Below are 57,671 nucleotides of genomic sequence, written 5' to 3'. Positions count from 1 at the left end.
TGATCGTGTAGGAAATATTCTCCTGACCCGACTAATGGGAGCTGATTCTCGCATCGTGGACGATGGGTTTGATATCGGGATTAGAGAAAGCTGGCAAGAAGCAATTGAGTCAGTTAGAGCAGAAGGTGGAATACCGTACGGTATCCCCGCGGGTGCGTCGGTCCATAAATATGGCGGACTCGGATATGTTGCGTTTGCTGATGAAGTGAGAATACAAGAGAAAGAACTCGGTTTTCAGTTCGATTATGTCGTCGTTTGTGTAGTGACCGGATCAACTCATGCGGGAATGATTGTTGGATTTAAGGCCGACGGGCGCTCAGGCCAAGTCATTGGTATTGATGCATCAGGGACAATTGATCAGACCAGGACACAGGTTACGAAAATAGCAAAAAACACTGCGAAGCTAATTGAGTTAGGGCAAGAAATCACTGACAAAGATGTTCACATAAATCCAGATTACGCCTACCCAGGTTATGGCGTACCTAGTGATAAAACGAATGATGCAATTCGACTTGCAGCCAGAATGGAGGCGATGATCACTGACCCTGTTTATGAGGGGAAGTCAATGCAAGGTATGATTGATCTCATCGGCAAAGGTTACTTTCCCTCTGGCTCAAAAGTTTTGTATGCCCATCTTGGTGGTGCGCCAGCATTAAATGGATATAGTTATACCTATAGAAATGGATGAAGCATCCAAGATGCTCGGTCATGCCGACACTTCAACTACTGCCAAATACTACAGATTAAACCCAACAGTCGTAGCCCCATAAAGTTCCCAAAAGAATTAGAGAAACCTCTAACAGTAGTAGTAAAACTCTTAGAAATTCTGATTCATTTGGGAACCTTCGTTTACAATAATCCCTGTATTTATAGATTTAAGTGCGCTTTTGAGTACCTGGCTTCGAACCAGGTGGTCGGGGGTTCGAGTCCCTCCGGGCGCGCCATTAAATCAAGGAGTTAGGTCACCTTACAAAAAGGTAGGGTGTCCAATAACTACCGAATCCTCCAATAACTTCGGTATTTCAGCTGGTTCTCAGCGCTAATTTGATGGTTCCTATGTAGGCGCATGCCAAGGCAATAACGCCCTTTTATAACGACCCACCATAGATCGCGACACGGGTAGACTCGTAAGGCTGGCGAGCTGTCCGTTGACCTATCAGTTCAGATTCAGTGCACGGTCGCAATCTGGGCTCTGATGAATTCTGGATTGCCCGCCATTACGAATGAGGGGGAATAGCACGATGAAGAGACTTGGATTCATAGGTGTCGGCATGATGGGTAAGCCGATGGCGAAAAACCTGCTCAAGGCAGGATACGAACTCACGGTGCTCGATGTGAATGCAGCAGCTGTCGAGGAACTGGTCGGCGAAGGTGCAGTCCGGGCGGAACATCCCGTAGAGGTGATGAGTCAGTGCGAGGCGGTAATCACCATGCTGCCGGGTTCGGCAGACGTGGAACAGGTTGTGTTGGGCGCACAGGGACTGCTGTCTGCGGTTCGCGACGAGCACCTCGTCATCGATATGAGCACGATAGATCCGATGGTATCAAAGCGACTCGCGCTGGAGATTGATTCTGCAGGAGGGCAGATGATCGACGCCCCGGTGAGCGGTGGCGAGACAGGTGCCATCAACGGCACGTTGACGATAATGATTGGTGGCCCTGCCGCCGTGCTTGACCGCTGTCGCGAGGTGCTGGCGGTGATGGGCAATAAGCTGATTCATGCCGGCAGTGAAGCCGGCATGGGGGGCAAGGTCAAACTGGTCAACAACATGATCACCGGGATTTCAATGATCGCCACCTCGGAAGCTTTTCTGACAGGACTGAAAGCGGGTCTCTCGATGGAGACGATTGTCGAGGTCGTTGGGACCAGCAGCGGCAACACATGGGTACTTCAGAACCATTTTCCAAATACGGTCCTGAAAAACCAGCATGAGCCTGGCTTTATGCTCGATCTCATGTACAAGGACATTGGCCTGGCACTGGCTCTCGCCGACGATGTGGGTGTCCCCGTACCTGTCGCGGGACTGGCGCGTCAGGTGTACCAGAGCGGACGAACGGCGGGTCTGGGTCGTAAGGATTTTTCCGTGGTCTGGAAACACATGGCCAAGGCAGCAGGCGTACATCAGCTCGCCCCGCCCAGTGACGACCCTGAGGACAGTTTGTAGGAGTCGATCAGAAACTTGGTTGGGAAACCAGATTAACTGCCAAGGCGAGTAGATTCATGTCAGAACCGGGGGCACCAATAAATGATAATCCAAGCGGTAATCCGCCTTGGGTAACTCGTGGGAGACTTATCTGTGGTAAGCCACCAAGTCCTGCGATGCACAATAAGTTCATTGCTTGAGTCCGATATACGATTTCAAGTGTATTTGTTTCAGTACCGCTTAGTGGAGCAACTCGTGGTGAAGTCGGGAGACATAAGATTTCATCTGGCTCGAGAAGATTGGTGAGATAATTGTTAATCTCAACATATTCTGAGTGCGCCCAGGAAATTGTTTGTGAGTCAATCGTCGATGCCCATTCAAGCCGTTCGCGTATACCAGGCCCAAAAACCGGATGAAACTCTTTAATCCATTGTTTCCGATTGGCCCAGATTTCAGATCCTTGAATAGTCCGAAATATTTCGAACCAATGGGCTAGTCTATCTTGGCTAACATTTATTTCCTTTGTTAGTTCGAATTTATCAACTAACGATTTTATTATTGGCTTCAAGACTTCATTTACCGAAGAATCTACTAGGGGAAAAGTATCTTTTGCGATTATTAACCGTTTGACATCTAGCGACATCGCTGGTTGGTCTAGTAAAACGCTACCAACCTCTTCAAATATCGTCGCGTCAGAGGCAAACCACCCAATAACATCGAAGGAAGGAGCGAAAGGGATCACACCATCAGTTGTAATGCGGTTGTGTGTGGGTCTTATACCCATTATTCCACAGTAGATTGCAGGTAATCGCACTGATCCACCACAGTCTGTGCCTAGCGCAAAATCAACTACTTGGCCAGACACGGCAGCTGCAGACCCGTTTGAAGAGCCTCCTGGAATGCGGTCCGGTGCCGCAGAATTTATAGGTGTCCCATAATGGAAGTTTTCTCCAGATAGGCTATATGCCAATTCGTCGGTCAAAGTACGTCCGAGCATATCCGCTCCAGCATCAAGTAAGCTTTTGACAACTGGAGCAGTCGTTTTTTCTGCACTATGAGTTCGAATCCAGTCAGGGTTCCCGAAACCTGTCCGTGAACCAGCTATATGAAACACATCTTTGGTAGCGAATGTGAGGCCGTCGAGTACGCCTCGGCTTGTGTGCATGAGTGCAACATGATTTTCTTCGCAGAACGCACCTAGTGTTGCGTTGGGAATTGTTTTTGTTTCCACACGCATTGCTCTAATTATTGTAAGCCTTGGACTATGTTGGGTCTGAGGATGAGTTAGGTCAAGCATCCAAGAAACTCCATCATGCTGACACTTCAACTACTGCTAAGTACTACAGATTGAAGCCAACAGTAGTCACACCGTTGTCCCACTAAAGTCTTAGAAACTCCCAAAACTAGTAGTAAAACTCCCTGAAACTCTAAAATTTATGGGAGAGCCGTAGTAGACTTATCCCTAGTTTTATAGGTTGAAGTGCATATTTGAGTACCTGGCTTCGAACCAGTGGTCGGGGGTTCGAATCCCTCCGGGCGCGCCATTTCTTTTTGATTTACGACAGAAGTGAGATCCGAATTTCACACTGTTCGTAAAACAATAAAATATGGGAGAGATCCAGCGCCCAGTTTTGGGATAAACCCACCCTTCAATATTCAGTTATACGGAACATCAACCACCGTCCAGCGTGGTCAAGGCACCGTACAAGTCTGGCCGGTGATCCCGGAACACAGCCCAGAAGTCTCGGAATTTTTTCACCTTCTGAAAATCGAATCGGTGCACCAGCACCTCCTCCTGGTCTCTACCCGCCTACTCGACGATCTGCCCTTCGTGGTCTGCTCTAAAACAATTACCGTAGAAATCGAGATAGGCCTTGTGACCATCAGTGATGGCGAGACCGGACACCCGGTCACTTTTCGATCGAGGACGCTGTTTTATCGACCTTGGAGTGGGCGGTTCTGTCCGTAGCGCAGCCAATATTCGTCCGATATCCGCTTGAGGGTGATCAACTGATAGCAACCGAGATTAAGAGATTGAACTAGATCGACAGGTTAAATACTTGAAAGATGGACTTGAAACACTCGATGATCATCCTAGTTAGCCTACCGGGTATGGAAAACTGTTCTTTTTATGAAATATATCCCTTATCGTACTGTTTTTACTGGGTATCTTATCGACTAGAATGATCGGACCAACTATCAAGCGATGCGGGATAGACAATATTGACACGTTTAAGAGAGGTTTGACATGGCATTACACATAGGCGATGACGCCCCAGACTTTACAGCCGAGACCACCGAAGGATCGATCAGCTTTCACGAGTGGATCGGTGAAGGTTGGGCCATTTTGTTCTCACACCCAAAAGATTTCACGCCGGTCTGCACCACGGAATTGGGTTATGCGGCGCGACTCAAACCGGAATTTGAAAAGCGCAACTGCAAGATTATCGGTTTGAGTGTCGATTCGGTGGGTGACCACGCCGAATGGTCCAAAGACATCGAAGAGACCCAAGGACACGCCGTGAATTATCCGCTGATTGGCGACACGGATCTCAAGATCGCAAAGCTCTACGATATGCTGCATCCCAATGCCAGTGGAGAGGCCAAGGATCGAACGCCGGCCGATAACCAGACCGTGCGGTCTGTTTTTCTCATTGGACCCGACAAGAAGGTCAAAGCGATGGTGACGTACCCCATGAGCACGGGTCGCAACTTCGATGAGATCTTGCGCATTCTTGATTCTTGTCAGCTGACGGCGAAACACAAGGTCGCGACGCCCGTCAATTGGAAGCAAGGCGAGGATGTCATCATCGTACCGGCCGTTTCTGACGATGAGGCTAAAGAGAAATATCCTGACGGCTGGGACTCGCCAAAACCCTATATTCGAATTGTGCCGCAACCCCAATAACGTGATTCGGATTAAGTCGTTATCTTCGCGAATTTAGTGCTTATATCTAAGTCGATCACTGCGCATGAACGCAACTGTTTATAAACCAATGGGGATGACCGTTGCGGAAACGGTACTGAAAGAAGCCAAGCAAATTCTGGACGAACTCGGCATTGTGTTCTTTTTGCGGCATGGTACCTGTCTGGGAGCAGTCAGAGAGGGTTGCCTGATCGCTTGGGACGATGATCTGGATGTGGGCTCGGTAATCGGGTTGCACGGCCTTACCGAGGAGCAGGTATACGAGGCGGTCGACCTGTTCAGCCAGAAAGGCTTTACCCCAGACGTGATCGTCAGCGAGATCGGTATTTGCGTCGAGATGAAACAATACGGTGTACCGATTGACTGGAACTGTTATCGCATCATTGGGGAAAGTATTTACCAGTATCCAGTCATCCAGATTCCTGTCAACTTACACACGGACCTTAAAGAGATTGATTTTCTTGGCGAAACGTTTCTGATTCCCAATCCGGCCGAGGATTATCTCAGGCTCCGGTATGGTCCGGACTGGCGTGTTCCAAAGGAATTCGGCGTATTTGAATCGACTGTGCTGGAATTGACCGATCAGAGCATTATTCCACCAGAGCATAGAAGGACGATGTCCCTTAATAACCGCTTTGTACAGTCGTCACATACCGGCTATCTCAGAGTCCTCGATCTTGATGGCTTGCCAGTTGATCAGGCACAGATTGGCATCGCGTCAACAACGGTGTTGACCGGATTGGAAAATGCCAACACAGATAGCGATACAGGGTTTTCTTCAACCTGCCCGTGAAGGGTAGTTATGTAGTCTCTATCGTCTATGACGATCACCGGGAAGTTTTGTATGGCGAACGCTTGGTCCCCGGCTTGAATTATGTCTATACCCCCAATCCTGCGATTCCCTCGGGCAGGCGTAATGCCTTGATACCAGAGACCGGCAAACCACATTCAGCTTAAATTTTTCTTTACCTTGAGGAGAGAACAATCATACGCGTATATGTAGACGCCGTTGCTGACCTGTTTCATTATGGCCACGTCAACTTCTTCCAAAAAGCCAGGGAATACGGTAACTTCCTTCTGGTTGGGATTCACGCTGATAAAATCGTAAATTCCTATAAGCGATTGCCGATTCTTTCGATGGCTGAAAGGATTGCGGTCGTCAAGGGTTGTCGTTATGTGGACGAAGTCATCGGCGATGCTCCGTTCGCTATTGATCACAACTGGATTAAGCGCCATCAGATCGATCTGGTGGTTCACAGTGACGATCTTTCTGAAGAACTCGAAAACCGTATGTACAAGGTCCCCATTGAGATGGGTATATACCGAACTGTGGCATACACACCAGCTATCTCAACAACAGACATCATTGACAGATGTAAGGCTGCGACAAATTAGATGAATTTTCTGACGTACTCGGTTACTACCGAGGGAAATGTCAGGTGTCGACCCCAAGCGCTTGAGCTAAAGCCGGAAAATTATCCACAATTAAGTCATGTTTAGGGTTCGGTTCGGAATCAGGTGGGCCTTCTTCCCCCCATTCATCGGGACGTCGGACAAAGGCTGTCTTGAAGCCAGCAGCCTTCGCCGCATCCAGGTCCCAATTGTGACAGGCCACCATGCAACATTGGTGAGGCTCGAGTTGTAAGTAGTGTGCTGTCCTCTCGTAAGCTTCAGGCAGTACTTTGTATTTCCCGATTGCCTCACACGATAGCACCGCATCCCAACTCAGCCCATTTCTCTTCGCAGTGTCCATAACAATCCGGAAACTTAGAATGGTGAAAGAGACACACATGAATCGTTGGCCGAGTTTTGGCAGCACGGCGGGAAAGTCCGGCCATGTTGTGAGGTTATGTACTGCGTCCCACCAAATACTGTAGCGCTCTTTCTCAGTAAACGGATCTAAGCCATTTGCGACACAAACCTCGTCCAAGGCCATGCGGTGCGCGTCATCAAAGTTGTATTGAGGAGGTGCGTGCTCACCCAAATTCACCATTTTCCCTAGTGAACGACGTCGCAAGTCATTGGCTACTCCACCCCAGTCTCTTTCGATCTGGTGGATTTTCCCAGCATTGCCAAGAGCCGTGGCAAACCCAGTATGCCAGTCGAGGATAGTGCCACCGGTATCAAAGGTGAGTGCCTTGATCTCATTGAGACTCATCTGGAGATACCCCTTCGGGGAAATAATAATAGATACGAAAGGAGCACCAAACCCGTATCACAAAACTGAGGAGTGATTGTACTTTTCATATCGGTATTGCCTTTTCTGCTGTCTAGTTGGTTGTTCCGACAGTTAAACACGGCCGAGTGCCCCTAGCGCCTGATTTATCTGTCTCCTGTTGGCGACTCCCCAGCCACTGACAAAGTCAACCATGAATTTCAGCGTTCCTCCAAACTCAGTAAGTGAATATTCCATCCTAGTTGGCGCCTACTTGCTATAGGAAACTAAATCTATTCTATTTGATGAAACAATCGAGGATGTGGCGTATCACGTCACCTTCGACTTAAATTTTTTACAGTGGAAAGAATGGTCTCCTTAGAGTTTGATTTATCTGATGTAAATGTACAAAACTATAAGTAGTCTGCATGTTGACTGCAGGCCAACATATAATTGGGTAGCCCAAGCCCGGCTGTACTGATGCCCTCAATAATAGCCTTACACGGCTGGCGCGCGTAATCACGTGTCTGAACATGGTCAGAGACATCTATTAGCGGTCGGGAGTTCGGATATCTTCGGGTGCATCATGTCTCAGCCCATGACCCGACCACGGATCAGGCCACCCAAAGTTGACAGTAAAAAAAGCACGGCAGCGAGACACACAATAGTGGGGCCGGTGGGGGTGTCGAAACTGTAGGCCATTTGCAATCCGCCAACCGCCGACAGGCCGCCGATTATTGTGGCAATCAGTACCATTTGTTCGGGCGTTTTCGCATAAGGCCTTGCGGTGGCTGCAGGGATAATCAGCAGAGCCACAATCAGCAGTGCCCCTACAACCTTTACGGCAACCGCTACCACTACCGCCAGCGCCACAGTCAGAATCAACTGTTCGCGGCGAGGGTCGATCCCCGCGGCATGGGCCAAATCGGGATTCAAAGTTGAAGTCAAAAGCGCCGACCAGCGCCACCACATCAAAAACAAAACCAATCCCGCACCACCCCAGATCACGACGAGGTCAATCTTTCCAACAGCCAAGATGTCGCCGAATAGGTAGGCCATCAGGTCGATCCGCACCCCAGACAAGAAAGAAGCTGCCACAAGACCAAAAGCCAGCGCACAATGGGCGAGTACACCCAGCAGCGTGTCCATCGCGTAGCCCCGCCCACTGAGAGCCGAGACCGTTACGGCCATTAGAAGCGATACGACCAGAACGCCCAGGAAAATTGAAGTCGAAAAGGCCAGCGCCAGGGCGATGCCCAGTATCGAAGCCTGGGCTGTTGCGTCACCAAAATAAGCCATGCGGCGCCAGACGACAAAACAGCCCAGTGGCGCGGCGGCAATCGCGACACCCACACCCGCCAGTGAGGCGCGGACGAGGAAACTGTCCAACCAGTTCATGCGGCGGCCTCGTGATCGTGTGAATGCGTATGTTCGTGCTGGTACAGCGCCAGCGCACCCTGTGTTCCAGAGCCAAACAGCGCTCGGTATTCCGGGGCTGTAGCTACCTGTCCAGGCGCGCCGTGGCAACAGATATGGCCATTCAGACAGATCACCCGGTCCGAAGCGGCCATCACCACATGCAGCTCGTGACTGACCATTAGCACAGCGCAGCCAAGGCGTTGCCGTACCGTTTCAATCTGCCGGTAAAAAGCAGCTGATCCGGGCTGATCTAAACCCTGAGTGGCTTCGTCAAGAAGCAAAAGTTCAGGCCGACCAAGCAGGGCTCGGGCCAACAGCACCCGTTGAAATTGTCCGCCCGAAAGCCCTGACATCTGTCGCTTGGCCAGATTTCCCACACCTGCATCGGTTAGCGCTTCCTGCGCAACAGTATCGGATACTCGGCGCGGCAGGCTGAGGAAGCGCCGTACGGTGATAGGAAGTGTTGCGTCTATGTGCAGACGCTGCGGCACGTAGCCGATACGCAGCCCGGAGTTTTTCTTAACCCTCCCGGCACTCGGTCTGACTGCACCGATGATCGCCCTCAGGAGTGTGGTTTTCCCGGACCCGTTAGGGCCAACGATGGTAATGATCTCGCCGGGATCGACCTGCATTGCCACGTCATGCAGAACTGTGTTTCCGCCGATGCGTATATCGAGGCTGCTAATCTCTACCAAACTCATGCCGCACCCCCGTCGTGGCAGGCGGTACAGATGCCCTCAATCTCGACCCCGGTTCGTTCAATCCGAAAGCCAGCTGTTTTTGCAGCACGACCTAACACACCCCGGGTGAGATCGGTGTGGGTTTCTGCAACCGAATCGCAGGCACGACAAATCAAAAAGACCGGCGCATGATTTTCCGCCAAGTGAGCACAGGCGATAAAGGCATTGAGCCGCTCGATCTTGTGCGCAAAACCATTTTTGACTAAAAATTCCAGCGCCCTATAGGATACTGGTGGCTGTGAGCCCAGACCCTCGGCGCGAAGATTGTCCAGAATTTCATAAGCACCATGGGCACGGTGTTCTGCCAAAAGCATTTCCAATACGCGCCGGCGTACCGGTGTGAACTGCAATCCCGCCGCTTTGCACTGAGCATCGACTGAATCCAAGCCCTGCCTAATGCACTCAGCATGGTTGTGCTGCCCGAAACCAATTGCATCCATGTGCTCTCCTTTTCCAGCAAGGAACATCCGGGTGGATCATCTATATTAGCTTATGTTATGTTATATCATAACATACGTTTAATCATGATCACCCTGCGTCTAATCATCAAAACCATCCTGGGCACTGCTATTTGTGGATTGTGGCTATCCGGTATGGTGTCGGCTGATGTACCGCAGGTGACAACTGACATTCCAGCAACACATTCGCTAGTCACCCGGGTGATGGCGGGAATTGGCATGCCCGATCTGATTGTCAACCGGGGGGCATCACCACATGCCTATTCGCTGCGTCCTTCCAATGCGGCATCGCTGGAAGCAGCCGATCTCGTCTTCTGGATGAACAGCAGGCTAACACCCTGGCTCGAAGGTGCTCTAAAAACGTTGTCTGCAGACGCCAAAGTTATCGAACTGATGGATACTAAAGGCTCCACAGTACGACCCTACCGTGAAGGTACAACCTTCGAAGCACACAATCACGAGCCCAAACGTGACGAAGAGGGACATACAACAGCTCAAAACAGCGACCCCACTGCGAACGTTGATCCCCATGGTTGGCTTGATCCCGATAACGGCAAAACCTGGCTCGATGTCATCGCGACAGAGTTGTCGAAGATAGATCCCCAAAATTCCGAAATCTACTTCGACAATGTCACTCAAGGCAAGACAGATATCGACGCTGTCATCTCTGAAATAGAAGCAACACTGGCGGCATTTCGCGGTACGGATTTCATTGTCTACCATGATGCCTATCAATATTTTGAGAAGCGATTTGATGTCTTGGCAGCCGGTTCGATTTCTATGGGGGATGTCTCAGACCCGAGTCCAGCACGTATCGCAGAGATTCATCAAACAGTCGAAGAACTGGACATCACGTGTGTGTTTTCTGAACCCCAGTTCAATCCAGAACTCGTCGCGACCGTCGTCGATGGGACCAAAGCCAGAACCCGCGTGATTGACCCGCTCGGCGCCCGGCTCACCCTGGGTGCTGATTTATACCTAAACCTTTTGCGCGACATTGCCCAAACCATGGCGAGCTGCTTGTGATAACCGAGGCTAGGATTCGACATCTGATTCTGACAATGGCTGATCAACCAACAAAATCAGAACAGCAACTCCCTATGACCCACGGATCTAAAGTTTGTAGAATTACATTCACTTAAACCGCCATACAGGTCGAACATGGCATTAACCGCCGATCAGATTAGTTTTTACCAAGACAACGGTTACCTGCTACTCGAACAGGCCATTCCCAGCAGTGTACTCACGAGTCTGCGTGATACAGTGGATCGTTTCATCGAGGCATCGCGTGCGGTACAAACCAGTAACCGCATTTATGACCTCGATCAGTCGCACTCAGCAGACAATCCTCGTGTCAGACGACTCAAAGATCCCCACATCCGGGATCCGCTATTCAAACAGATCGCAGAATGCAGCACGATTGTGGATCCCGTATGCGAGCTGCTGGGGGGTACGGTTCGGTTCGATCACTCGAAACTGAACTTCAAGCACCCCGGGACGAATGCTGAGATCAACTGGCACCAGGACTGGGCGTTTTATCCCCACACCAACGACGATATCCTCGCCGTGGGTGTTCTGATCGAAGACTGTACACCCGAGTGCGGCCCACTAATGGTGATTCCAGGGAGCCACAAAGGCCCGGTGTTCGATCATCACCACAATGGTATTTTTACCGGTGGTGTCAATACTGATGCCATCGGCGACCTGGCAGACAAGGCTGTACCGCTAATAGCACCGGCCGGCTCACTGACGATTCATCATGTCCGCACCCTACACGCCTCGGGCAACAGCAGCACAAACACCCTCCGACCACTGCTGCTGTTCAGCTATACAGCAGTCGACGCCTTCCCCATTTTTTCAAGCTATGATCTGCAGGAATACGATTCGCGAATACTGCGTGGTGCGCCGGTGCGTGAAGGCCGCATGGCGGCGTTACCGTTCCGGATCCATTTACCACAGGAACCCGGCACCGACTCGATCTACGACAATCAGGAATCCATGCAACGCTAGAGCTTGCAATCGCTTTGCTTAAGCATAGTGTTTTCTGCTCATTCAAGGCCAGATGCTTCAATCTGAATCGCATCAGCGGTAGCGCCCAAACCACTCGGATTAGCAATAAACCGCTTCCAGTTCTTGATGCCTTGGGTATCGAAATCCTTCTCCGGCGAAGGTTCGAGTTCGAGTTTGCTGTGCGCCGTGTTGCCCCGAACCGCAGATGCTGAATCGACGCCACCGTTATTGCGCTGTACCACATTGGCACTGATGTACTGTATTGATAAACCCATACGCGGCCGGTCTGAAGTATTGGGATTTGAACCATGGAGGGCTTTTGAGTGATGAATCGAAGCCTCTCCGGGGTCAAGTTCGACGTGCACGAGTTGACCTTTTTCATGTGGTTTGATAATTACTTCCTGGCCTGAAAAGAGGATATTTTCAGTGCCTGGAACAATCTCATGGTCACGATTGCCTTGCAAGTGACTCCCTCTAAGCACACTCATACAGCCGTTGTCATAGTGCGCGTCGGTCAGCGCCAGCCAGGCAGTGACAACCTGTTCTTCAGGCGAAAGACCCCAGTAAGTCCTGTCTTGGTGCCAGCCGACGTAGCCACCGGAATTAGGGGGTTTTGCAAACAACGTTGCTGCCCAGCAGAGGATATCAGGCCCGATAATTGACTCCACTGCATCGAGGAGTGTCTCATTTCGAATGACATCCGCCATCGCGCAACTGACCAGATTGGATTTAGATATCTGTGGACTAGCCACCCAATGACCCATTCGAGATTGCAACACGTCACAGTGGCCTGCCAGTATTCCAGCTTTCTCTGCGTCCAAGACCCTAAGGGGAAAGACCACACCTTCACGCTGATATTGCGCATACTGCGTGGGAGAGAGCATCGTCATATTTGCACCTTGTTTAAATCACCCGATAAGGTCATCCAAACTGTTCTCGACTATTTTGGGTTTACGGTGAATTCAAAACCCAAGCTGAGTGAATTAAATATAATGTGATGAGATCTTTACAGATTCATAGAACCGAGGAGGCCTTCTATTCTCGTCTTGCAAGCGTTTTTGTGTAACAACCATCAACATTCACCACCCGTAGATTAATCGGCCAAAATTATCCATGAAACTCCAACAGATTGAAACGTGGGCCACGGTACCACCGACCGGCATCGGCGGCACATTCTGGGTCATCGTCAGACTCACCACCGATAACGGCATCCAGGGCATCGGTGAATGTTACGGCATACCGGTATCCGGAGATATTGCCTGTCAGATGGTGGAAGATACGTTCGAGCGCTATATCGCCGGGGAAAGCCCGTTTAACGTGGAAATGCTCTTTCGGCGCGTCTATTCCGCCGGCTTCACACAACGACCGGATGTTTCCATGATGGGGGTTTTCAGCGGCATGGAAATCGCTGTGTGGGATATTCTGGGTAAGGCGCTGAATCAACCGGTCTACAACCTCATCGGCGGACAGTTTCACGATCGCCTTCGAACCTATACCTACCTGTACCCTAAAGACCCTGGAGACGAGGGCGACTCTAAAAACAACACCGATGATGTTTATCACGACGGCGATGCCGCAGCGGAACGTGCACTCGACTATATCGAGATGGGCTATACCGCAATCAAACAAGACCCCGCCGGGCCATACAGCTTTCAAGGCGGCAGAGAACTCTCGCTGCACGAACTTGCCCGGGCGGAATACAGCGTAAAGCGAATTCGAGAAGCCGTTGGTGACCGCGCTGACATCCTGTTCGGCACACACGGACAGATGACCACCTCGTCAGCAATCCGCCTGGCCAAGCGTTTAGAACCTTATGACCCGTTGTGGTTTGAAGAGCCTTGCCCTCCTGACCAAATCCAAGCCATCGGTAAAGTGGCGAGTGCCACCACCATCCCGGTCGCCACCGGCGAGCGGCTAACGACAAAACAGGAGTTTCACGAATGTTTAAAAGCCGGTGTGTCTATCCTGCAGCCGGATATCGGCCGAAGCGGTGGTATCTGGGAGACCAAGAAGATTTTTGTCCTGAGCGAATTATTCAATGCCCAGGTCGCACCACACATTTATTGTGGTCCGATCGCCCATGCCGCCGCTGCGCACGTGGCATTCAGCAGTCCCAGCTTCCTAATTCTTGAAACGATTCAAACTGAATTCCATGAAAAACTGCTGACCCGATCACTAACCTGGGACAAGGGCTATATGCTAGCGCCGACAGAGCCGGGGCTGGGCATAGAGCTCGATGTGGAGACGATCTTAAACCACCCCTATAGCGGTGGCGGTCGGCTGCATCTGGAAATGTGCAATATCCCACTGGACTCAAACAACCAGAAAAAAATCACAGAACTCTAAATACGATTCGCACCGATCAACCCTAAGTGCTGACCAAGGTTGCTAAACCTGACTACACACCATTCACAATTTATTCAGTTTCACCATCAAGAGACAACCCAATCATGGGAGATACGAGCACAGAAAGCCCCACAGGTATTCTTGCACTCTGGAACGACTGTAAGACCGGCGAAGAATTCTTGTATGAAAAGTGGTATCAGGGTGAGCACCTTCATGATCGTGTGAGTATCCCAGGCTTCAAGCTCGGCCGTCGTCATGAATCCGTCGACGGAGCCCCCAAATACTTCACCTACTATGAGACCACATCGGCTGAGGTGTTGTTTTCAGCGGCCTACCTGTACCAGCTGGATAACCCATCCATACTGACCCGCGAAGTGATGCAGGGTGTTTTTATCAACGTATCCCGCACGGTCTGCAGCTGCATACACCGGGTGGGTGAAATGCAAGGCAGTCACGTCATCACAGCCCGTTCAGACACGCCAGCAAATGAAGATAACCTCAAAACTATCGCTGAACATCTGAATGGCACTTCCGGATGTCTGCGCTCCGAAGTGTGGGTTCGCTTGTCACCCGACTCAGACCCTGTAGACGACAACCCCAGGCACGAAGAACAGATACGCGGTCGTGATTCCCGTATCGAATGGTGCGTGGTTGCTCATGCATTGAATGGTTCTACAGCCGAGCACATCAGAGGGCAACTGCAGCAGCCCGCCTTTCCAGATCTAGAGCTTGGTACTTACCGGTTTATGTGTGAACTACGGGACGAGGAGTTGGGGACAAGGGCTGGTTGAATTCAAGAATCCCCCGCCTGAGCCTGCAGGGCAGCCACAGCCCGAAATTGAAACAAGACCAGCATCGGCCAGCCAGCATATTTTTCTGAACGCGGAAAATCCGCTGTTAGTTGCGCATCTGCCGAGTGCTCTGAAAAATGTGCCAGCTCGAGCGATGCCGAACCTGCACCCATCACCAGATCAGAAAGCTGATGGGGCAGACTACCCGGTCGAATTTTTTTGCCTGATTTCGGGTCCGTGAACTGCGCCTGCGAATCCCGAAGAAACATAGCCGGGTGCATCGCGGAAACAACAGCCCGCCCTGGATTGTCCAGCACGCGGGCAATCTCGGAAAAAAAATAGGTAAGATTGGCAATGTGCTCTAGCACCAGTCCGCTGACCACCAGATCAAACTCACCCGCCTGAAACGGCAGGCGCTGGTGAAGATCATGCACGATCAGATCAATCGAATAGCTCGCTGTTTTCTCACGTGCTTTTGCAAGCATAGCCTCCGAAAAATCGATCCCGGTCACGTCGGCACCCGCTTGCGCCAGCCATAGCGCATGGCGCCCTGTGCCACATCCCATATCCAGAACCCGATGTCCTTGGACATTGCCGCAGGCCTGCTGCACCAACGGACCTTCCAGCGCCTGAAGCGGGTTCTGGTCATCATCGTAAACAGTCGCCCAGAGATCATAACCCTCCCTCACTTTAGCGAGTGTTTCCATCTCAAATCTCGAATGAATACAGCACCACTGCCGTGGCGACGACAACCGCGGCCAATGTCATCAGCAAGGCATACATCATGCCCTTCTGACCGGTACTGCGCGTTTTCCGCAACTCGTTGAGTAATATGAGAACAACGGCACCCACCACAACAAAAAGAAACCCCGTCGACCCAAAAAATTCTTTCACGTGACTATTTCCTCATACAGAATTCCATCGAGCGACTGCGGCAATCCATCTTCAACCCGTCTGTACTATGCCCACGCAACACCTATCGAAGGTAGGCATCATATAATAAATGGCCAATGTAGTGCGGCTGACTCCAGGTCTGTAAAACCATTGCCGCTGAACCGGGCCCGTTTGACGACACATGCCATTTAAAGGGAAAAGCGCAATTGTCTGTGGCGCAGGCGGGGGCATCGGCCTGAATATTGCAACCGACCTGCTGGACCGAGAAGTCAATGTCTCCCTGGTGGATCTTAAACCACAGCCGGATTCATTGAGCAAAGGTATCGGTCGAGTACGGTATTTTCAGGGTGATGTTACGGATGAGACATTCGTGGAAGACTTCACCCGCCAAACTGTGTCTGAGTTTGGGCGACTGGACTATCTGGTCAATGCAACCGGTGTTCTGTGGTTCGGACAGGACAAGTCTGTTGTCGATATTGACATCGACACCTGGGATCGGGTGATAGACATCAACCTGAAATCGTTCGCCCTGACCAGCCGTTATGCAGTTCCAGCCATACGTGAATCCGGTGGTGGTGCCCTGGTTCATATCGCATCCATTGACGCACTGCGGGGCGATGCACAACCTCAGGATGCCTATGGGGTCTCGAAGGCAGGGGTGATTCGCCTGTCTAAATCGCTTGCAATCCAGTTCGCTAAAAATGGAATACGGTCAAACACTATTCTGCCTGGCCCGGTACTCTCGCCCATGCAGGCGCGCTGGAAAAAAGACCCGATAGCATTCAACGCGGTCGAGCAACATGTACCTTTGGGGCGTGTCGGTCAGACGCAGGATATCGCTAACGCTTGTCTTTTCCTTTTATCTGACGAGGCTTCTTTTATCACCGGGTCGGAACTCGTTGTTGACGGTGGCTGCCTGGCCAAACCATAGTCCCTACCCGAAATCACCCAGCTCCTGCTCATGACAACGACACACCAACGCATCGACAGAATAGAACAGATCGCACAACACTACACCGACGCGACTGAATTCAGCAGCATCGAATGGCTGATCTATCTACGTGGCGCAATTCTCAGTTCGGGAAAGGTGGGACAAGCCAGCTACGAAGACAAGACACCTTTACCAGATAAGCCCATCTATCGGATTTACTCGATGACGAAACCGATCGTATCGGCCATGGGACTGATACTGATGGAACAAGGCCGACTGCATCTTTTTGATCCCATCGCGAAATTCATACCTGAATTCAAGCAACCGGATATTCTGGGCACAAATGGAAACCGCGCCCCCACTGACGGCCCGATTACTGTGGAACATCTATTCACCCATCGTTCAGGGCTTTCCTATGGGTTTATGCCCGGTTGTCCGGTGGGTGAACTTTACCGGGAACACAATCTGGCGGAGGACGGAAGCCGGTCTCTGGCCGACTATGTCGACATCCTGTCCACACTGCCCATTGCCTTTGAGCCTGGCAGCCGATGGCATTACAGCTGTTCAACTGATGTACTGGCCCGAATAATCGAAATCGTCATGAATGAATCACTCGACCAGGTGCTACAGCGCTATCTGTTTGAGCCCTTGGGCATGCACGAGACTGGTTTTTTTGTTGCAAATGACAACCTGAACCGGCTGATGCCGATGCATGGAAAATCCCTCGATGAGATCCTGGATGATCCTTTTTCGAACCCACCGCTTAAAAGAAGAGACTGTGAAGCGGCTTATCCTTCAAACTCGACTTCCGCAACAGCGCGCGGGGGTCATGGCTTGTTCTCCACCGCCGAGGATTATCTTGAGTTCGCCCTGATGACTCGACACGGTCAGACCCGATCCGGCCACAGGCTGATCTCGCGTAAGATGCTTGAATTTGCCTGGTACAACCGCTTGCCAACAGAATTGATACCCATTGCAGTAGGACCTTTCCCGAGTCCCGGATACGGGTGGAACCTTCTGGGCCGAGTCATGGTCAATCCAGGTGATGCGATCCACCTAACCAGTATGGGTGAGGGCGGTTGGGCCGGTGCTGCAGGCACCTACTACTGGGTCGATCGGACAGAAGATTTTATTGGAGTTGTCATGACCCAAAACCTCGGTGTCAATTCGCCCATGCGTAACGATATGCAGTCGGCCGCCTACCAGGCCATTGAATAAAGTCGACCTTTAAAGAGTCTAGTCGCTGGCCTCGTAGTGGGCCGAATTCTGTGGCTTTAGTATATTCAGCGTGCTGTAAGAGGCTATAGCTAAGAATATGATTGCGCCTCCCAGAAGTGTTGTGGCTGCGGGAACCTCGCCGACACTCAGCCATACCCACAGGGGTGCCAGCACCGGTTCAACTAGAGACAACAGACCGACCTGAGCCGCAGGCACAAATCGTGTCCCTAGGACCATCAGTGTAAAACCGACACCCACCTGGAAGATTCCAAGATAAATTGATATACCGAAGTCTCTGGGTGTCAGTGCGTAATCAGTGATAAATACAGCAGACAAGCCAGCGGCGACAAGGCCCCCAAGACACACAGCACCCAGCATGCTCTCACGTTTGGAACGCCGGACAGCGACGATCATCACAGCATAAGCAATCGGAATATACATGGCGATCAGGTTGCCCAAGATATGGCCGCTGGCCATGCCGCTGCCAACCATGATTACGAGTCCGACAATAGAAGCTGCAATGGCAAACCAGGTCCGTGCTGCCACCCGCTCGCGTAACACGATCCAGCCGAGAATTCCCGCGACAAATGGTGTAGAACTGAGAATAAACAGGGCATTGGCAACCGTGATATACAGCAGTGCAAAAACATAAGCCACCATTCCCGTACCAAAAAATACTACCATCACAACGTCATTCCAACCCAGGTCTCGAAACTCATCCAGAACTGCTCTGCGCTTCTGGTAAGTCAAGAACAGGAAAACGGTGATGCTTAGGGCAATGGATCTGTAAAACAGTATCTGCCACCCGTTGGCTTGCTCAATTGAACGAAGGGCAATCCCCGAGGTGCTCAGGAAAAGTGCTGACCCAACCAGCAGCAGAATACCCTGGCGATAGAGTTTTCGATCTGTAGTCAAAAGGTCAATCCAGGCCGTATTGTCGTTCTCTAGTTCGCAGTCGATTCCACCTTACGACTTGCGCGCTCCTTTGACAGCCATAAGCCTCCGAGAACCAGTAACAAGGCGGCACCATGATAGAGCTGAAATGATTCATTCAGCAACAACACAGCCAGGCATGCCGCGAATACCGGTGTCAGGTTCACGAACATTCCAGTCCTGCCCGGACCCACGAGATCAACACTGCGCAGGTAAAACAGCTGCGCAAGAAATGACGGGAGAAACACTACGTAAGCGATCACATACCACCCCGTCGCGGTCGGCATTAATACCTGTGCCGATAAGATCTCGAATATCGCGAAAGGCAATGAAAAAAGAGCAGCCGGCAGGCACAGAACGGAAAATACCACCAGCCCGGTAACCGCTGGTCGACTCTTAAGACCAACAGTATAACCAGCATACAGTACACACGCTGCGGCCATCATAAGATCCCCTCTATTGAACAGAATATCCTTTACCGTACCGGGTACACCGCCTATAGCCACCATGATCACACCGGCCAGGCCCACCAACACCCCAACGAGTTGCACGATGGTAATACGGCTGTGGTAAATCAAGTATGCAGCCAACAGCACAATCAGTGGGATCGATCCCTGCAGAATGCCAATATTTACGGCCGTCGTGTAATGCGCTGCTTTGTAGAAAACCAGGTTAAAGCCGGCGAGTCCGACCCCGCCCATCAAAGTGAGGTAGAGCCAACGATCTCGCAGCTGCGGCCAGGCTGCCTTTATGTCCTTCCAGTAGAGTGTCCACAAAAAAATCAACAAAATGAACCAGCGCAGGAAACTCAGCAAAAAAGGTGACACATCATCGATTGCAATACGTCCGGCAACCGCATTCCCCGCCCAGAACAAAGCTGTCAGCATTAACAGCACGACATGCCGATCCCAAAATTTTTGCAGCAGATTCATGATCTTGCTCAAGACGCGTTGGACCAGCTGACAACACTGAGAACACGAAATCTCAAGATTGATGTTCCAGGGTGTCCCGCATGTCTTCAAGCTCAGACCATCTCATGATCGCTTCTTCTATCTCGACCTCCAGCGCCTGCAGTGCATCGAGGACGGGTTGTGTCTGCGCATAAGGCTGTAAATAAAAGCCGTTGTCATTCGTTTGGTTCTGAAGTTCCTCTACCTGCTGCTCCAGGTACTCAATCCGTCCGGGCAGTTCATCGAGTTCGAGTTGCAATTTGTAGGTCAACTTGCGCGCCGTGGGCCGCTTTCTGGCAGACTCCGCCGCTGCGAGCCGGGACTCCCCCTTCGGGTCGTCCGTGGAGGCCAGTTCCCGATTCCGGCGGACCCAATCACTGTAACCACCGGCATATTTTCTGATCTGCCCGTCCTTTTCGAACACCAGTACGCTGTCCACCACATTGTCCAAAAAATCGCGGTCATGACTGACGGCGATCAACGTGCCGCTGAATTCAGTCAGCTTCGTTTCAAGCACCTCCAGGGTCTCTACATCGAGGTCGTTTGTGGGTTCATCAAGCACCAGAAGATTAGAGGGTCTGGTAAATAATCGAGCCAGCAGTACACGGTTACGCTCGCCACCTGACAATGCCCGAACCGGTGTAAGCGCTCTTTTCGCGGTAAACAAAAAACCCCGCAGGTACCCGACGACATGGCGGGCTCGACCATTTATCAGTACATAATCCTGCCCATCGCCGACAACCTGTGCCACAGTTTTGTCCAGATCGAGCCCAACCTCCCGCCGGTGCTGACTAAAATATCCAATCTCAAGATTTGCGCCCCACTTGATGGTGCCGCTGTCTGATGACAGTTGGCCCATAAACAGATTCAACAGCGTGCTCTTGCCTACACCGTTGTTGCCGATTAGACCGATCCGATCACCACGCATCAACCTGAATGTAAAATCTTCGATCAGAGGTCGATCGTCGTGGCGGAATGAAATCTTGTATGCCTCCAGGACTTTGCGACCTGAGAGTTCCGCCTCCTCGATATGGATTCGCGGGTCATGCTCACGTCTGACACGCTGCGCATGTTGTTCGCGCATGGCATACAGCGATCTGACACGGCCTTCATTACGAGTCCGCCGGGCCTTGATCCCTTCCCGAATCCAGGCTTCCTCCTGTGCGAGTTTTCGGTCAAATTCGTGGTTCGTACGGTCCTCAGTTGCTATGGCCTGTTGTTTAGCCTGTAGAAACCGCCGGTAGTCACCGGGGTAACTGACCAATTTTCCCCGGTCTATTTCGATAATTCGGCTGGCGACTTTCTGAAGCAACGCTCTGTCGTGTGTAATAAACAGTACCGCCCCGGGAAATGACAACACACGCCGTTCCAACCAGTCTATGGTCGCAAAATCGAGATGGTTTGTTGGTTCATCCAGAAGCAGGAGGTCAGGACTGCTCACCAGTGCACGCGCCAGTTCGACACGTCGGCTCCAGCCACCCGAAAGCTCCCGCATTGGCTTGTCGACCGGCAAATTCATTTCCGAGCACACTGCTGCGACCCGCTGACCCGAGCTCCATCCACCATGTGTTTCTATGTGGTCATGCAGTGCTTCGAGTTGTCTAAGCCCCTGGGTATCCAGCGACATTTGAGATTGTTGGCGGTATTCGCGGCACAGCTGCTCGATCTCTGACAAGCCCTGAGCAACAAACTCAGATACGGTGGCGGTCATGTCGATGGTTAAATCCTGTTCCAGCTGACTGATACACAGTTCACCCTGCCGTATCACTTCACCGCGATCGGGTTCGAGCTCACCCGTCACGAGTTTCAGCATGGATGTTTTACCTGCGCCGTTGCGTCCGACTAGACATACGCGCTCCCCCGCATCAATGGAGAAGTCCGTCTCACGGAACAACTTATGAGCGCCAAAATCAAGACTGACCGCATCCATTCGTACGAGAGACATAACTGGTATCCGACCCGGTGAACCTGCGAAGAACAAACACCCATTTTATGGGCGGCTGTGGATTGGCGATCTTAACCGACCCAGTACCCGTCGGGGAGGGAAATACCACTGCGGATTGTCAGGACACCCCGGACTGATTTTAAGTCTTACTTTCGTCGGCGTGATACAACAAAGGACTCATCATTAAACCAAAGGCCGTTGTGCTCCTGGAGTGCTTTGGCCGTTATCTCCAAATATTTGCCGGTTGAAACCACGGACTCCAGACGCTCATCTTCTATCTGCGCCACATAAATTGCTGCGTTCCAGGCCGCAAACAGGGTCGAAGTGCCAATACTGCTTGATATCTCATCCGGCAGAGTATGCATCCGGTAACTGAATACCGATCGTGCATCGGAACCCGCATTGAAATTGAACAAACGGGCATCCCGCGCCAATTCTTCTTTCAAGGCCGCAATGAGTTCATGTCGATTCTGGCCGGTTATCTGTTCTTCGGGCCAGATCTGGTTAATCAATTCCGAACTCGGATCATGACCATAAGACTGAACCGCCAGCAGACGTCCACCGGGGCCCAGGCTACGGACCAATGGTGCGAGTATTTTGCCGACCTTAAAATCAAGGCTCATTCGGTTTCGCCAGGGCTGTGAGGCCAACAACAGATCGTAATCTCCCCGCACCTGACCCCGCTGCGGAATGACACTGTCTAGTAGAAACCGGTTATCGGCCCGGTAGAGCACGAGAACGGACGGTCGCACGTAAGTCGGGTTTCCCGTTTTTTCACTGGCTTTTGTTTGCCAGCCGTCCACTAGAAGACTGTCGAGCGCTCTCAGTTGCTCGCCATATTCGTAAGACGAACTGCCCTCCAGTTCTATCTCCTGCCAATTCAAAGCCGCGGCCTTAGCCACATCTCTTGGCATCAGCCACGGTGCTTCGGAGTAGTACAGATTAGTCAGAATCACGACGCTGGCAGGATGTTCTACAAATCTGTCAGGAAGTTTTTCAAGGCACAGCCGAACATCCTCCAGGCTGATTTCCTTACCCACCACAAAGAACGGCATGGTCGGGAACCGGCGATGCATTGCACGCATCAAATGACTCATTAGGGTGCCATCACCCGAACCGGCATCAAAAAGTCGAAAAGCAGGTGGTGTGGGTTGAACGTGTGCCAGTTCCGCGGCAGCACGCTCAGCGATTTTCCATTTCTCATTACAGGTATTGATAAAAGCGAGGTATTTCTGTCGGTTATCGTAAAAACGAAAAGGTCGGTGTTTCCTTGACGACACGCGGGACTCTGATTGGACTGTGGGTCGGGTAACAGTAGGTACATCTTGCCGATTGATAGATTTGCCGCGGACAGAAGCCACGTCGTCCGGCATTTTCTGGCTGATGTAGGACTGGATTTTCTGGGCCGTGGCCAGGGTGACATCCTTGCCACCGCGCAAGCGACTGCAGAGCTTACCGTCGTTCACCACCAAAAAGCCGAAGGTCGATTCCGCAATACTAGCGGTCTGGCAATAATGCTCAATCTGCTCAAGTAAAGCACTTTTCTCGGATACCATCGGTTTGTTCAGCTTCCGTTTATTCAGCAGCACCTGTGAGGATAATTGATTTTTGGGCAAATCTGTCACTGATTTTGCCCAGATTGTTTCCATGGCCCTATTTTGGGTAGTTTCCCAATGGAGTGTGCCGTATATAGCAAAATAAATAGAATTTTAATCCTAGAAAGCAACGACTCACACCCTGATTTTCGAGAACCAAGAGATGCAATTGGGTTTTGTCCCAACCGCTGTGGGAGCCTTCAGACCGACTCACCCACCACCTGTTCCGACCCCATAGCCTCGGTTGCCTTGAACCGGCCCGGCAGCCAGGCTCGTCACCGCGGGCGTCCGGTCCTAACACAAAGTGTTTTACTTCCAATCCCCACCCATCTCTTTAACTCCTCGACTGGGTTTCGACCGGTAAGGTACACCTAAGTCTGCCTGCGATTCGTCTGGCTGACCCGCACAGGCACCCGTCCAAACAACACAACCAGGAACCGGCTGTATCGTGACCAGTTCCTAAACTAGCTACAGCAACAAATTTTTCAGTAAAACCACTTCCAGTCCAGATACGTGAAGCGTACACTTCGCGACCTCACCGACCCCTACGGAACGGCACCCGTGCGCTACGCCCTCACTTTATTGCGAAGCCTGTCTTCGCTGATGCTGTCCGTTGCCTTCCTGATGTTCGGTAACAGCATCTTTACGACGCTGCTGGCGTTGCGAGCAAAAATAGAAGGTTACCCAAACGAACTGGTTGGCCTGATGATGTCCGCCTACTTCCTTGGATTTGCAATCGGTACTTTCCGTTCGGGTTCGCTGATCAACCGGGTCGGCCACATCCGGGCCTTTTCCGCCCTGGCTGCTATCGCCTCGATCTGCACACTGCTGGTGTTACTCATTCCAATCCCGTGGGTCTGGGTAGTCTTGCGGGTTGCCATGGGTATAGCCATCGCGGGGCTCTTCGTTGTGGTCGAAAGCTGGCTCAATAACCGCTCAACAAACCAGGGCCGCGGTGCCGTCATGGCGGTCTACATCACGATCGGTTATGCAGCCTCAGCATTGGGGCAACAAACGCTTCAGCTGGGTGATCCCAGCGGGTCGGAACTTTTTCTGCTGGTCGGCATAATGCTGGCCCTAGCACTGGTTCCTGTTGCTCTGACCCGTGCCACGCATCCTGACCCGGTCGAGAAGCCTAATGTCGATCTCCGTAAACTGTTTGACGTGTCTCCAACCGCTGTCATTGGCTGCCTTGTCGCGGGGATGATCGGCAGTTCCTGGTGGGGACTAGGCCCGGTCTATGCCCACGAAATCGGATTGAGCGTCAACCATATCGCCAGCGTGATGACTGCGGCACTGGTGGGTGGATTACTGCTGCAGCTACCCGTGGGTCGACTGTCAGACCGGTTCGACCGACGTACGGTTCTTTTCTGCATTACGCTGTTACTTCTCATTCCAGCGACGGTGCTGCTGCTGGGTCCAGTTTTGAATTTCTGGCTGATTATGATTGCTGTTAGCATCTTCTTTGGCCTGTCGTCAACCATGTATCCACTCTGCGTGGCTTATGCAAACGACTATCTTGACTCCACCGATGTTGTTTCAGCAAGCGGGGGGTTTGTACTTTTCTATGCCATCGGCGCGGTCAGCGGACCACTGATCAGTTCATTAGCCATGAGAGTCACTGGTGCTCGAGGTTTGTTTGTATTCATTATTACAGCGGGCCTCGCATTCGGACTGTTCATCATCTGGCGTATTCGCATCCGTCCGTGGGTACCCATAGCCGGGAAAGAACCCTACGTTCCACAGCCAGAGGGGCAGGCCCCAGGTGTTGTTAGCGAACTCGACCCACGGGCAGAGGTGGGCGACTACTATGATGAAGGGCCGGACACAGTCCCTTTTTCGGATTCCGCTGAAGCCACCAAACCAACCGATCACGCGGAGGACGGGCAACAGGAGATCACCATTAAGACACCTGGTCTGCTGTCACAGACTGATCAGACAGTGATATCCGGAGATGATGCGCGTGAGAAACCTCAAGACAGTTGAGCACTTTTTGATCGACAGAATTTAGTGATCTGAGCCGCCTGCGTCAGCCGGTGTGGTACGAACGGCAAGAATCTCGTACCGGCGGGCACCACCAGGTGCCGTGAATTCGATTTCATCGCCGGCAGATTTACCGATGATGGCCTTTGCAATGGGCGAATTGTGAGAAATCAGTCCCTGATCAATATCAGCCTCCAACTCACCCACAATTTGGTAGGTTACCTCCCGGTCCCCGGCTTCTTCCCACAAATCCACCAATGTCCCGAACACAACCTTTCCCTGAAAATTCAGTTTGGTGGGATCAACCACCTCAGCACTGGCAAGTTTAGACTCGAGTTCTGTAATCCTGCCTTCGATAAACCCTTGTTGCTCCTTCGCCGCATGGTACTCGGCATTCTCCGATAAATCACCATGGGCGCGGGCCTCGGCAATGGCCGAGATAATATTGGGACGATCTACGCGCTTGAGCTGCTGCAATTCCTTCTGCAGTCGTATCTCGCCGTCAGTCGTTAAAAGTACCCGTGTCATATACACATGCCTCGTGAAGAGACTGTAGCCTGTTTACCAACATTTGACTACTGCTCCTGTGGGCTTCGCATGCCGCGCGAGCCGAGGCCAACGTCGTGTAATAGGGGACCTTGTATATCAGCGCAAGCCGGCGAATAGTCTGGGAATCCCGGCGACTGTGTCGACTGGCTGTGGTGTTGATGATTAAATCAAATTCATCGTCTCGAATACTGTCTGCAACATTGGGGTGGGCTTCGCTCACCTTCCTGATCATGCTGGACGGTATACCTGCAGCCTCCAAGGTTTCCGCCGTCCCTTCTGTCGCCATCAGTCTGAACCCGTTGATAGACAGATACCGGGCAACATCCACCACAGCCGGCTGATCAGTAGTTTTTACACTGATTAACACAGTGCCCGTTGCCGGAATAAACATACCAGCTGCCCGTTGCGCTTTATCAAAAGCTTCGCCCAAGGTTGCGCCGACACCCATCACCTCCCCAGTGCTTTTCATTTCCGGACCCAGCAGAGGATCTACCCCCGGAAACTTGACGAATGGAAACACCGCTTCCTTGAGTGAAAAGTACGGTGGCGTGACTGTAGACACTACGCCCTGCTGGGCAAGCGACTCGCCGACCATGCACCGAGCCGCTATCTTGGCCAATGGTCTGGATGTCGCCTTGGACACAAAAGGTACCGTACGTGACGCTCGAGGATTAACCTCCAGAACATAAATATCACCATTTTTCACTGCAAACTGGACATTCATCAAGCCCACAACCCCCAGTGCCAGTGCCAATTCGCGGGATTGCCTGCGAAGCTCGGTCTGAGTGTCACTGGAAAGACTGAATGGCGGCAGTGCACACGCAGAGTCTCCTGAATGGACACCGGCCTCCTCTATATGCTCCATCACACCGCCAATCATGACTTCTCTCCCATCGCAGACAACGTCGATATCCACCTCGATAGCATCACTGAGGAATCGATCTAACAGAACAGGAGACTCATTCGATACCCTGATCGCATGACTGAAGTAGCGTTGAAGCTCATTGCGGCTATAGACAATTTCCATCGCCCGCCCACCCAAAACATACGAGGGTCGCACAATAATCGGATAACCGAGGTCTTCTGCTTTCGCCAGCGCTGTTTTTTCATCCGAAGCTGTGCGATTGGGGGGCTGGGCAAGATCAAGATCGTTTAACAATGCCTGAAAGTACGCACGGTCTTCAGCCTGGTGGATCGATTCAGGTGAAGTGCCGATGATAGGCACACCCGCAGCCTCCAGATCCTTCGCCAGATTGAGAGGTGTCTGGCCACCATACTGCACGATCACACCGGTCGGTTTTTCGACGCGTACAATCTCCAGTACGTCTTCCAGGGCAAGCGGCTCAAAATAAAGCCGATCCGATGTGTCGTAGTCAGTAGATACCGTCTCCGGGTTACAGTTGACCATGATCGTCTGGTAACCCCGCTCTCTAAGCGCCATTGCCGCATGGACGCAGCAGTAATCAAACTCAATACCCTGACCGATTCGATTGGGTCCTCCGCCCAGGATAATGATCTTGTCGGTATCCATGGGTTCGGCCTCACATTCAACCTCATAAGTGGAGTACATGTAAGCCGTCGGTGTAGCGAACTCACCGCCACACGAATCCACCCGCTTGTAGACCGGATGCACATTCAGATCATGACGCATCTGCCTTATCCCGGTTTCTGTCATACCCAGTAATGCAGCCAAGCGAATATCGGAAAATCCTTTGGACTTCCACAACCGCAACTGTTTCGAATTAATATCCCCGACAGGTGTGAACTGGATAAGTTTTTCCGTTTCAATCAGGTCCTTAATTTCGGCTAGAAACCAGCGGTCAATCCGAGTGAGGTCGTAAACCTGGTCAATGGTCATGCCTGACCGGAACGCATCACCTATGCTCCAGATCCGATCGGAATTCGGCACAGAGAGCGCCTGTTCAAAGCGTGCCGTGTCGGCACTGTTACCCGACTCGGGCGGCGCCACGGGATCGAGCCCGGCTCGACCGATTTCAAGGCTGCGTAGTGCTTTCTGAAAAGATTCCTGAAACGTCCGACCGATGGCCATCACCTCACCGACGGATTTCATCTGTGTAGTGAGAGAAGTATCAGCCTGGGGAAACTTCTCAAAATCAAATCGTGGAATCTTGGTGACGACATAGTCGATGGTGGGTTCAAAAGATGCCGGTGTCGCACCACCGGTAATGTCATTGGCCAATTCGTCCAGGGTGTAGCCAACTGCGAGTTTTGCCGCGATCTTAGCGATCGGAAATCCCGTGGCCTTTGAAGCCAGAGCTGATGACCTGGAAACCCTGGGATTCATTTCCACAACCACCATGCGCCCATCCTCAGGATTTACTGCGAACTGGACGTTCGAACCCCCAGTATCGACACCAATTTCGCGTAACACCGAGATACTGGCATTCCTCATCAGTTGATATTCTTTATCAGTCAGCGTCTGCGCCGGGACAACAGTGATCGAGTCGCCGGTATGTACACCCATTGCATCAATATTTTCAATCGAACAAACTACGATACAGTTGTCGCGACAATCACGAACGACTTCCATCTCGTATTCCTTCCATCCAACGATCGACTTTTCGACCAAAAGCTCATTCGTGGGTGAAGCATCCAGGCCTCTCTCACAAATAGCTTGGAATTCGGCCTCATCGTGCGCAATACCGCCCCCGCTACCACCGAGGGTAAAGCTAGGTCTGATAATTGCCGGGAAGCCAGTCTGCTCTAGAGCCGATAACGCCTCAGCCATCGAGTGCGCAAGCTGTCCGGGAACAGTTTCGAGGCCAATGGCTGCCATCGCATCCCGGAAAGCCTGCCGGTCTTCCGCCTTGTCGATTGCCTTACGGTTGGCCCCGATCATCTCGACACCGTACCGGTCCAAGACACCTTCTCGAGCGAGGTCAAGCGAACAATTCAGCCCGGTCTGCCCACCCATTGTCGGCAACAGGGCATCGGGACGCTCCTTCTCAATTACCGCCGCGATCGACTGCCAATGAACCGGCTCGATATAGGTCGCGTCGGCAAACTCGGGATCTGTCATGATCGTGGCTGGATTTGAATTGACCAGTACAATGCGGTACCCCTCTTCCCGCAATGCCTTGCAAGCTTGGACGCCTGAGTAGTCGAACTCACAGCCCTGGCCTATCACAATCGGACCCGCTCCTATAATCAGGATCGAGTCCAGATCGTTCCTTCTAGGCACAGGCCAGTTCCGGCTGGGAAGCCATCATGTCGACAAATCGATCAAACAGGGCACAGATATCCTGTGGTCCTGGACTCGCTTCAGGATGCCCCTGAAACGAGAAGGCCCTGTGGTCGATCAGCTCGATCCCCTGAATTGACTGATCAAACAGTGACCGATGAGTTACCCGGACTGTTTGAGGCAGGGTGTCCGGATCCACCGCAAAACCGTGATTCTGGCTGGTAATGAAGACCCGCTGGCTGTCCAGGTCGATCACTGGGTGGTTGGCACCATGATGGCCAAACTTCATCTTCAACGTGCGGGCACCGGCCGCCAAGGCCAATAACTGGTGGCCCAGACAGATGCCAAACACGGGTGTACCCGAGCGCAGTATCTCCCGTATAGCGTCGATAGCATAGACACAGGGTTCCGGATCCCCCGGGCCATTGGACAGGAACACACCCTCCGGCCCTGAGCGGAGTACATCTTCTGCCGAGGTATCAGCCGGGACCACACTCACTTCACAACCGCGTTCGACTAAAAGCCGCAGAATATTGCGCTTAATCCCGAAATCATAAGCTGTCACACGATAGCGCTTATTTGGCTGTTTCCGATAGTCGTTAACCGGCCGCCAGACACTCTGATACCAATGATAAGCTGAAGACGTGCTGACCTCGCGGGCAAGGTCCATCCCCTTAAGGCCCGGAAATTTCCTCGCCCGGGCAAGGGCTTGCGCCTGATCGACCTCACCGGCCTGCAAGCAGGCATTCTGACTGCCTTTCATGCGCAACAAACGTGTCAGTTTCCGGGTATCGATGCCACAAATACCGATCACGCCGTGCTTTATAAGCAATTCAGAGAGCGAACTTTCCGATCTATAGTTGCTAATTACCTGAGGCAATGACCGGATGACCAGCCCGGACAGCCATGGGTGGTCGGATTCATAATCCTCCTGATTTACGCCGGTGTTACCGACTTGGGGATAAGTCAGCGTGACGATCTGCCGGGCATACGAGGGGTCGGAGACAATTTCCTGATAACCGGTCATGGAGGTATTGAAAACAACCTCTCCTGATCTCTCACCCACAGCCCCAATCGAAACACCCTCGAAGACCGTTCCGTCCTCGAGAGCCAGTAACGCTGGATCAGTCAGCATGACCTCCTGATTGAAGGCACAAAAAAAAGAGGAAGCGCCTGCTTCCTCTTTTTCTCAACTTAAAGCGATACCTCATATTGGGATCGACATTATAGTGAAAGCGCTCACGCGGTACAACTCGTCTTCTATCCAAGGCCCAGCACGTTTTCCATGCTGTAAAGACCGGGCTCCTGCTGTGACAGCCAGACTGCAGCCCGCAACGCCCCATGAGCAAACACCATACGACTGGTTGCTTTATGCGAAATTTCGATTCGTTCCCCGCTGCTGGCAAACATCACATTGTGCTCCCCGACGATGTCTCCGGCACGGATCGTTGCAAAACCGATGTCCTTGTCGCCCCGCACACCGGTCCGTCCATGACGCGAAAATACCCCGTTGTCCGCCAATGTCCGATCGAGCGCTGCAGCGATTACTTCTCCCATCCGCAAGGCCGTACCTGACGGGGCATCGACTTTGGTACGGTGATGCGCCTCAATGATTTCTATATCCACCGAATCACCGAGCACTTCAGCCGCAACTTCCAACAGTTTTAGACACAGGTTAACGCCAACACTCATGTTCGGTGCCAGAACTATCGCGATATCCTGCGCTGCCTGTTCGATCTTTTCTTGATCCTGCTCACTGAAACCGGTAGTTCCTATCACAATCTGTCGGCGATTCGCTCGGCAATATTCGATGTGTTCAACCGTGGCAGCTGGCGATGTGAATTCCACCAGGGTATCGAAGTCTATACTGCCGATATGGTCTGTTATGCTGACACCATTAGTGCCAATCCCGGTCAGTTCCCCGGCATCACGACCGATATGGCTGCTGCCGGGCTGTTCAAACCCATGTACAACCTGCGTCTGTGGGTTTTCGTGCGCTGCTTCGATCAGGGTTCGCCCCATTCTTCCGGCAGCACCTGCTATAGCCAACTGGATCATGTCGTTGCGCCTCGTACTGAACCTGGGAGACTGGCCGATGACAGCCCCATTAAAGAAGATCACTCACGCCATCGCGCTCTTCAAGCAGTTCCTGTTCAGTCTCCGACATTCTCGCCTGGCTGAACTCATCGACCTCCAATGCCTGGACAATTTCGTAGTGCCCGCCTGAACATATTACCGGGTAAGAGTAAATCAGCCCGTCACTGATACCATAGCTTCCGTCAGATGGTATGGCCATACTGACCCAGTCATTCTCCGGTGTACCCTGAACCCAGGTCCGCACATGATCAACAGCGGCAGACGCAGCTGATGCTGCACTGGATGCACCCCTTGCCTTGATGATGGCAGCACCACGCTGTTGAACTGTCGGAATAAAGTCATCCACTACCCAGGCCTGGTCAACCAACTCAATCGCGGGTGATCCTGAGATCAAAGCATGACTAATATCAGGGTATTGGGTTGCAGAGTGATTACCCCAGATTGACATTCGGGTAATGGTGGTTGACGGCTTGCCGGTCTGCGCGGCGAGCTGACTGATGGCTCGGTTGTGATCCAACCGTGTCATCGCGGTAAACTGACGCCGGTCGAGGCCGGGTGCATTGGATGCAGCTATGAGTGCATTCGTATTGGCGGGGTTACCGACAACCAGCACGCGAATATCCCGGCTTGCAACGGCATTGATTGCAGCACCCTGAACAGAAAAAATACGCGCATTTTCTGTCAGCAGATCCTTCCTTTCCATACCCGGACCGCGCGGCCTGGCGCCGACGAGCATTGCAAAATCGGCATCGCCGAAGGCGACCTCCGGTTCGTCACTGGCAACAATGCCCTGCACCAACGGAAAGGCAGCGTCTTCTATTTCCATGACCGTTCCCTGCAAAGCCTCCATGGCTGGCGGTATTTCCAGCAGTTGCAATATGACCGGCTGATCGTGCCCGAGCATGTCACCCGACGCGATCCTGAACAAAAGGGCATAACTGATCTGGCCGGCTGCACCGGTTACTGCGACTCGAACGGGTGGTTTCATACAGGGACTCCGAGAACGTGGTGGCAAACCAAAAGACGAATTCCGGCTGGAATTGGCCGGTTGTGGGTACGGCCCAGATTCTAACGCCTACTTCCTGAGTCCCCAACCCGACAAGTGGACACCCACGTAGGACCCGGATACTAAATCACTTAGGCCCGGAACCGATATCAACATCCATGACAGTCAGTGAGACAGCAGAATGGGCACGGTAGAGCCCTTGATCAGCTCACTTGTTGCCCCACCGAATATCAGTTGTCTCAGGCGCGAATGTGTAAATGCACCCTTAATAATTAAGTTGGCTGCAAACTGATCTGCCGCCTCCAGAAATGCCTGGCCAATGCCGCCTGTACCACGGTCAATTGTCCGAGCCGTGGACGAGATTCCGCTGGCTTTTAGGTGCCGACAAATGTCTTCACCGGCAGGGCCCGAGACCACGGCGCCCTCGACTGTAACCACGAGCACCTCATCGATGTCTGTCAGAATAGACATGGCACCAGTCAGTGTCCTGGCAGTTTCGGTACTGCCGTTCCAGGCCAGCAGTATCTTTCGGCCAATAGTTGCAGGAATCTCGTCGCCTACAATCAAAAGTGGCCGGCCGCTGTCAAACATCACAGCTTCGGCGGTCGTCTTCCAATCGACAGCTGAGTCTTCTACCGACCGACCCAGGATCACCAGGTCAAACAGTCTGCCGTATTCTCCGATTCCCTCGGGACCAGACCCAACCATCTCAGTCCAGCCCGCGCGTAAACCCGAAGCATTCAGGTCTCCAAGTGGAATGTCGTTCGCATCCAGTAGCTCAAGAAACTTCAGCCGCGCGGCTTCAGCCTGCTGACGACCTTCTTCCTCAAATTCGGCCAGATAGTCCCCCGGCAGGGTGATACCTTCCCCAGCGATGATAGGCAACACTTGGCGGCAAAACGCACCTTCAATGTAGCCTTGGGATCCAGCCATCTGTCGGGCAGCATCCACGACTGTTGCTGTTGGTTGAGTGTTGTTGAACGGTAAAAGAATCGTATAGTGGCGTATCATTTGCAGCCTCCTCGGATAACCCATCCTCGGTACTTGTCGAGATTATTGTACCCAAGGGTATGGCACGTGTAGACCCTTAGTTGATATATCTGTTGACGCAACGCAAATTTAATTGATAAATCTATTGATACAGCGCAATAAAGCTTTACCGGCAATCTCGACGCGCCACCCTCTTAACAGCAGAAGATCCCTTTTGCCAGCAGCCAGCGCCCGAATATCATCCCGTCTGGCAATAACTGACGGCGACAGACTGGCGGCCTCGCTGATCTTTTGCAATTCTTTCCACAGCAACTTATCCAGCGCTTTCTGTCTGGGTGGCAACTTCCGCGCACGCCCGCGAACCGGATATTGAGCAGCCTGGACACGACCACATTTAACAACAGCGATGACGGCTTCACCCCAGCGTTTGCAGAATTCTGACGCCACACCGTCAACCTGCATAAGCTCGCTAACAGAAAGCGGGGCCGCTGCTGCAATGCTCAGTAACTGATCATTCGATAGCAACCACTGCCTGGGTTGGTTGCACTGCCTTGCAGCCTGTTCACGCCACTTCGCCAATGCATTGGCGATACTCTGGCCTACCTGGGTCAGACCCCGTGCTGCGTTGGAGATTTTCTCGATTGCTGCTGATTCAGATGCACCCAGCATATCTGTGCTTGCCAGGGTGTTGAATTCTTCTTGCGCCCAGGACAGGCGTTGAGAACTCTGCAGATCTCGATCCAGATATTCATACAATCTGCCAAGGTACCTGGCATCGTCCAGTGCATATGCGATCTGGTTTGTACTGAGCGGGCGTTTGCACCAGGTTGTCCGCGTATAGCCCTTGGCCAATTTAATGTCGCAGATTGCTTCTACAAGTGTTCCATAACCCACCTGTTCACCGAATCCACAAAACGCAGCTGCAATCTGCGTATCAAACAAGGGCGATGGAACCACATCGATTTCATGGTTGATCACTTCGAGGTCTTGCCGCGCCGAATGAATAATTTTCAACGGCCCATCACGGCCCAGCAGACGGGCTACTGGCGTGAAATCAAGGCCTGCGAGCGGATCGATACAGACGGTCTGATGCGGCGTCGAAAGCTGAATCAGGCAAAGCCTGGGATGGTACGTTCGAATTCGCTCGAACTCGGTATCAACGCCAACCCAGGGCGAACGAGACATGCCCTCACAGACCTGGTCCAATGCGTCAGGTGTCTGAATCAGTTCTGTCATGTGTTAAATACTTCAGGCTCAAAAAAGGTCTTTGCATGCTGATCTAGTGAATGAATTTAGGGACCGTGATTGAGACAGCGTCGCATCAGAGATGCGTAGAGAAACTGATCTGCCATGAAGAAATGATATCATTAGCGTTACTGTGGTCGGTATGAGACATACACCTCCGTGTTTTCTATCCAGATATGATTAATTACCTACGTCTGTTCATCGAACTTTGTCTTTTCAGACAGCAGACGGAAAACATTCCGAGATCTGAATCGCTGCTCCTTTTCACCGGCCTGGCGGCTGTTCTCAGTGCAGCTGCCAACGCAGCACCAGAAGAAGGTTTTATAAGAGGGCTTCTGCTGTCAGGCTGTCAGATCATTCTTTTCAGCGGCATAATTTGGCTGGCGCTCAAAATCAAAGGGCGACCCGAACGTTGGGTACAGACTCTCACTGGAATTTTCGGTGCAACCACTGTACTGCAACTGCTCACATTACCGCTTTTTGGCTGGCAAGAATCCCTGGTGTCCCCGGATACGGGACTACTGGTGGTGACCCTACCACTGGTCATTGTCGCTGCTATAGCAATCTGGTCACTAACCGTCATGGCATCGATTTTACGCCAGGCAATGGAAATCGGAATCGGAGGTTCAATCCTGCTGGTGATCGCCTGTCAGGCGACGGTGCTTTTTATCATATCCATGCTGATAGGCTCTCCTTCACCTTAAACACCGTGCACCTCCACGTTCTGGGAATCTGTGGCACATTCATGGGCGGATTAGCGATATTGGCCCGCAACATGGGGCATAAGGTCAGTGGTTCTGACACCAATCCCTACCCTCCCATGAGCACGCTCCTGGCTGAACACAATATTGAAGTCTCTCCAGGCTACCGGGCAACTCATCTGTCACCACGACCCGACCTGGTGGTGGTGGGTAATGCACTTTCCCGTGGAAATAAAGAAGTCGAGGCGATGCTAGAGAAACGGCTGCCGTACACTTCCGGACCAGAATGGCTGTACGCAAACATTCTAAAAGAACGAAAGGTAGTGGCTGTCGCCGGCACGCATGGTAAAACGACAACCAGTGCCATACTGGCACATATTCTCGACCAATGCGGCCTTGTGCCAGGATTTTTGATAGGTGGTGTACCGGGAAACTTTGACGTATCGGCTCGGCTCGGCCGTGGAGATATTTTTGTAGTCGAAGCAGACGAATACGACACCGCTTTTTTTGATAAGCGTTCTAAATTTGTCCACTACCGCCCCGATGTTGCAGTACTCAACAATCTGGAATTCGACCACGCCGATATCTTCAATTCAATCGAGGACATCGAAAGACAGTTTCATCATCTGATTCGTATGGTACCGCCCGACGGTCTTATTATCACGAACGGTGACAGTCCTGGTCTGCAACACACCCTCTCGGCAGGATACTGGACGCCGATCGAACGTTTCAGCTGTGATGCCCAATCCAACTGTGAGTGGCACCTTGTACATGATGGTGGGCACGAGCAATTTCAGATCATGTACCGCGGTGAAGAACATGGCACCGTTAACTGGCACCTCGTCGGCGCGCACAATCAAGCCAATGCACTGGCTGCAATTGCTGCCGCACACGCCCTCGGCATTCCCGGCGCATCGGCCTGTGCGGCCCTGGCATCATTCAAGCTGCCCGAGCGGCGCCTTGAACTCGTGATACAAACCCCAGATGGTGTGCAGCTATATGACGACTTCGCACATCACCCGACCGCCATCAGAGCGACTCTGGATGCGCTGAGAATTCGTGCAGGTCGAAATCGGCTGATCGCCATCATTGAACCCAGGTCAAACACCATGAAACAGGGCCACCCCCTAACGGCACTGGGCCATGCCATTGAAGCCGCTGACATCGCTGTCATTTTGCGGGTACCACAACTTGGCTGGGATCCAGGTTCACTTGCACCCCACGCAGAGCACACTACACTACAAATATGCGACGAGGTTTCTGATATTACCGGAACGGTGATGGATCAGATCCTCCCCAATGACACGATTGTGACAATGAGTAACGGCAGTTTTGGCGGCTTGAGAACACAACTGCTGAACCGACTCCGCAATCGTGCCGAAGCCTAACTCTCAAGCAGAACGTCGTTCTAATAACGGAGAGAAAAGATGCGAACAAAATGGTTAGTTCTGGCCCTGTCGTTGTTGGTCGGGGCACAGGCAGCAGCCCAGGAGGTCGCGCTGGGGGTCAACTACCATCGCTTGAACACCGCTCAGCCAGTTCATACCGGCAACAATGTCGAGGTACTGGAACTGTTCTGGTACCGCTGTCCGCACTGCTATCGTTTAGAGCCCTACCTCAAACAATGGCTTAAGAACAAACCGGAATTTGTTGAGTTTGTCCGTATGCCAGCCATATTAAACCAAACCTGGTCCTTTGATGCGCGTGTGTACTACACGCTGGTTGCCTTGGATCTTGTAGATAAGCTGCATAAACCCTATTTTGATGCTATCCATAAAGAAAGGAAAAGAATTGTTAACGTTGAACAGTTCGCCAACTGGGCTGCAGAACACGGCGTAGATAGAAATTCTGTGCTCGACACTTTTACCTCTTTTGGTGTTGACTCAATGCTCTCGCACGCGCTGGATATGACACCACGTTACGAAACTGACGGCGTACCCACCATCATTATCGACGGCAAGTACAGAACCAAAGTCTCTCAGGCGGGTGGTCACAACGAACTTATAGACCTGATCAATCATCTAGCCACTGTTGCCAGCGATGAACGACAGCAGTAATAGTGATTTGGGGAGAGCTGCAGTAGTTGACTGAATCAATACCAGGCCGGCAGGACATTTTCTTTCATGTAGGGTTGTCGAAAGCCGCCTCCACCTATCTCCAGAAACGCGTCTTCCCGGAACTCAAGGGCATTCAATATATCCATCGGAACCGTTACTGGAAATTTCAGCAGATTATTGAGCAGTCTCCGGGCGGTAGATTCCTCGTCTCCAGAGAAGCCGCCGAAAGGCTCGAACACAGAGTTCTGGAATTCGCAGGCTATGAACCCACAGGGAAAGTTATTCTAGTTCTAAGGCGTCATGACGACTGGATAGCATCCCACTATCGCCGCTACGTCAAGAATGGCGGCTCTTTCCCGCTTGAGAAATTCCTGGACCAGAGCACACTGCTGGGAAACGACTGGCGGAAAGGTGGCCCTTGTTTCAAGCGGATGATCGAGATGATAGAAATTCATTTCGGCTCACAACCCTTGGTTCTGTTTCACGAAGATCTTCAACAAGATCGAACCGGCTTCATGAAACAGCTTGCCGCCTTCACTGACACTTCCTACGATGATGAGAAGATAGACCACCGACCAATCCATCTATCCTGGAGCGAAAAACAATTAAAACTGTCGCGCAGCGTTGGACGTTATGTTTTTCGACCGGCCCCATCAGAAAACCCGAACCGAAGGTTTAATCGCTTACGACGACGACTCAGACTGTGGTCCTGTTACTTCATACTGGGGATCGCTGGGCTTGTACCTGCTCGTTATACGAACAACGAACCGCTTATCCCCAAAGAACTACTTGAACAGATTCACAGGCTGTACTCCAAAGACTGGCAGACCTGTCGTGCCTATGCCGAGGCTAACAATCCCGAAACTTAAGTACCTCGTCCGGACCTCCATCGATAAAAAGACAGTTACGACGCCCGATAGATCCCTTCTTTCTCCAGATCGTCAATGGTCCGTTCAATGCCCAATCGTAAGACTCGGATCAGCTCATCGATCTGTTCATGATCGATGATGATGGGTGGCGACATCACACACATATTGATCAGCGGCCGGACCAACAAACCAAGCTTCTGGCAGTGCACATCAATTCGATTACCAACTTCATAATCCAGCATAAGTGGCTGGCGTGACTCATGGTCAACAACGCACTCAACACACCCCATCAGACCGAGACCCCGAATATTTCCTACGATTGGCAGGTCTATCAATGTTGACAGCTGCTGCTGCAGGTAAGGCCCGACTTCGCGAGCATGTTCGAGCAGCCCCTCTCCTTCAATAATGTCCATGTTTGCCAATGCGGCGGCACAGGATACGGGATGACCGGAGTAGGTAAAGCCATTAGAAAACACTGCACCTCGCTCACCATCACCACCCACGTTTAAAATGAGGCGATCTGAGATCAGCACGGCACCCAAAGGCACGTAACCTGAGGTTAGCCCTTTGGCACAAGTAATAATATCGGGCGTGATATCAAATACCGACTCCGACGCAAACCAGTCACCGAGACGCCCAAAGCCGGTCACAACCTCGTCAGAAATGTAGATCACGTCGTGTCGGCGACAAACCTCCAGACAGGCAGCATGGTAGCCCGTTGGGGGTACGATCACGCCGCCTGACGCCAGTATCGGCTCTGCAATGAATGCGGCGACACGTTCCGGCCCTACTTCAAGAATTTTTCCTTCCAGTTCAGCGATAAGTTTCTGGCAGAAAGCCGCCTCATCCAGACCCCCGGCACTGCGGTAGCTGTTTGGAGAAGAAACGAAGTGGACCTGGTCGAGCTGGGTATCCAGCCAGTTCTTGTCGCGCGGCTTACCGCACACCGCGGCAGAAAGATAAGTGCTGCCATGATAGGCATCATGACGGGTGATAATATGTTTTTTTTCCGGCCGACCCAGTACATTGTTGTAGAACAGACAAAACCGAAGTGCAGAGTCGATTGCTGTGGAACCTCCGGTGGTATAGAAAACATGATCAAGATCGCCAGGTGCAACGCTTGACAACCGATCAGCCAATCTCGCCGCCGGTGCTGTTGGATGACTCCATGGGCTGATATAAGACAACTGAGCGGCCTGATCCGCCATCGCATCAGCGATCTCCTGTCGGCCATGACCCACATTGACACACCACATACCGCCTGGTCCGTCCAGCAATCGATTTCCCTGATCATCGTAAACATACACTCCCGCACCTGAACCAATAATCGTACGGTTTGTGTTTGGTCGATCAAAAGACTCCCAGGGATGAACGACATGTTCGTCCATTTCACGAACGGCCGATAGGTCAGCAGGGACAAAATCTGAAATGGTCATTGGAGTCTCCGCATTGCACTCAATTGCAAAGTCGTCAGTTACTGCTCTTGAGCAGGTTGGCATTAACGTCGGCAAGGGTGCTCAATGCCGGTGATACCTCAAGCGACATTACAGGAACCAAGGCCTTTAACTGCTGGTGAAACCGAAGGACACCGTCTTCTAGGTCAGACAGATTATTCAACGGGAATACACTGGTGTCGGCTGCTTCCTGCAGCCAGCGTACCAGATCCCGGTCCTCGCGCCCAGTGATTTGATCGATACGCCCACTGAGATATCGTGCAGCCGCGAGCTCGCGGTTTTCGCCGGGCAGTCGGTACTCACGGCTGATGACCCGGGTAGTCGCCGCCCCCTGCGGCAGTGACATGTAAAAGCCCGCTTTTTCCGGATAGAAGTAGATCACCGTATTGGGGAAAAGACCGAAATAAAGCCACAAACGCTGAAATTCCTCAGGCAGATGCGCCTGCCTGGGAAGCAGCGACTTATAGCGCGAAACACTCCAGCTACGTGCTGGATAGTCATCTACCATACCCGTGGTCATCGGCACGTCCCCCAGATAAATGTCACAGTAGTCTCGTCCATAGAGTTCGTGCAGTGCTGGATGCGCAACTGGCACGTGGTAACCCTCGTTGTCTACGTCGTGAAAGAATTTCCAGTTGCAATCCATGACTTCATCATATTCGACACCCCAGGGCACCATCTCTTCTAATTTGTATGGCCTGATTTTTTCGCTGATAACACCAAATTGATTGGCTACAGACCGGCCTTGTGCGCCTTCAAAACAGATAAATATGAAGCCATTCCATATTTCCAGATCTATAGGCACCAGCGCATTACGATCTTTTTTCAATTCTGGAAAGCCCTGAGGCCTGGGCACGCTCTTCAGCGCTCCATTCAGCTGATATGTCCAACCATGAAAAGGGCAACGAAGCACATGACCGCAGTTACCTTGTCGATCCGGGGCCACACGAGATCCCCTGTGGCGACAGACATTGTGAAAAGCATGAATCTCACCACTTTCATCCCTGACCAGTACAGCCCGCTCTTTGGCGAGATTGAAAGTTAGATAATCCCCCGTTTGGGTCAGCTCAGATATATGTCCAGCCAATATCCACTGATGCCGGAAAATATGATCAATCTCAAGTTCACACAACTCCTCGCTGGTGTAGGTCCAGGGTGCAAGCATCCGACCATTCCGACGAGTTTCAAGCATTGGATCTTTTTCTCATACTGCAGTCGTTTTACGCTGAATTGAATCAGTCTATGGCAAATATGTCGATCCGCTCAACACATTTTTCAACAGAACTGAGGTCAGACTTACTTTGAGAGCAACAGAATACTTGCCATATCCCATCGCAACCATAACAGGATCCACCGGTCGTAGTGCTCACCCTGAATTTCCTGTGCTGAAAAACGATTGTGCGAACCGCACAAACAAACAACTCTAGATTCAAGGTTTCCACCAGATCATTGTGATATAAACGCCCCATTCACCTCATCGTGATTTAGACTGCGTGGCGCCAATTGATGCCACAGTTGTTCTGCCTATGACGAAACTGCCCCAAGAGATTTTCAAAGCCTACGATATACGCGGCATTGTCGACAAATCTCTGACAGAAACTGTCACCGAACGGATCGGCCAGGCCATTGGCACTGAGGCCATGCTGGCGGGTGATCACAGCGTTGTGATCGGCCGTGATGGCCGCCTGTCCGGTCCGTCACTGGCAACCGCGCTGTCGGCGGGTATTCGCTCTACCGGCTGCGACGTGATTGATATCGGCATGGTCCCTACACCCGTAACTTACTTCGCAACGCACCATCTGGAGACAGGTTCCGCTGTTTCCATCACCGGAAGTCATAACCCGCCCGAATACAACGGCCTGAAAGTCATGATCGCCGGCGAAACCTTGGCCGGCGACCGGATTCAAATGTTGCGTAAACGTATAGAGGGGCAAAACCTGCTCAGTGGAAACGGCACCCATCATCGGGAATCAGTCATTGAAGCTTACGCTGCACGAATCACCGGTGATATCACACTCAAACGCCCGCTCAAGGTAGTCCTTGATTGTGGTAATGGTGTCGCGGGCATTATCGCACCCCGGTTGTTACGCGAAATCGGGTGCGATGTCACCGAACTTTTCTCTGAAGTAGACGGTACGTTTCCCAATCACCACCCGGATCCCAGCCAACTCGAAAACCTCAATGACCTGATTGAGACAGTTATCACAACAAAGGCAGATTTCGGTATGGCTCTGGACGGAGATGGCGACCGGCTGGGCGTCGTGTCAGCCACCGGTGATATTATTTTTGCCGATCGCCAACTGCTGCTGTTTGCCCGTGATGTTCTGTCCCGAAATCCCGGTGCTGAAATCATCTACGATGTGAAATGTTCCAGGGTTCTGCCTGATGCGATCCGACAAGCCGGTGGACTGCCTACCATGTGGAAAACCGGACATTCATTTATCAAAGCAAAGCTCAAAGAATCTGGTGCAGCACTTGCGGGTGAAATGAGCGGACATATCTTTTTCAAGGAACGCTGGTATGGATTCGATGACGGCGTCTATGTCGCAGCCCGACTGTGTGAGCTACTGTCTGCACAGAATCAAACCCCCACAGCGGTATTCAACAGCATCCCGGAGCTCGTCAGTACGCCCGAATTACGCCTTGAAATGGAAGAAGGAGAACACCACGCACTGGTCGAGCAATTTGTCAGGAACGCGCGGTTTCCAACCGGAGAGATCTGCACCATTGACGGCATACGTGTGGACTTTGAGACCGGTTTCGGCCTCGTCAGAGCCTCTAACACCACGCCCACAGTGATTCTGCGATTTGAAGCTGACAACCGACAACAGCTGACCGAGATCCAGGAACAATTCCGCACCCAACTTCTGGCACTTCGGCCTGAACTAAAACTGCCCTTTTAGCGGTGTACAGCCGACTCGCTGGCGACCGCTGCCTGCAGTGCAGTCACCACAACAGGTGCCAGTAAACAGTGGCTGGACTTCACTCAAGACCCGACCATCGCCACTGGCGTGGTGCACTGTTTGCGCTGCTGGCCAGCCTGCTCTTTTCGACCCAGGATGCGCTGATCAAATGGCTGTCTGACAACTATACGCTGTTACAGCTGCTGTTGATCCGCAGCGCCCTCAGCGTGCCCCTAATGTTTCTCGCCGTTCGCGCTCGATATGGCTGGCAAGGATTGACTACCACGAAGCCGGCGGCGCACATACTGCGCGCGTTCTTTAATCTGGTCGCGTTCTTGAGCTACTACTTTGCCCTCTCAAGAATGCCATTGGTCGACGCGGTATCGATCGTTGCCGCCTACCCGATTTTTCTGACACTGCTGTCGGGTCTCGTACTTGCAGAACACCCCAACGGACGGCAAATACTGGCTGTCATTACCGGATTTATCGGTGTCATATTTATCGTGCAGCCCAGCGGCAGTGAGGTCGACTGGTTAGGCGCTAGCGCAGCACTGTTCGGTTGCTTGATGTTTGCGGCGCTCGGTGTACAAACCCGCCGCATGTCGGTCTCAGAATCTACCGAATTAATGCTACTGACAGGCTCAGCACTGATACTGGTTGTTTCAGCCTTGGCGGCACCCTTCCTGTGGATTCCACCATCGGCCAACGATTTTGCATTAATGCTCCTGCTGGGTCTGATCGGCCTCGGCGGTCAGTACTCTCTGACCAACGGTTTCAAGTATGCACCGGTTTACCTCGTCGGTGCTCTGGAATACAGCACACTGGGCTGGGCTGCTTTTTACGGCTGGGTTATTTTTCACGACCTGCCGACAACCGCAGTAATCGCAGGTGCTTTGCTGGTGGTCGGCAGCGGTCTGGTTGTTCTCGTGTCAGAACACGGCAAACAGAACTGACCGTCTCAGACGTCTCCTCGATCGATTTCCAGCGCGGTAGGTTGGCGATAACCTCGCGGCAGATTTCCGCCACGCTGTGCCCTGGTTCCCAGGTAAAGGTCAATGTCGGCCGGTTTTAGCTTCATATGCTGCTTGCCACTGTACAACCGTAACCTGTCGCCTTCACGGAATACGGCTACAGCAACCAGCCGCTCTTCACCCGATTTGTAACGGGCAATTGGGACATTGATGATCTTGACACCCTTACCCTTGGCCATCACTGGCAGATCAGCCAACGCAAATACCAGCAGCCTGCCCGCACTGGTCACGGCTGCGAGCCAGTCATCCTCATAATCATATACCAGTTGAGGAGACAGGACACCCGCATCGCGGGCGCGCAGTACAGCTTTGCCTGATTTATTGCGGCTTACCATTTCTCCAAGCGACGCCACGAATCCATAGCCAGAATCAGTCGCCAGCAAATACTGTGTCTCAGGAGAGCCGATCATGACGCCTTTGAACGTCGCACCCTGTGGAGGCTTCAACTGCTTGCTGACCGGTTCGCCCATCCCGCGGGCCGATGGCAGCGTGTGTGCCGGCATGGTATAGGTTCTGCCTGTCGAGTCTATCGAGAGAAGAATCTGATTGCTGCGCCCTACAGCAAAATGAAGGTATCCATCATCACCACGATAATTCAACTCTCGCGGATTGATATCCACACCCTTGGCAGCACGAATCCATCCTTTTTCGGAAAGAACGACCGTGATTGGTTCTGATGGGATCAGATCTGTTTCACTCAGCGCCCGGGCAGCTTCTCGCTGCACCAAAGGTGAGCGGCGCTCATCTCCGAATTCTTCTGCATCTGCCAGCAGTTCATCCCGGACAACCCGTTTCAGCTTGTCCCGGGACTTAAGAATCTTCTGTAAGTCAGCATTTTCACGCCCGAGTTCTTCTTCTTCTCCTTTGATCTTGATCTCTTCTAGCCGAGCGAGCTGGCGCAGGCGAAGATCGAGAATGGCATCTGCCTGATCGTCGGATAGTTTGAAGCGCCGCATCAGCACAGGCTTTGGTTTGTCTTCTTTGCGTATGATCTTTATGACCGTGTCCAGATTCAGAAACGCTATGAGCAGCCCTTCAAGAATATGCAATCGTTTGACAACCCGGTCTAAACGAAACTGAAGTCGGCGTTTGACAGTGGCCAACCGAAAATCCAGCCACTCACGCAACAACTTCTTAAGATCGTAGACCCTAGGTCTCCCATCAAGGCCGATAATATTCATGTTGACACGGTGACTCTGTTCCAGCGAAGTCGTCGCAAACAGATGTGCCATCAACGTTGAATGATCGACTCTGTTCGACCGCGGCTCAATCACCAGACGGGTCGGATTTTTATGATCTGATTCATCACGAATGTCGTCTACCATAGGGAGTTTTTTAGCCGACATCTGAGCGGCAACCTGTTCGACTATTCGTTCTCCCGACACCTGATAAGGAAGCGCAGTCACAATGATATTACCTTCTTCCCCCACCCACACGGCTCGTTGGCGAATAGATCCTGTGCCAGTTTTATAGATCTCAAGCACTTCCTCGGCGGGTGTGATGATCTCTGCTTCGGTCGGAAAGTCCGGTCCTCGAATATGCTCTGTCAGCCCTTCGATACTGACCTGGCTGTTTTCGAGCAAACGTACGCACGCGGACACAACCTCGCGAATATTGTGTGGCAGGATATCGGTTGCCATACCCACTGCAATTCCGGAAGCACCATTGATCAGAATGGTCGGCAACCTCGATGGCAGGTTTCTCGGTTCTGACAGCGTGCCATCAAAGTTTGGCCCCCAGTCGACCGTGCCCTGGCCAAGTTCAGACAGCAGCACATCGGCAAACCGTGACAACCTGGCCTCGGTATAGCGCATTGCAGCAAAGGACTTTGGATCATCCTGTGAACCCCAGTTTCCCTGCCCATCAATCAGGGGATAGCGGAAACTGAACGACTGAGCCATCAGCACCATCGCCTCATAACATGCGGCATCGCCGTGCGGGTGAAATTTACCGAGTACATCGCCCACGGTTCTTGCGGACTTCTTGTATTTATTGCTGGCATTAAGGCCCAATTCAGACATCGCATAAATGATTCTGCGTTGAACGGGTTTTAAGCCATCGGACAAACGCGGTAAGGCCCTATCCAGGATCACATACATCGAATAGTTGAGGTATGAGCGTTCCGTGAAGTCCGACAGCAAGACTTGTTCGAGATCTCGCGCGGTCGGAACCGGTTTACGCGGCTTGTGCTTTGATGAACTGCGGGTGGTTCGTTGAGGCATCGTGCAAGAAAACTCCAGTGTCTGTGGCAGAATCGAGGCTACGCATACAGTCAACCATCACCTGGCCATTATAGCGCCCTACTTTTTGGTTCAGATCTCACGGCAATGAATATCAATCACAGATCGATGATGCTTGATGATGGCTCCAGACCATACTCCCATACCGCTCTGCTTGAATTTCTTTCAGAGCTGAAAATCGAGCACAAGACGGTCAGTCATGACGCCATGTTTACGGTGGCCCAGAGCAAAAGCCTGCGTGAAACCGACCCTCACGGCAGTTATACCAAGAATCTGTTTATGCGCAACAAGAAAGGCGCCATGTGGCTCATCACCTGCAATGAAGACCGCCAAATTGACCTCAAGGCCCTCGCCGCAGCGATGGGCTACACGGGTTCAAACGGTCGATTTTCTTTCGCATCCGAAGACAGACTGGGCCGGTATCTCGGTGTATCGCCAGGTGCTGTCTCACCGCTGGCACTGATCAATGACCCTGGAAATGCGGTCCAGTTCGCTATAGATAGCTCGTTGCTTGATCACGAAGTGATCCATCTGCATCCACTGGACAATCACCATACCATCACGATATCTGTGAAAGATCTGATACAGTTTGCAGAATATACTGGGCACAAACCGACCCGGCTTGAGTTTGACTCATTTGGTGGTGTCCGCTGTTTCAGCACCGCAGAACAGTCCACATAAACGCATCGCTGAGGAGCAAGGAAACGTGGTCAACAACCCATTGCACCTGTCTTTGTTTGAGCTCTACACCGCTTTTCGCAACGGAAACCTGACGGCAGGAGACCTTACTGAACAGGCCATCGCAAAACACAACAGCACGCTTGGTGCCTATAAATACTGGCAGCCGCAGGATGCCCGCAGCGCAGCTGCCAGGGCAGATGCCTCATTTTCCGCCGGCGAAGACCACGGGCTTCTCCAGGGCATACCCGTGTCCGTCAAGGATCTCTACAACGTCGACGGTCTGCAGACCTTTGCCGGCTCGCCGGTTTCCATTCCGGACACCTTGATGGCACAAGGACCGGTTATCACAGGTCTTGACGAGCAACAAGCTGTCTTTATCGGGAAAACCCATACGGTTGAATTCGCTTTTGGTGGCTTAGGGGTTAACAACCACTGGGGAACGCCAAGAAATCCGTGGGATTCAACAGCATACCGCGTACCGGGCGGCTCAAGCAGCGGCGCGGGTGTCAGCCTGCAGGAAGGCACCGCGCTGCTTGCACTGGGATCAGACACTGCAGGATCGGTTCGGATACCGGCCAGCATGACTGGCAACGTCGGGCTCAAAACCAGCTTTGGACGATGGTCACTGGAGGGTATTTTCCCGCTGAGTCCGACCCTTGATACCGCCGGCATTCTGACACGGACAGTTGCAGATGCGGTATTTAGCTTTGCAGCGATGGACCCTGAACACCAAGGACGAGCACTGAAATTTGTCGATCAGGCGAGTCACTGCACAACCGGCGATTTTGTAATTGGTCGGGGGGAATCCGTACTGTGGGAGGAATGCGATTCCGGGATTGTTGAATCAGTAGAGACCGCTCTGGACGAACTCAGTCAGAAAGGGGTTCGTGTTACCGATGCCCGCTTACCTGAAGTCGGCGATGCCATTGAACTGCTCAAGGCCGGCAACGTGACTGCGGCCGAAATCCACGAGTTCCTTTCCTCCGAAATGCCTGAGTGGCTCGAGATGCTGGACCCCCTCGTGTCTCAGCGAATCCTTGGTGGTGCTTCCATGTCGGCAACGGAATACCTGAAGCGCCGTCGGCATATCAACCAGCTGCAGCTCAGTGCAAATGCCAGATTTGAATCCAACGACGTTATCGTGAGCCCGACGGTACCTATCACCCCGCCAAAGCTCGATGATGTTCAACAGGTCGATCGTTACCGCCCGCTTAACCTGATGTCGCTGCGCAATACCTGTTCCGGCAACACACTGGGCTTGTGTTCTCTGACATTACCTGTCGGACTGGATACAGCAGGCCTGCCTGTTGGGTTGCAGATCATGGCACGCCACGGTGCAGAAGAAAAACTGCTTGCCATCGCACTTTGTATCGAAAAAGTGATTGGGACCTCGAAAGACAGGCTGGGCACGCCTGCGATCCCCCCACTGTAAAACATCCATGTCTGAAGAAGATCGGAAAAGGCCGCCGCTGGGGATTCGAGTGCAGGACCATAGCACGGTCTACAGTGGTTACCTCAAGGTGGACCGCTACAAACTCTCACACGAACACTACCAGGGTGGCTGGAGTAAAGTGCTGGATCGTGAAGTCATGCACCGGAAAGAAATTTCTGCTGTGCTGCCATATGACCCGAATCGCCAAGAAATCGTCCTGGTCGAACAGTTTCGAGTCGGCGCCTGGGCTGGATCATGGCCTCACCCCTGGCTGCTCGAATGCGTTGCCGGTGTCATGGAGACCGGTGAGACAGCCGGTGACGTGGCCATCCGTGAGGCCCAGGAGGAGGCAGGATGCGTTATCACAGAACTGGAGTTGATCGGGCGTTTCTTCAGTACACCCGGCGGCAGTTCAGAATTGATCAACCTGTTCTGTGGGCGTACTGACGCGTCCACAGTCGGCGGCTATCACGGCCTTGCTGAAGAAGGTGAAAACATCAAAGCCGAGTGTTGGCCTTTGGCAGACGCGCTTGCCCTGCTGGAAGACGGCAGCATCTGTAACGCCAAGACCCTGGTCGCACTGCAGTGGCTGGCCCTGAACCACGAAAGACTGCGCGAAAACTGGAGCAGCTAACCGCTCCCACTACCCGCCAACTTGAGTCGGCCGGTACACGTCACGATATTGTCGGAGCTGCCCTGGGTCAGGCTGCAGTACTCAGCAAAAACCGCTATCCGTTGATCACCTCGGCCAGTCTGTCAGCAGCCTCATCCACATCATCCCGGTTGACATCGAGGTGCGTGACTCCCCTCATTCTTTTGCTGTCGATTGCACCGATCCATACCCCCTGTTCGCGCAAGCGGACAGAGATGTCCTGGGCAGACAACCGTGACCCTGAAACATCGAAGAAGACGAGATTGGTCTGCACGTCCTCGTTGACCAGCTGAACACCGGGAATAGCTGATATGCGCTGGGCAAATTGCCGGGCATTGTCATGATCTTCGGCCAGGCGTTCAACATGATTTGCCAGTGCCCAGCTGCCGGCAGCCGCGATAATCCCGGCCTGCCGCATCGCGCCACCCACGCGATGTTTCCAGCGCCATGCCTCATCGATAAATTCATGAGTACCCGCCAACACCGCCCCGACCGGGCAGCCGAGACCTTTACTCAGATCGAGCCACAGCGAATCAACAGTGGCTGCAAAATCCGCTGCCGGGACGCCGGAGGCGACGACAGCATTCATCAGCCGCGCACCGTCCATGTGCAGGTTCAGACCTTGTTCGCGCGCGACAGCCGCAACCTCCTGAAGCGTCGCCAATGGCCAGATGGCGCCGCCACCTCGGTTCGATGTCTGTTCCACAACGACCAGACGGGACCTGGGCTCATGATAGGAACCGTTACGAATCGCTTTCTGAACGTCTTCCGCATTAAAGACACCGCTATCACCATCGAGCGTACGAACGAGGGACCGTGAAAGTACAGCCGGACCACCGGCTTCATAATTGATGATGTGTGCAGACCGATCTGCAATGATTTCATCCCCCGCCCCACAGTGAACCGCCAATGAAATCTGGTTACACATCGTGCCGGATGGCAGGAACAGGGCATCTTCCTTGCCCAGAAGTTCTGTGACTTCCCGGCAAAGCTTGTTGACACTCGGATCCAGTCGGTGCTGCTCATCACCGACCTCTGCTGATGCCATGGCCTCGCGCATCGCCGGGGTGGGTTGGGACTGTGTATCGCTAAAAAGGTTAATTCTGACGGCTTTCATGGCTTACTCCAGCAACCGATCCGGCGCGAACCTGCAGAAAATTGAAGGGCAATACATGGTATCAGGTTTGGCGGAGCAGGCGTATCAGACTCGAGGTATCCCAGCGGCCGCCCCCACGCGCCTTGACTGAGGCATAAAACTGGTTGACCAATGCAGTGGCCGGTAACAGCGCACCATTGCGATCTGACTCGGCCAAACACAGGCCAAGATCTTTTCGCATCCAATCCACTGCAAACCCAAACTCGAACTTATCCTCGTACATCGTCACGCCCCGGTTTTCCATCTGCCACGACTGGGCCGCGCCTTTTGAGATCACATCGAGCACCTGTTTAACATCCAACCCGGCCTTGTCGGCAAAGTTTACTGCTTCAGACAGGCCCTGTACGAGCCCGGCAATCGCAATCTGGTTGACCATCTTTGTGAGCTGTCCATTTCCGACCGGGCCCATCAGCTGACAGGCACGGGCATAACTGTCAATCACCGGTTTTACGCGTTCGAATGGACCGGGCTCACCGCCAACCATGACAGTCAGGATACCGTTCTCTGCACCGGCCTGACCACCGGACACCGGCGCGTCGAGGAAACTGAATCCAAGATCATCAGCCTGGGCTGACAGTGCCCGCGCCACCTCAGCCGAAGCTGTTGTGTGATCAACGAAGCAAGCACCGGCTGCCATGCCCGAATAAGCGCCGTCCGACCCGATGGTCACCGAACGAATGTCATCGTCATTACCAACGCAGGCAAAAACGATGTCCGCTCCGTTGGCAACTTCGGCTGGCGTATCCGCCTGGGCACCACCGTGTTCCTCAACCCATTTGTTTGCCTTATCTTTGCTGCGGTTGTAAACCCGAACACTGTAACCCCCCTTTGAGAGGTGCCCTGCCATCGGATAGCCCATCACACCAAGTCCGATAAACGACACGTTTTTGACCGATTCATTCATTCCATTTGCCCCAAAGATTACCTGTCTCGACTGTCAATTATGATATATCTAGTGTTAATCACTCCAGTAACCCAACACTAAAAGGAATCTCACAACGGTGAAGTCACCCAGGATTACCGTACGTCCAGCCACGACGGCCGACGCACCGACGCTGGTCGAGTTTAACATTGCTATGGCGCTGGAAACCGAGGATCACCCGCTGGATCGGCCCACAGTACTCGCGGGTGTTTCACGGATTTTCCACCAAGGCGAACATGGATTTTATCTTGTCGCGGAATGCGACGATGCAGTCGTCGGTTCGCTGATGATCACAACGGAGTGGAGTGACTGGCGAGACGGTCTGTGGTGGTGGATACAAAGTGTCTATGTCATCAAACCACAACGTCGTCGCGGTGTATTCCGCACACTTTATGAGCATGTTTGTGGCCTTGCGCAAAGTGAGGACAACGTTTGCGGCATTCGCCTTTATGTGGAAAAAGACAACTCAGGCGCACAGTCAGTATATCGCGAAATGGGCATGTCAGAAACACGCTACCGGTTATTTGAAGCACCCTTATGAATAACGAATACTCAGACTCATGACTAAAGCTGCGGAACTCAAGACCCAGGCCTGTGCGCAAATCGATGCCCGACGGGATGACATCATCGCGATTGGCGAAACTATCCTTCGAAATCCGGAAACCGGTTTCCGGGAAATCAAAACCGAACAACTGGTCGCCGATGCGCTGAAAGGCCTCGGTCTTGAAACCCAGACCGAACTCGCCATTACCGGGGTCAAGGCACAGATCGCAGGCGGCACGGCGGGACCGACGCTTGCACTGATCGGCGAACTGGACAGTCTCAGGATTCCCGATCACCCATTTGCTGATGCCAACACAGGTGCCGCCCACGCTTGTGGACACAATGCTCAGATTGCTGGCATGCTGGGGGCGGCGATGGGCCTTGTCAACTCAAACATCTGCAGCCAGCTCAGTGGCGCCGTCGCATTTATGGCTGTTCCCGCCGAAGAGTTAATCGAGGTAGGCTACCGTATGGACCTTCGAGAGCAGAACCACATCGAGTTCCTGACCGGCAAGGCCGAGTTTATCCGCAGGGGTCATTTCGATGATGTGGACATGGCTCTGATGTGTCATACCAAAAACGATCACATCGCCTCTCACGTGGCAAACTCTTCCAACGGCGCTGTGGTCAAGAAAATCCGCTTCCTGGGCAAAGCGAGCCACGCCGGTGCGCGACCGCAAGCCGGCATCAACGCCCTTAATGCGGCCAATCTGGCAATGACGGCGATCGCGTTACTGCGCGAGACGTTTTATGACGAAGACACAATTCGCATCCACCCCATCATCACCCATGGCGGGGATGCAGTCAGTGCTGTACCGGCGGAAGTGGTTATCGAGACATTTGTTCGAGGCAGAACACTAGAAGGTATTGTCGACGCGAACAATAAAGTCGATCGTGCAGTCCGTGGCGCGTCGCTTGCCATTGGCACTACCGTTGAAATCGAGACCACAGCGGGCTACCTGCCCCAAACCAATAATCGCACCATGAGTGAACTGTGGGGGGAGAATGTGAAATCTCTCTACGGCGAAGATCAATTCTATATCGAAGATCATCGCACCGGGTCTACTGACATGGGCGATCTCGGTCATATCATGCCCGTGACTCACCCCTATATATTCGGCGCCACAGGCAACGGTCACGGCAACGATTATCTGATGACAGACAAAGAGGCGGTCTACATCAACATGGCCAAACTGCTGGCAATGACCACGATCGACCTTCTCTGTAACGAAGGGCGGCAGGCACAGGAAATTCTGGCCGGACAGCGGCCCAAGTTGTCCAAATCGGAGTATCTGGAATTCAATCGCAACCTCATGAAAACAACGCGTTACACACCAGACGGCCTGATACATGAATAACCAGCCAACGACATCAGGAAAAGACCTGACCGAAACCCGCTGAAGCGGGCGTGTTACTCCGACCCCAATGAATACACTTATCGCAGGTGGCGCCGGTTTTATTGGCTTGAACCTGGCCGAGGCTGTTTTGCGCAGTGGTGAGCACGTGGTCATTTATGATCCAGGGGCAGTGCCTGGTGCTGCACAACGTACCTTCGATGAACTCCCCGGTTCCTGGCGTCATATCCAGGAAAGCGTGATCGACAGTGCGGCACTGGCCAGTACATTGACAGAACAGCGTATAGACCAGGTTTTCTACGGTGCTGCTGTGACTTCAGGTCCTGACCGCGAGCGTGACACACCCGAGAGCGTTTTGTCGGTAAACCTGGTGGGCCTCGCAACCGTGGCAAGGCTGGCCGCAAAAACCGGCATCCGACGTCTGATCAACCTCAGTTCCGGTTCAGCCTACGGACTACCGGACGAGGATGAACCTGACTGGCCTCCCACACTCCGCGAAGAACACACCCGCGAACGACCCGTCTCGCTTTACGCTCTGAGCAAGTTTGCGACTGAAATTACGACCCGTCGAATCGCGGCACTGACGGGCCTTGATGCGTTGAGTGTACGCTTGAGTTCGATATTCGGACCCTGGGAACGGGACACCGGGTTTCGCGACACACTCAGTGCCCCCATGCAGGCCTCGGTCGCGGCCCAGCGCGGTGAATCAGCAATTCTTGGGCGGCATGAATCTCGGGACTGGACCTACAGCCGCGACGTGGCCGATGCCCTCCTCGCGCTCATGTCGCATCAGAATCCTAAATATGATTTGTATAACATTACCGCGGGCCGAACCTGGGGGACGGTTGACTGGTGTAAAAGACTCGCCCGGTATTTTCCCAACTTCAGTTACCGGTTGGCAGAGGCAGACGACACACCGACTATCGATCTTTACTCAACGACTGACCGACCCCCTCTGGACCCGGGGAGGCTACGCGATGACCTGGCCTACACTCTGCCGCACAACATCGACATCATGTTTGCTGATTTTGAACAGTGGCTGACCGCAAACCCGGATTTCTGGGTCCGGTAAACAACAGATTAACTGGCGTAACCTGGGAGTTCTCGGTCCAGCACGCGCATCATTGCGTCCAGGTAGAGACGGTCACGATCTGCCGGTGAAAAGCGGTCGTGCGGCACCGGTAATTTGACCTGCTTAATGACAGCCTCGGCTCCCTTTAAGTCTTGTTAAAAGGTGCCTTAGAACACGGGCACTAAAAAGTCAGGGACAACAGCACACGAGGCATTCGCCAAACCGATTTGGTCGGACTCATTCCGCATAAACCGGGCGGATCCTACCTAAGATCAGACCTGACGTTATCTCTAAAGCTGTTCACGCGCGCGACGCTCCATCGGCAGCAGCACATGGTAGGTAAACTGGTGTACGGGTGTCGGCACGTCCAGCTGCTGGCCGAAACGAACGATTGCACCGTTCCAGGCATCCAGTTCAGAGGGTCTTCCCGCCAACAGATCGCGCATCATCGATGCCGTGGTGTCGTGCGGTACGCTGTGATAAAAGTCCCACATCCGCTGTTTGAGATCCTCTGGCAGCGGATATCCCAGCGCCCGTCCGACATTAATACCCTCGTCCATGGCACGGTCAACCAACGATCTGAGTTCAGGCTGATCGCACACCCTACCCAGACTGCTCTGCGACAGTGCTCCCAGCCCGGCCCAGGAACTGACTAACAGCAGTTTCTGCCAGAGCGCAGAGCGGATGTTGTCGCTGATTTCGGTCTCGATCCCGGCTGCCCGGAATACATCGGTCAATGCCTCTACCCGGGTAGACCTTTCACCATTGAGCTCACCGCACTCAATGTAGGCTCCCGGGTTCAGATGCCGAACGACCCCCGGCGATTCGATCTCACTGAATATTCGAGACAGACCGCCCAGTACGCAGCCCTCACCAAAAGCACCCGCTAATTGATCAGGCGCATCAACACCATTCAGAAAAGGCAGCATCACTGTCGCGTCGCCCAGCAGGGACCCCAGAACAGGAATGATTTCGGCGATGTGCCAGCTCTTGACGGCAATGATCACCACATCGACTTCACCAATTTCAGCAGGCTGATCTGTGACCTGTGGTTTTTCCAGGTGCACATCACCGACTGGGCTGATCACCTTGAGCCCGTTTTTCTGCATAGCTTCAAGGTGCGGGCCCCGGGCAATGAATGACACCTCGTAGCCCGCGTCTACCAGACGCGCACCGTAATAGGCGCCAAGCCCACCGGCTCCAAAGACCGCAAACCGCATTAATCTGCCCTCGTTATAGGTATTGTTCTGGAATCATACCCGTTTCTTCGCCCATTTCGGCTGCCGCTAAACCAACCACGATGTTATTCGATCTCAATACGCCGTTCATGATAGCCCCAGAATTCAGTCAGATCTTTCAGCTCTTGACTCATAGACTTCGATTTCTACAGCAGATGCTTACAATTTAGGGCTTTCCCGGGAAGGCCCCGCCAAGGCACAATTGAACCAGCAAGAACAACTGGAGTGGCTTTTAAGCATCTCTCATGCTATCTGACCAGATCGAACGATACAGCAGGCAGATCAAGCTCCCACAAGTGGGAGAAACCGGGCAGCAGCAGTTGCTGGATGCGCGGGTTCTGATTATTGGCATGGGTGGACTGGGCTCCCCGGTTGCCATGTATCTGGCAGCAGCCGGCGTTGGACACCTGGTTATCAGTGATTATGACCGGGTCGATGAGTCGAACCTGCAGCGACAGATCGTCCATACCCAGGCATCGATCAATGAACTCAAAGCGGCTTCTGCTCGTGACACCCTGTTACGTCTTAACCCGGCAGTCTCGATCGATGCACTGAATTATGAACTCGACGATGAAGAACTGACTAAACAGGTCAAGCAGGCCAACGTGGTAGTAGACTGTACCGACAACTTTCCATCCCGATTCGAGCTCAATCGGGTCAGCCTCGCGACTGGAACGCCTATCGTCTCAGGTGCAGCAATCCGCTGGGAAGGTCAGGTATCAACCTTTATCCCCAAGAACTCGGATAGCCCCTGCTATCAGTGTCTATACCCCGACACCGGCATGGAAGCCGCTACGTGTGCCATGGAAGGCGTCATCGCCCCTATCGTGGGTATCGTTGGAACAACACAAGCGCTTGAGACCCTTAACGTACTCCTTGAAACCGGCGACGGACTGTGCGGGCGCCTGCTGATCCTGGATGGCATTGCCATGGAATGGCAGACCATTACGCTGCCAAGGAATGAAAAGTGTCCCGCCTGTCAGGATCGACCCGCTTACTGACAAGGTACTGGGCTGTCAGAAAATCGACTTTCCAGTGTTTTTCCCACTTCTGTCTTCTCAGTCCTCATGACATAGAGTAGCGCAGAATAAAATTGCGTTCCACTGCACCGCAACAATATTGGTGAGGTATTTGTGGCGTGAGTGTGGTAAACCTCATCTGGCTCGACCTACCAACCCACCCCTCTTTTCATCTTTCGTATTACGTTATGTTGTATGCACTCACCATGGAAATTTGAGCATCTGAAATTTGGTGGGGGAAATTTTTGGGGTTGAAAAATTAAAGGCGGCAAGCACTGATTGTGAAGTCAGTGTTGAGAGATGCATTACCGTGGTGGGATCGAGTTAGCTTATGACTCGATGACCTTGAGAGAATCGTAAAGGGTCTTTTGCATCTCTTGTCACATCACTTATATGCAGCCCATCGACCAGCGCGCACTGACTACTTGTCTACCGTAGTCGTGTAGTCAAAAAAAAGGAGTCACTGCGGAAGACATGACCCCTTTGATGTGTGAGTAGTAAGTCTAGAAACTTCACTACTATGCCAATGTATTATTCGTTGTAGCTTAAACGCCAATAACTTGCTTTGCACATGGGCCTTTTTCGGTTTGACCGACTTCGAATTCAACGGCCTGACCATCGCTCAATGTTGCGTATCCGCCACCCGCCTGAATGTCGGAATGATGAACAAACAGATCCTTACCACTATCTTCCGGAGCAATAAATCCGAAGCCCTTTTCTGCGTTAAACCACTTTACTGTACCTTTAGCCATGTTACTTACCCTACTTTGTTTCGGTGAAATAATTGGAATCCCATATTGAAGTCACCGCTTCTAAATGGGGATAGAGAAATTCTCAGACGACTAGATCAGACGTGACCATCGATATTAGGTGTCTCGTTGTCTGATTGGGATCGATCAGATTGATCATTCCCGGCAGTCGCAGCCAGTTTCTTTAGACGTTTTTCTTCTTTCTTCTTCTTTTTAGCGAGCTCTTTTTGTCGCTTTTCAAACGTGTAGTTGGATTTTACCATAGGGTAGCCTCATATTGATTTAAAACAGGTGGTGACCATGCTGTATTGGACCAGATAGATCCTAAACCATCATTTACTGCCTTTTCTGCTTGGTTCAGCCCAATTCCACCACTAGCATCTGGCGAACATCATAAACGATTGTTGTGCCAAGTTGTGCCACTATTGTGCCAGCGCAGAAATTCATACCCATGTTTTGGGTTGATGTAACAACGTCAACAGGGCAGACCCCTACCGACCCCATCTTCAAATTATCGTATTACGTTATATCGTCTCCACTCACCATCGGGGATTTTGAGCATCTGAATTTTGGTGGGGTGGAAATTTTGGGGTTGGGAAAAATTAAAGATGGCAAGCACTGATTGTGGAGTCAGTGTTTAGAGATGCATTACTGTGGTGGGAGTGCTGCATTCATATTTCTACTTTATCCACCAGTCCCGGCGACGGAGGCGAACAATCCAAAACCAATGGTCAAAAGAAATGGCAACCACGGGCTGTCAAATAGAATTATTAATATCTTTGAACGTGTTGACTTCTTCATTAAACCTCAGAAGGATTAGTGAGTCTATTCTCCTCCATTCCCAACACCCCACTAAGATTGTAAACCTTTCTGCAGGAACAGACAGAGGAATGTGTAGATGTGTTTCACCTGTATGCCCTGTTTCATTCGGGACAATAGGTCACGATACAACAGTATCTAGTAACCACCCTTTAGTCTTGGATCATCTGTGTGGATGGGATCGTAAAGCCTAGAAGTGGCATAAGACTCCGGTGAGTCGATGTGTACAAATTCAGCTTTCGATCTTTGAA

Annotated in this window: 52 protein-coding genes (1 of these 52 only partly in view); 25 read left to right on the top strand and 27 right to left on the bottom strand. The window is 52.4% G+C overall.

Annotated features, from left to right (window positions below; all coding sequences use genetic code 11):
- Together MK323_02675 and MK323_02670 are read left to right on the top strand one after the other, a co-directional pair.
- On the top strand, positions 1–688 hold the 3' portion of the coding sequence (locus MK323_02675; GenBank protein ID MCH2481064.1) for a 1-aminocyclopropane-1-carboxylate deaminase. 332 nt of this gene lie to the left of the window's left edge; only the last 688 of its 1,020 coding nucleotides appear in the window; its start codon lies off the left edge, out of view; the stop codon is at positions 686–688.
- Between the two features lie 553 nt (positions 689–1,241).
- A complete protein-coding gene (locus MK323_02670; GenBank protein ID MCH2481063.1) occupies positions 1,242–2,165 on the top strand; it encodes an NAD(P)-dependent oxidoreductase in 924 nt (307 codons plus the stop codon).
- A gap of 7 nt (positions 2,166–2,172) precedes the next feature.
- Here MK323_02670 and MK323_02665 read toward each other — a convergent pair whose 3' ends face one another.
- Positions 2,173–3,375, bottom strand: a complete 1,203-nt coding sequence (locus MK323_02665; protein MCH2481062.1) for an amidase — start codon at positions 3,373–3,375, stop codon at positions 2,173–2,175.
- A gap of 1,017 nt (positions 3,376–4,392) precedes the next feature.
- Between MK323_02665 and MK323_02660 the strand changes: the two genes are divergently transcribed.
- The 3 genes from MK323_02660 to MK323_02650 all read left to right on the top strand — a co-directional run bounded on the left by MK323_02660 (position 4,393) and on the right by MK323_02650 (position 6,465).
- Positions 4,393–5,052 carry a peroxiredoxin gene (locus MK323_02660; protein ID MCH2481061.1) on the top strand — a complete coding sequence of 220 codons (660 nt, stop codon included), beginning with the start codon at positions 4,393–4,395 and terminating at the stop codon, positions 5,050–5,052.
- A gap of 64 nt (positions 5,053–5,116) precedes the next feature.
- On the top strand, positions 5,117–5,863 hold the full coding sequence (locus tag MK323_02655) for a LicD family protein (GenBank protein MCH2481060.1): 747 nt from the start codon (positions 5,117–5,119) through the stop codon (positions 5,861–5,863).
- 224 nt (positions 5,864–6,087) lie between these two features.
- Positions 6,088–6,465 (top strand): adenylyltransferase/cytidyltransferase family protein, encoded by a 378-nt coding sequence (locus MK323_02650; protein ID MCH2481059.1) that lies wholly within the window; start codon positions 6,088–6,090, stop codon positions 6,463–6,465.
- 40 nt (positions 6,466–6,505) lie between these two features.
- On the opposite strand, the gene MK323_02645 is transcribed toward MK323_02650, so the two are convergent.
- The 4 genes from MK323_02645 to MK323_02630 form a co-directional block, all read right to left on the bottom strand.
- Positions 6,506–7,228: an HAD-IA family hydrolase gene (locus tag MK323_02645; protein ID MCH2481058.1), complete on the bottom strand. Its 723-nt coding sequence runs from the start codon at positions 7,226–7,228 to the stop codon at positions 6,506–6,508.
- 588 nt (positions 7,229–7,816) lie between these two features.
- Complete coding sequence (locus tag MK323_02640; protein MCH2481057.1) at positions 7,817–8,623, bottom strand: metal ABC transporter permease; 807 nt, start codon at positions 8,621–8,623, stop codon at positions 7,817–7,819.
- Positions 8,620–9,345, bottom strand: coding sequence for a metal ABC transporter ATP-binding protein (locus MK323_02635; protein ID MCH2481056.1), 726 nt, complete (start codon positions 9,343–9,345; stop codon positions 8,620–8,622). The genes MK323_02640 and MK323_02635 overlap by 4 nt, the downstream gene beginning before the upstream one ends.
- Positions 9,342–9,824 (bottom strand): transcriptional repressor, encoded by a 483-nt coding sequence (locus MK323_02630; GenBank protein ID MCH2481055.1) that lies wholly within the window; start codon positions 9,822–9,824, stop codon positions 9,342–9,344. Before MK323_02630 ends, MK323_02635 begins: the two co-directional genes overlap by 4 nt.
- 84 nt (positions 9,825–9,908) lie before the next feature.
- On the opposite strand from MK323_02630, the gene MK323_02625 reads away from it, so the two are divergent.
- Together MK323_02625 and MK323_02620 are read left to right on the top strand one after the other, a co-directional pair.
- Positions 9,909–10,868 carry a zinc ABC transporter substrate-binding protein gene (locus tag MK323_02625; GenBank protein MCH2481054.1) on the top strand — a complete coding sequence of 320 codons (960 nt, stop codon included), beginning with the start codon at positions 9,909–9,911 and terminating at the stop codon, positions 10,866–10,868.
- Positions 10,869–11,003: 135 nt separating this feature from the next.
- On the top strand, positions 11,004–11,852 hold the full coding sequence (locus MK323_02620) for a phytanoyl-CoA dioxygenase family protein (protein ID MCH2481053.1): 849 nt from the start codon (positions 11,004–11,006) through the stop codon (positions 11,850–11,852).
- 38 nt (positions 11,853–11,890) lie between these two features.
- On the opposite strand, the gene MK323_02615 is transcribed toward MK323_02620, so the two are convergent.
- Positions 11,891–12,742 (bottom strand): phytanoyl-CoA dioxygenase family protein, encoded by an 852-nt coding sequence (locus MK323_02615; GenBank protein MCH2481052.1) that lies wholly within the window; start codon positions 12,740–12,742, stop codon positions 11,891–11,893.
- 223 nt (positions 12,743–12,965) lie between these two features.
- Here MK323_02615 and MK323_02610 point away from each other — a divergent pair, with 223 nt between their 5' ends.
- A complete protein-coding gene (locus tag MK323_02610; protein MCH2481051.1) occupies positions 12,966–14,198 on the top strand; it encodes a mandelate racemase/muconate lactonizing enzyme family protein in 1,233 nt (410 codons plus the stop codon).
- A 104-nt stretch (positions 14,199–14,302) separates the two neighbouring features.
- Positions 14,303–14,989: a hypothetical protein gene (locus tag MK323_02605; protein ID MCH2481050.1), complete on the top strand. Its 687-nt coding sequence runs from the start codon at positions 14,303–14,305 to the stop codon at positions 14,987–14,989.
- 2 nt (positions 14,990–14,991) lie between these two features.
- Here MK323_02605 and MK323_02600 read toward each other — a convergent pair whose 3' ends face one another.
- Both MK323_02600 and MK323_02595 read right to left on the bottom strand, forming a co-directional pair.
- Positions 14,992–15,696 (bottom strand): class I SAM-dependent methyltransferase, encoded by a 705-nt coding sequence (locus MK323_02600; GenBank protein MCH2481049.1) that lies wholly within the window; start codon positions 15,694–15,696, stop codon positions 14,992–14,994.
- A gap of 1 nt (position 15,697) precedes the next feature.
- A complete protein-coding gene (locus tag MK323_02595) occupies positions 15,698–15,883 on the bottom strand; it encodes a hypothetical protein (GenBank protein ID MCH2481048.1) in 186 nt (61 codons plus the stop codon).
- A 181-nt stretch (positions 15,884–16,064) separates the two neighbouring features.
- Between MK323_02595 and MK323_02590 the strand changes: the two genes are divergently transcribed.
- Together MK323_02590 and MK323_02585 are read left to right on the top strand one after the other, a co-directional pair.
- A complete protein-coding gene (locus MK323_02590) occupies positions 16,065–16,814 on the top strand; it encodes an SDR family oxidoreductase (GenBank protein ID MCH2481047.1) in 750 nt (249 codons plus the stop codon).
- Between the two features lie 30 nt (positions 16,815–16,844).
- The gene (locus MK323_02585) at positions 16,845–18,032 is read left to right on the top strand and encodes a beta-lactamase family protein (GenBank protein MCH2481046.1); all 1,188 of its coding nucleotides are present in this window, start codon (positions 16,845–16,847) and stop codon (positions 18,030–18,032) included.
- Between the two features lie 18 nt (positions 18,033–18,050).
- Here MK323_02585 and MK323_02580 read toward each other — a convergent pair whose 3' ends face one another.
- The 4 genes from MK323_02580 to MK323_02565 form a co-directional block, all read right to left on the bottom strand.
- On the bottom strand, positions 18,051–18,947 hold the full coding sequence (locus MK323_02580; protein ID MCH2481045.1) for an EamA family transporter: 897 nt from the start codon (positions 18,945–18,947) through the stop codon (positions 18,051–18,053).
- A 29-nt stretch (positions 18,948–18,976) separates the two neighbouring features.
- A complete protein-coding gene (locus tag MK323_02575) occupies positions 18,977–19,897 on the bottom strand; it encodes a DMT family transporter (protein MCH2481044.1) in 921 nt (306 codons plus the stop codon).
- Between the two features lie 52 nt (positions 19,898–19,949).
- A complete protein-coding gene (locus tag MK323_02570) occupies positions 19,950–21,860 on the bottom strand; it encodes an ATP-binding cassette domain-containing protein (GenBank protein ID MCH2481043.1) in 1,911 nt (636 codons plus the stop codon).
- Positions 21,861–22,006: 146 nt separating this feature from the next.
- Complete coding sequence (locus MK323_02565; protein MCH2481042.1) at positions 22,007–23,416, bottom strand: hypothetical protein; 1,410 nt, start codon at positions 23,414–23,416, stop codon at positions 22,007–22,009.
- A gap of 552 nt (positions 23,417–23,968) precedes the next feature.
- On the opposite strand from MK323_02565, the gene MK323_02560 reads away from it, so the two are divergent.
- Positions 23,969–25,441, top strand: a complete 1,473-nt coding sequence (locus MK323_02560) for an MFS transporter (GenBank protein MCH2481041.1) — start codon at positions 23,969–23,971, stop codon at positions 25,439–25,441.
- 21 nt (positions 25,442–25,462) lie between these two features.
- On the opposite strand, the gene greA is transcribed toward MK323_02560, so the two are convergent.
- From greA to rnd, 7 genes are all read right to left on the bottom strand, one after another.
- On the bottom strand, positions 25,463–25,966 hold the full coding sequence (gene greA / locus MK323_02555; GenBank protein MCH2481040.1) for a transcription elongation factor GreA: 504 nt from the start codon (positions 25,964–25,966) through the stop codon (positions 25,463–25,465).
- A complete protein-coding gene (carB, locus tag MK323_02550) occupies positions 25,941–29,189 on the bottom strand; it encodes a carbamoyl-phosphate synthase large subunit (protein ID MCH2481039.1) in 3,249 nt (1,082 codons plus the stop codon). The genes greA and carB overlap by 26 nt, the downstream gene beginning before the upstream one ends.
- Positions 29,182–30,324, bottom strand: a complete 1,143-nt coding sequence (carA, locus tag MK323_02545; GenBank protein MCH2481038.1) for a glutamine-hydrolyzing carbamoyl-phosphate synthase small subunit — start codon at positions 30,322–30,324, stop codon at positions 29,182–29,184. Before carA ends, carB begins: the two co-directional genes overlap by 8 nt.
- Positions 30,325–30,449: 125 nt before the next feature.
- On the bottom strand, positions 30,450–31,247 hold the full coding sequence (dapB, locus tag MK323_02540) for a 4-hydroxy-tetrahydrodipicolinate reductase (protein ID MCH2481037.1): 798 nt from the start codon (positions 31,245–31,247) through the stop codon (positions 30,450–30,452).
- A 49-nt stretch (positions 31,248–31,296) separates the two neighbouring features.
- Positions 31,297–32,274 carry a malate dehydrogenase gene (locus tag MK323_02535; protein MCH2481036.1) on the bottom strand — a complete coding sequence of 326 codons (978 nt, stop codon included), beginning with the start codon at positions 32,272–32,274 and terminating at the stop codon, positions 31,297–31,299.
- Between the two features lie 183 nt (positions 32,275–32,457).
- Positions 32,458–33,303, bottom strand: coding sequence for a universal stress protein (locus tag MK323_02530; protein ID MCH2481035.1), 846 nt, complete (start codon positions 33,301–33,303; stop codon positions 32,458–32,460).
- Between the two features lie 108 nt (positions 33,304–33,411).
- Positions 33,412–34,518 carry a ribonuclease D gene (gene rnd, locus MK323_02525; protein ID MCH2481034.1) on the bottom strand — a complete coding sequence of 369 codons (1,107 nt, stop codon included), beginning with the start codon at positions 34,516–34,518 and terminating at the stop codon, positions 33,412–33,414.
- A gap of 185 nt (positions 34,519–34,703) precedes the next feature.
- Here rnd and MK323_02520 point away from each other — a divergent pair, with 185 nt between their 5' ends.
- Genes MK323_02520 through MK323_02505 form a run of 4 tightly spaced genes read left to right on the top strand, consistent with a single transcriptional unit; the run spans position 34,704 to position 38,154 of the window.
- Positions 34,704–35,231, top strand: a complete 528-nt coding sequence (locus MK323_02520; GenBank protein ID MCH2481033.1) for a hypothetical protein — start codon at positions 34,704–34,706, stop codon at positions 35,229–35,231.
- 5 nt (positions 35,232–35,236) lie between these two features.
- Positions 35,237–36,616 (top strand): UDP-N-acetylmuramate:L-alanyl-gamma-D-glutamyl-meso-diaminopimelate ligase, encoded by a 1,380-nt coding sequence (gene mpl / locus MK323_02515; protein MCH2481032.1) that lies wholly within the window; start codon positions 35,237–35,239, stop codon positions 36,614–36,616.
- A 39-nt stretch (positions 36,617–36,655) separates the two neighbouring features.
- Positions 36,656–37,285, top strand: coding sequence for a thiol:disulfide interchange protein DsbA/DsbL (locus MK323_02510; GenBank protein ID MCH2481031.1), 630 nt, complete (start codon positions 36,656–36,658; stop codon positions 37,283–37,285).
- A gap of 26 nt (positions 37,286–37,311) precedes the next feature.
- The gene (locus MK323_02505) at positions 37,312–38,154 is read left to right on the top strand and encodes a hypothetical protein (GenBank protein ID MCH2481030.1); all 843 of its coding nucleotides are present in this window, start codon (positions 37,312–37,314) and stop codon (positions 38,152–38,154) included.
- A gap of 35 nt (positions 38,155–38,189) precedes the next feature.
- Here MK323_02505 and MK323_02500 read toward each other — a convergent pair whose 3' ends face one another.
- Both MK323_02500 and MK323_02495 read right to left on the bottom strand, forming a co-directional pair.
- Positions 38,190–39,590 (bottom strand): aminotransferase, encoded by a 1,401-nt coding sequence (locus MK323_02500; GenBank protein ID MCH2481029.1) that lies wholly within the window; start codon positions 39,588–39,590, stop codon positions 38,190–38,192.
- Positions 39,591–39,624: 34 nt separating this feature from the next.
- The gene (locus MK323_02495) at positions 39,625–40,800 is read right to left on the bottom strand and encodes an aromatic ring-hydroxylating dioxygenase subunit alpha (protein MCH2481028.1); all 1,176 of its coding nucleotides are present in this window, start codon (positions 40,798–40,800) and stop codon (positions 39,625–39,627) included.
- A 334-nt stretch (positions 40,801–41,134) separates the two neighbouring features.
- On the opposite strand from MK323_02495, the gene MK323_02490 reads away from it, so the two are divergent.
- Positions 41,135–42,511: a phosphomannomutase/phosphoglucomutase gene (locus MK323_02490; GenBank protein ID MCH2481027.1), complete on the top strand. Its 1,377-nt coding sequence runs from the start codon at positions 41,135–41,137 to the stop codon at positions 42,509–42,511.
- Positions 42,512–42,579: 68 nt separating this feature from the next.
- Positions 42,580–43,464: a DMT family transporter gene (locus tag MK323_02485; GenBank protein ID MCH2481026.1), complete on the top strand. Its 885-nt coding sequence runs from the start codon at positions 42,580–42,582 to the stop codon at positions 43,462–43,464.
- A gap of 5 nt (positions 43,465–43,469) precedes the next feature.
- On the opposite strand, the gene parC is transcribed toward MK323_02485, so the two are convergent.
- Positions 43,470–45,764 (bottom strand): DNA topoisomerase IV subunit A, encoded by a 2,295-nt coding sequence (gene parC / locus MK323_02480; GenBank protein MCH2481025.1) that lies wholly within the window; start codon positions 45,762–45,764, stop codon positions 43,470–43,472.
- Positions 45,765–45,869: 105 nt separating this feature from the next.
- Here parC and MK323_02475 point away from each other — a divergent pair, with 105 nt between their 5' ends.
- Genes MK323_02475 through MK323_02465 form a run of 3 tightly spaced genes read left to right on the top strand, consistent with a single transcriptional unit; the run spans position 45,870 to position 48,529 of the window.
- Positions 45,870–46,463, top strand: coding sequence for a prolyl-tRNA synthetase associated domain-containing protein (locus MK323_02475; protein ID MCH2481024.1), 594 nt, complete (start codon positions 45,870–45,872; stop codon positions 46,461–46,463).
- A 25-nt stretch (positions 46,464–46,488) separates the two neighbouring features.
- Positions 46,489–47,895: an amidase gene (locus tag MK323_02470; GenBank protein MCH2481023.1), complete on the top strand. Its 1,407-nt coding sequence runs from the start codon at positions 46,489–46,491 to the stop codon at positions 47,893–47,895.
- A 7-nt stretch (positions 47,896–47,902) separates the two neighbouring features.
- Positions 47,903–48,529, top strand: coding sequence for an NUDIX domain-containing protein (locus tag MK323_02465; GenBank protein ID MCH2481022.1), 627 nt, complete (start codon positions 47,903–47,905; stop codon positions 48,527–48,529).
- A 94-nt stretch (positions 48,530–48,623) separates the two neighbouring features.
- Here MK323_02465 and MK323_02460 read toward each other — a convergent pair whose 3' ends face one another.
- Positions 48,624–49,664 (bottom strand): threonine aldolase family protein, encoded by a 1,041-nt coding sequence (locus MK323_02460; GenBank protein MCH2481021.1) that lies wholly within the window; start codon positions 49,662–49,664, stop codon positions 48,624–48,626.
- 61 nt (positions 49,665–49,725) lie between these two features.
- Positions 49,726–50,607: an NAD(P)-dependent oxidoreductase gene (locus MK323_02455; GenBank protein ID MCH2481020.1), complete on the bottom strand. Its 882-nt coding sequence runs from the start codon at positions 50,605–50,607 to the stop codon at positions 49,726–49,728.
- A gap of 97 nt (positions 50,608–50,704) precedes the next feature.
- Between MK323_02455 and MK323_02450 the strand changes: the two genes are divergently transcribed.
- The 3 genes from MK323_02450 (at position 50,705) to MK323_02440 (ending at position 53,595) form a co-directional block, all read left to right on the top strand.
- Complete coding sequence (locus tag MK323_02450) at positions 50,705–51,166, top strand: GNAT family N-acetyltransferase (GenBank protein ID MCH2481019.1); 462 nt, start codon at positions 50,705–50,707, stop codon at positions 51,164–51,166.
- A gap of 19 nt (positions 51,167–51,185) precedes the next feature.
- Positions 51,186–52,526, top strand: a complete 1,341-nt coding sequence (locus MK323_02445) for an amidohydrolase (protein MCH2481018.1) — start codon at positions 51,186–51,188, stop codon at positions 52,524–52,526.
- Between the two features lie 67 nt (positions 52,527–52,593).
- Positions 52,594–53,595: an NAD(P)-dependent oxidoreductase gene (locus tag MK323_02440; protein ID MCH2481017.1), complete on the top strand. Its 1,002-nt coding sequence runs from the start codon at positions 52,594–52,596 to the stop codon at positions 53,593–53,595.
- 290 nt (positions 53,596–53,885) lie between these two features.
- On the opposite strand, the gene MK323_02435 is transcribed toward MK323_02440, so the two are convergent.
- Positions 53,886–54,815: a 2-dehydropantoate 2-reductase gene (locus MK323_02435; GenBank protein MCH2481016.1), complete on the bottom strand. Its 930-nt coding sequence runs from the start codon at positions 54,813–54,815 to the stop codon at positions 53,886–53,888.
- A gap of 263 nt (positions 54,816–55,078) precedes the next feature.
- Here MK323_02435 and moeB point away from each other — a divergent pair, with 263 nt between their 5' ends.
- Positions 55,079–55,834, top strand: a complete 756-nt coding sequence (moeB, locus tag MK323_02430; protein MCH2481015.1) for a molybdopterin-synthase adenylyltransferase MoeB — start codon at positions 55,079–55,081, stop codon at positions 55,832–55,834.
- Between the two features lie 563 nt (positions 55,835–56,397).
- Here the strand turns inward: moeB and MK323_02425 are convergent.
- Together MK323_02425 and MK323_02420 are read right to left on the bottom strand one after the other, a co-directional pair.
- The gene (locus tag MK323_02425) at positions 56,398–56,604 is read right to left on the bottom strand and encodes a cold shock domain-containing protein (GenBank protein ID MCH2481014.1); all 207 of its coding nucleotides are present in this window, start codon (positions 56,602–56,604) and stop codon (positions 56,398–56,400) included.
- A gap of 95 nt (positions 56,605–56,699) precedes the next feature.
- Entirely contained in the window at positions 56,700–56,864 is a 165-nt protein-coding gene (locus MK323_02420; GenBank protein MCH2481013.1) for a hypothetical protein, read from the bottom strand.
- Between the last annotated feature and the right edge of the window lie 807 nt (positions 56,865–57,671).

This window comes from Gammaproteobacteria bacterium, from assembly GCA_022450155.1.
In the GTDB taxonomy this organism is placed as follows: domain Bacteria; phylum Pseudomonadota; class Gammaproteobacteria; order Arenicellales; family UBA868; genus REDSEA-S09-B13.
Note: the sequence above shows the minus strand (reverse complement) of the source record. Positions and strands in the feature narration are given on the sequence as shown.

Bases quoted from the DNA above. Each gene is read 5' to 3' on its own strand.
- MK323_02635 (MCH2481056.1), bottom strand. From the start codon at position 9,345: ATGAGTTTGGTAGAGATTAGCAGCCTCGATATACGCATCGGCGGAAAC.
- MK323_02600 (MCH2481049.1), bottom strand. From the start codon at position 15,696: ATGGAAACACTCGCTAAAGTGAGGGAGGGTTATGATCTCTGGGCGACT.
- MK323_02640 (MCH2481057.1), bottom strand. From the start codon at position 8,623: ATGAACTGGTTGGACAGTTTCCTCGTCCGCGCCTCACTGGCGGGTGTG.
- MK323_02605 (MCH2481050.1), top strand. From the start codon at position 14,303: ATGGGAGATACGAGCACAGAAAGCCCCACAGGTATTCTTGCACTCTGG.
- MK323_02655 (MCH2481060.1), top strand. From the start codon at position 5,117: ATGAACGCAACTGTTTATAAACCAATGGGGATGACCGTTGCGGAAACG.
- MK323_02535 (MCH2481036.1), bottom strand. From the start codon at position 32,274: ATGAAACCACCCGTTCGAGTCGCAGTAACCGGTGCAGCCGGCCAGATC.
- MK323_02610 (MCH2481051.1), top strand. From the start codon at position 12,966: ATGAAACTCCAACAGATTGAAACGTGGGCCACGGTACCACCGACCGGC.
- MK323_02670 (MCH2481063.1), top strand. From the start codon at position 1,242: ATGAAGAGACTTGGATTCATAGGTGTCGGCATGATGGGTAAGCCGATG.
- MK323_02465 (MCH2481022.1), top strand. From the start codon at position 47,903: ATGTCTGAAGAAGATCGGAAAAGGCCGCCGCTGGGGATTCGAGTGCAG.
- MK323_02445 (MCH2481018.1), top strand. From the start codon at position 51,186: ATGACTAAAGCTGCGGAACTCAAGACCCAGGCCTGTGCGCAAATCGAT.
- MK323_02530 (MCH2481035.1), bottom strand. From the start codon at position 33,303: ATGATACGCCACTATACGATTCTTTTACCGTTCAACAACACTCAACCA.
- MK323_02495 (MCH2481028.1), bottom strand. From the start codon at position 40,800: ATGCTTGAAACTCGTCGGAATGGTCGGATGCTTGCACCCTGGACCTAC.
- MK323_02455 (MCH2481020.1), bottom strand. From the start codon at position 50,607: ATGAATGAATCGGTCAAAAACGTGTCGTTTATCGGACTTGGTGTGATG.
- MK323_02575 (MCH2481044.1), bottom strand. From the start codon at position 19,897: ATGAATCTGCTGCAAAAATTTTGGGATCGGCATGTCGTGCTGTTAATG.
- rnd (MCH2481034.1), bottom strand. From the start codon at position 34,518: ATGACAGAACTGATTCAGACACCTGACGCATTGGACCAGGTCTGTGAG.
- MK323_02460 (MCH2481021.1), bottom strand. From the start codon at position 49,664: ATGAAAGCCGTCAGAATTAACCTTTTTAGCGATACACAGTCCCAACCC.
- MK323_02520 (MCH2481033.1), top strand. From the start codon at position 34,704: ATGATTAATTACCTACGTCTGTTCATCGAACTTTGTCTTTTCAGACAG.
- MK323_02510 (MCH2481031.1), top strand. From the start codon at position 36,656: ATGCGAACAAAATGGTTAGTTCTGGCCCTGTCGTTGTTGGTCGGGGCA.
- MK323_02625 (MCH2481054.1), top strand. From the start codon at position 9,909: ATGATCACCCTGCGTCTAATCATCAAAACCATCCTGGGCACTGCTATT.
- MK323_02475 (MCH2481024.1), top strand. From the start codon at position 45,870: ATGAATATCAATCACAGATCGATGATGCTTGATGATGGCTCCAGACCA.
- moeB (MCH2481015.1), top strand. From the start codon at position 55,079: ATGCTATCTGACCAGATCGAACGATACAGCAGGCAGATCAAGCTCCCA.
- dapB (MCH2481037.1), bottom strand. From the start codon at position 31,247: ATGATCCAGTTGGCTATAGCAGGTGCTGCCGGAAGAATGGGGCGAACC.
- MK323_02585 (MCH2481046.1), top strand. From the start codon at position 16,845: ATGACAACGACACACCAACGCATCGACAGAATAGAACAGATCGCACAA.
- MK323_02490 (MCH2481027.1), top strand. From the start codon at position 41,135: ATGACGAAACTGCCCCAAGAGATTTTCAAAGCCTACGATATACGCGGC.
- MK323_02500 (MCH2481029.1), bottom strand. From the start codon at position 39,590: ATGACCATTTCAGATTTTGTCCCTGCTGACCTATCGGCCGTTCGTGAA.
- MK323_02645 (MCH2481058.1), bottom strand. From the start codon at position 7,228: ATGAGTCTCAATGAGATCAAGGCACTCACCTTTGATACCGGTGGCACT.
- MK323_02590 (MCH2481047.1), top strand. From the start codon at position 16,065: ATGCCATTTAAAGGGAAAAGCGCAATTGTCTGTGGCGCAGGCGGGGGC.
- greA (MCH2481040.1), bottom strand. From the start codon at position 25,966: ATGACACGGGTACTTTTAACGACTGACGGCGAGATACGACTGCAGAAG.
- MK323_02420 (MCH2481013.1), bottom strand. From the start codon at position 56,864: ATGGTAAAATCCAACTACACGTTTGAAAAGCGACAAAAAGAGCTCGCT.
- parC (MCH2481025.1), bottom strand. From the start codon at position 45,764: ATGCCTCAACGAACCACCCGCAGTTCATCAAAGCACAAGCCGCGTAAA.
- MK323_02615 (MCH2481052.1), bottom strand. From the start codon at position 12,742: ATGACGATGCTCTCTCCCACGCAGTATGCGCAATATCAGCGTGAAGGT.
- MK323_02570 (MCH2481043.1), bottom strand. From the start codon at position 21,860: ATGTCTCTCGTACGAATGGATGCGGTCAGTCTTGATTTTGGCGCTCAT.
- carA (MCH2481038.1), bottom strand. From the start codon at position 30,324: ATGCTGACTGATCCAGCGTTACTGGCTCTCGAGGACGGAACGGTCTTC.
- MK323_02425 (MCH2481014.1), bottom strand. From the start codon at position 56,604: ATGGCTAAAGGTACAGTAAAGTGGTTTAACGCAGAAAAGGGCTTCGGA.
- MK323_02630 (MCH2481055.1), bottom strand. From the start codon at position 9,824: ATGGATGCAATTGGTTTCGGGCAGCACAACCATGCTGAGTGCATTAGG.
- MK323_02440 (MCH2481017.1), top strand. From the start codon at position 52,594: ATGAATACACTTATCGCAGGTGGCGCCGGTTTTATTGGCTTGAACCTG.
- MK323_02565 (MCH2481042.1), bottom strand. From the start codon at position 23,416: ATGGTATCCGAGAAAAGTGCTTTACTTGAGCAGATTGAGCATTATTGC.
- MK323_02660 (MCH2481061.1), top strand. From the start codon at position 4,393: ATGGCATTACACATAGGCGATGACGCCCCAGACTTTACAGCCGAGACC.
- MK323_02435 (MCH2481016.1), bottom strand. From the start codon at position 54,815: ATGCGGTTTGCGGTCTTTGGAGCCGGTGGGCTTGGCGCCTATTACGGT.
- MK323_02620 (MCH2481053.1), top strand. From the start codon at position 11,004: ATGGCATTAACCGCCGATCAGATTAGTTTTTACCAAGACAACGGTTAC.